Source organism: Sporosarcina sp. D27 (genome assembly GCF_000586555.1).
Classification (GTDB): Bacteria; Bacillota; Bacilli; order Bacillales_A; family Planococcaceae; genus Sporosarcina.
The window spans coordinates 1-45,797 of record NZ_AZUC01000057.1; the positions used below are offsets into that span (position 1 = coordinate 1).

A 45,797-nucleotide genomic window follows, 5' to 3' on the forward strand; every position below is an offset into this window, starting at 1 on the left:
GAACGAAAGAAAAGCGAAAGAGAAGGCTGCTGAGCAAGCGAAGAAAGAGCAGGAAAAAGCAGCGGAGAACGAAAGAAAAGCGAAAGAGAAGGCTGCTGAGCAAGCGAAGAAAGAACAGGAGAAAGCAGCAAAAGAGAAGGAAAAACAATCTGGGAAATCTGAGGATTAAGTACGGTTTCGTATACGGATCCTGAAAACTTAAATATTATTGCGACCAAATAGATTCAAAGAAATAGTTGAAATGCCATCTGAATGGATAGAAAAGTCCAATCACTAAGTATCAGTGATTGGACTTTTCAATGTTTAAATTTGAAAACGAAAGTAGTAGAGCGACTTTGGGTATATCATTATTAACCTCGATGAAAAAACTTAGATAATGTCTCAAAGTAACCATTCCCTTCAATGTAATATCACTCCACCAACTCCATCGTCTCATCCTGTTTCACATAATCCATATTGATCAAACGCTCTGCTACTTCTAGCGCTTTATCGGGATTTCCTTTATCCGTATAATAGTTGAACAAATCACGATCGTAAGTTTGCGCAGTTAATGTGTATCCATGAGATTTCAAATATGGAAGAACGTTGTCGAATAAGTACGTATGATAGTCATCTTTCTGTTGGAACGCAGAATATCGGTGCAAGGTGAAGATGAGTCGATACAAAGTTTCATCACAATGATCTGCGATGGCTAGACCTTCTTCAATTAGCCCAATGAGTTCTTCTTGAGGTAAGAAATTCCCTATAAGTGCACTACGCGTGTAACCCTCCAAGGATAATAAGTAGAGCGGAGAATCGTTGTCTTTCAAAGCCATGGAATCTTTATAAAGCTGCCCGGCAGTATCGTAGTTCTGTCTTCTGAAATGTTCATAAGCAAAGTTATGTAGCACCTTCGCTTTCTTCTCTATAGAGTTACAAAGGTCACATAGTTTAATCAGGTTTTCATACTGTTCGATAGTATCGTTAAAATTGCGATATTGGTCAGACTCTACCTGTATGAGCATCAAATTTTCTGTGTCAATGATACGGAGGAATTGATTGGTCTTTTTAAAATGGTTTAAAGCTTTTTCGGCATAGTGATACGCCAGGACAGGCGAATGGACATTCTGATAGGCCACTGCCAAATCGTAATAGATAGAAGGATTGGAATAGAATTTGAAGTCAACGGTATTGAAAATATCAATGGATTTTGTATATTCATCTATTGCTATATAGTACAAAGCGAGTACGTGTTTGAATAAGTTTGACTCGTAAACGGACAACTCTTCAACAGTTCGTTGAATATCATCAATCCGTTTTTTTGCTTTTTTCGTACAGCCTTGCGTGAGATAGTAATTTGCAACAAGCAGCTTGTAATAGGTCGCGTGTTCTGAGAGTTCAAGAAGTTTGTATTCTTTCATCTCATTGTGAAGGATCATAGCGGCTTGTCGGTTTTGAGAAATCATGAAGTCATGCCAAATATCGAGTTTGCTTTTCAAGTTCTCTAAGCTAGTTATTTCTTGTTCCATATCAATTTGGAGACGTTTCGACAAGAGCATGGTTATTTCAGGAGAGTATTCCGTTAAACCACGTTCAATTTTACTAATATGCGTAACTGAACAAATCCCCCTGCCTAACTCTTCTTGAGTAATCTTCGCTTTCTGGCGGTAAAATTTAATGATTTTGCCTTCATACATCACAAATCCCTCCATTCGCAACATTTTATTTGCTTAAAATGAATATAAACCAAAAGACTTATTTTTCTGAAGATAAACATAGTTCATAGATATACATTAGGCGCTCTCCGAATAATTGGGGGAATTCAAAGATATGGACATTGATCAGTTTAGTCGTGGTCGATTTTCTCTTAACCTACTGGGGGGTAATGCAAATTTGTAATAAGCTGTTTCGTTTGTTGAACTATTCGGAGTTGAAAGTAATTATACACAATATATTGAAAAATGTAATTACCTTTAGCTATTAAACTACAATAAATGGAACCTTATTCCTTACTATATTTCTTCAATTAGGACCTTTTGTAATGCCTTCCTATTCGGGATGTAGTTCAATATACATTTTACAATAGTCTGAATACTAAGATTACCCCAATACAATAATGTTTGGAAATGATGTAGCGTTAACGTCACGGATGTGAGACAGAATGCAATCGCCTAGTCTACATCGAGAATTCGAAGGTGGAACTACTAAAATTTCGGGGGTGTACGTAATGGGGAAACGTAAGAAAGGGAACCAAGTCCAGTCGAAAGTTGCAAAAGTGATGCTGGCTGCCATGCTATTACCGGCAGCAGCATTCCAGCCGACACAAACAGTAGGCGCTGCGACTAACGTCAATGATGTAAAAGAAATATTAAGCAAACTGACCGATGAGCAACGACGATCGCTCAATGAAATCCGTACGGAGACGGGTTTTACAATTCAACCAGGCATTAATACCACGAGTGAGCAACCGGTGAATGTGATTGTAGAATTCAAGCAAGAACCTGCTAAAGTGCAACAAGCCAAGAATCCAAATCAGCTTACACTGTTTGAAGCTGAAGACAAAGTTGAAGCATCCCATAGGAAATTTAAAGAAGCCATTCAAGGGAAATCGAAGTTAAATCTATCTGTTGATGTGGAAATCACTCATGAATATCGCGATGCATTTAACGGTGTGTCCATAACATTACCTGGAAATCAGGTGGAAGACTTAGTCCGTATCGGAGAAGTGAAACGTGTTTGGAAAGATGATGTGGTACAACTAGATTTACCTGATCCGAAAGAATATCCAATGGATCCTAAAATGATCGACAGTGTTCCTCAAATCGGTGTGGACAAGCTCCACGATGAAAAAATTGAGGGACAAGGTATTAAAGTAGGAGTCCTTGACACAGGAATCGACTACAATCACCCTGACTTGCAAGGGGCATATAAAGGATATACAGCGAAAGAAGGTGTAGATCCGAGTTCGGTAAATCCTGACACTGTAAAAGGATGGGATTTCATCGACAACGATGCGGATCCTATGGAAGAAACGTATGAAACGTGGAAAAAGTCAGGGAAACCTGAACGGGATAACTATGGAAATGCCTATTACACGTCTCATGGAACTCACGTTTCAGGAACGGTTGCAGGTAAACAAGAAAACAATGTCGACAGTGCAGTTAAAGGCGTTGCACCTGAAGTTGATTTGTATAACTATCGCGTGCTCGGTCCTTACGGTAGTGGAGCGACTAGCGGGATTCTCGCAGGTGTGGATAAGTCCGTAAAAGACGAAATGGATGTCATTAACCTATCTCTCGGTGCGAACGTCAATAACGCACTTTCACCACTTTCCATTGCGGTGAACAACGCCATGCTTTCGGGTGTTGTTGCGACAGTAGCAGCAGGAAATGCAGGACCTGGTGCGATGACAGTTGGAGCTCCAGGGACGGCGGCACTTGCAATTACTGTTGGAGCGAGTGATGTCTCACAAAACATCCCGACTTACACAGCGAATGCTGAGGACCTAGGTTTTACAGATGTACAACTATTAGCTAAAAATTTCACAGATAAGATTGAAGAGTTACAGAACCAATCGTATCCAGTTGTTTTTGCAGGGCTAGGTAATGTGAAAGATTTTGAAGGGAAAGAGTTTGCAGGGAAGATTGCATTAATCGAACGGGGCACACTTGCGTTTGACGATAAAATCAAAAACGCTAAAAAAGCGGGAGCGGCGGCTGTTATTGTTTACAACAACGAAGACGGTCAGATCCCTTATTATGTCGGAGAAAGTACGGGCTACATTCCATCATTCCGTTTGTCGAAAAAAGATGGAGAGCAGCTGAAAGCTCAAGCAGAGGCGAGCGAAACAACATTCAAGTTCGGAGATTTACACAATACGAAATCTGAAGGGGATCATCTAGCGGATTTCAGTTCAAGAGGACCTGTCGCACAAAGTTATGACATCAAACCAGACGTAGTAGCACCTGGTGTCGCAATCTATTCAACGTTTCCATCTTATATGAATGATCCTGAAGGCAATAGTTACGATACGGCATACGCGAGAAGTCAAGGAACCTCGATGGCGGCGCCACACGTAGCAGGTGCAGCAGCACTCATTTTGCAGGAGAATCCTGACTACACGCCATTTGACGTGAAAGCAGCATTAATGAATACCTCCGTTGAACTAAAAGGAGACCAATCTGTGTATGAGGTAGGTGCGGGCCGCATTAACGCGTACGACGCCGTTCACGCAGATACTTCTGTAAAAGTGCTTGATCAAACAGAAACGGTCGAGGATGGCGAAGTGATTTCAATTAATAATGAAACCGCATCATTGTCGTTCCGCTCTCATTATCTATCGGATGACGGTAAAGCAATCGAAGTGTCACGACCTGTTGTCGTTAAAAACAGCAGCAAAGAAAGCAAGAAGTTTGCAGTGGACGTAGAATTCTTGGGCGCTAAAGACGGTAGACAAGATGCTGAGAAAAACGGTGTGAAATTTGCAGCGGATTCGACGGTTACAGTTGCAGCAAACGGTGAAACGAAAGTGGAACCAAAGCTTCAGGTGCCTAAAAACGCGGCTGAAGGAACCTATGAAGGGTACGTGCACTTTGTGAATGAAAGTGATTTAAGTGAAAGTTATCAAGTACCGTTTGCGATTCGTGTGACGAGCAAAGGGATTGACTATGTAGAATTGGAAAGACCCGTCATCACAAATTCTTGGTACAACTTCCATTCGTTCTTAATACCTTTCACACCGGTCACGTTTAAATTCAAGAGTCCGATGGAGACAGTGGATATAGTTATTGCAGATGGCGAAACGGGCAAACCGGTTGGCTACGTGGGATCGCTCTATGGAGCATCAGGCATTTTACCAGGCAGTGAAATTTATATTACACAAGGATTTACAGGAGTCGTCAATGAATTTACAGGTGATCCAAACTATCCGATTTCAAATGAAAACGTTAGGTTACCTGAAGGCGGCTACAAATTCATAATGATCGCAAAAGATAAGGAAGGCAATACGTACGTGGATGAAAGCGTTGCGGTCGTTGACAATACGAAGCCAGAAATTTCGTTCAAGGACTATAAGCCCGGAATCATTGAAGTGAATGATTCCATGTATACAGATGAGGATGGCCATCATGCGTTATGGGTTCACACAAACGTTTATGATGCATCCATGGACTATCTAAAGTCGAAGGGGCTCAATTATGACCAGTCGTCCAATATGACAGTTTACTATGAGAACTCCGCGTTTCCAAGTGGTTTACTTCCGGTTGGTGGAAATGGAGATATGAAGGTTGGGATTTTGCCAGAAGATACTGCCAAAAAGCCGCTAAAACTTTCGTTACAAACAGTAGAAATGGGGACAAGCACAAGATTTGACGACTATGTATTTGTCAAAGAAGGAATGGAATATGCCTCTGCTTCGTATGACAAACCTAAGGTTCGTAAAGGCGACGAGATTACGGCTACATTGACGTTGAACAATGTAAAAGATCTTCAAAGTGGAAAGTTTGATATCGGATTTTTGAATGAACTATTCAAGTTCAAAAAAGTAAAAGCGAATAAGGAGTTTAAGCAGTTTGCAAAGAAAAATAATCTTGAAATTGACGTAGCAAAACCTGTATTAAAGAATGAACACCGTGAAACAATTGCTTCTCTGGGAGCCTCACTGAAGGGGACTGACATAAAAGGGATCAGCGGGGAACAAGCTTTCCTAGATATTACCTTTGAAGTCATTAGTGATGAATCTTATTCAGATTCTCAAGGATTCTTCTTTAATAATGTGTCGTACACGGCGGTAAATAGCGACAAAGTGACTAAGATGGAAGCATTCTCGCAAAAACGATTCGATTTGGTGGCGTCTACTGGTAAGTTGGAAGGATATTTTGCACCAGAAGGTTTGATGGAAGAGACAGGAGAAATTTTCTATGATGTCGATTTAAGTAAAATCGGTGCGAAAGTTTATGTGAAAGGTCCAGATGGAAAGAAATATTCAGGAGATATACAATCTACTGGCGGATTCTTTGTCGAAGACATTAAAGCACAAAAAGGAAAATTCGAATTAGTTGTTGAAGTACCTGGGCATTTAAATTCAGTGAGTACGGTCGATGTAGCAACCTTCTCTGATGGAGAGTGGAGAGGTCTTTGGTCTCGGACGTATCCACCGATGAACTTCGCAGGTGATGTGAATAATGACGGTGTGATCGACATTATGGATGTAATGCGCATCGTTGCACAGTACGGAAAGAAGGACAAAGCGGCCGACATTAATATCGATGGAATTGTGGATGAACTGGATGTCCGTCTCGTTGAGCAGAACTTCTTAAGAAGCGCGAAAGATACGAAGAAAAAGCCAGTTGAAAAGATAGGTAACAAAGGCATCAACGAGTTGTTGAAGTCGATTGGACTTGAGCCTGCAGAGTGATAAGAAAAGTTTGTTTTAGTTTAATGTCATCACAATCTAATAGAATATCCGTTGATTGAAGCGGAAGGTGGCGACTCCAGAGGGATCAGTGAAGGTTGAAGACCCTGCAGGAAGCGTTAGCGACCGAGGAGGCTGAAATCGAGCCCCTCGGAAAGCGTCCACCTGAAATGCAAATCAACACCGTTGAATGATGCTATCTGTTTCAAAACTAACTATAAGAATATGGGGGAATACGAGAATGGTTAAAACTCAAGGGATGAAGAAGTCCAAGAACGTCTTACTTGGAACGGCGCTTGCAGGAGCTTTGATTGTATCGACTGGATTTGGAACGTATTCTTGGTTCACTTCAGAGTCAAACGCACAAGCGGAAATGAAAAACGGAATCTTGCAGATCAACGGTGGCGGAAATATCGATACACCAATTTTCACAGCCGAGCAATTTGCACCATCCCAACTTCACTACGGAGAGTGGCTATCGATTTCAAACACGGGAGATATGGACGCGCATATTAAAGCGACGTATACGCATTCTGTCGATAAGGCATCTCTAGAGGGATATGAAGTCGGATTCATTGCGATGAAATACACAGTGAAACCTGATGAAAATGCTTATGAAGATTCGAAAATTAAACTCGATCACCTATTCAATGGTACAACAAATGAAGTCTTATCCTCTAATAATGATGGCAAAAATCGCGTTGAAATGCTCGGTACTCTTTTATCCGCTAAACAAATTGAATCTGGTGAAATCCTAGTAGGTGACGGGGAGAACGAACAGTTCTGGGAGTTGGATGAAGGCCAGTATATCGACATCATGATGGGTATCAAACTGGATGAAAGTGCGGGGAACGAATACCAAGGGGCTTCTTACAAAGCAGGTCTGAATGTAATCGCGAAGCAAACAGATGATGGATCAACCTATGAAACGAAATAAGAAAAAGTGAATAGCGAAGGCAACACATAACACCTTGCCTTGTACTGGACAGGGAGATGGGGTGAAACTATGAAGAATAGCTTGAAGAAAATCAGTTCGCTAGTGTTTCGTCTGTTCGTCATTGTAGTTATCGGTTTAGTGATCATGACGGCTTACCAGAAGTTCACGAATAAAGGAGAGCCCACTTCCTTTTTTGGCTATCAACCGTTAACCGTACTATCCAATAGTATGAATCCCATCTTCGAGACGGGGGACATGCTATTCGTAAAAAAAGTGGATGCGTCGAACGTTAAAGTAGATGATATTATTACGTTTAGAGAAAGTGGCGGGAATTTAATTACCCACAGAGTCGTTGAAGTCATCAACAATTCCGGTGAAATCAGTTTTGCGACTAAAGGTGATAATAACAATATGATGGATGAAGAATTGGTTCGAGCAGGAAATCTGCTCGGAAAACAGTCATTCTTTATCCCAAATGCTGGGTATCTGGTGAAGATGATTCAAAGTCCGTTGGGAATGCTGTTGGTTGTGATTCTTCCGACATTAGGTTATTTCGCAATAGGGATTTTTAGTCGTAAAAGAGACGATGTGGATGGAGTTCCTATGGAAGGGAACTGAACGTACTCAGCGAAAGAAATAATAAATAAATGAGAAATCCCTCATATCTGAGAAATCGGAGATGAGGGATTTCTTTAATTTGAAGTTAGAGTGGATGGGTTCTTGACTCAGTGTTCACATTTACAAATCAGCTGTCTGACGTCCCCTCATTTCCCCTGTTCTTTCTTCAGGTTCTCCATACGTATCTTATAATCATCCACCAACGTAGTGATGCGATCCACTTCGTTCTGGATCAACGAACGTTTTTCCTCCTTCTTTGCATCCATCATGTCACGGTATTTTGTTCGAGTGTTTTCAATTATATCAAGTAATTCCTGTGCAGTTTGTTCGTCGATCAATTCATCTTTTTCAAGAATGCTGGTGGCTCCAGCGAAGCGATCGCTTTCCGTGTTAATGGCGAATGTGATCTTGTCGCTTGTGCGTCGAACTGTTTCGTAAGCCATGGCTTCTGGCCAGCCGACCGGTTTTTGATAGACCAGTGTAGCGAGATCTAGGTCGGAAGGTAGCCAGACTTTTGCGATGTTGGAAGTCATTTCTTCCAATGAATCTGCAGCCATATACGTCCCATTTCCAGCTTCAGCGACTTTTTTCAATTGGTCTTCTGCAGTTTGATCTACTTGGAATCCGATGACATTGACATGACGATCTTCCGCGAGTTCAGCGAAGCTTTTGGCTTCTACAATTGGATCCCCATCACACGTTTCGGCTCCGTCACTAACGATGTATAGAGTGATGTCTGCCTCTGTCCCTTCATGATCAAGCCGAGCTTGTTTGATAGCACCAGCTAGTGGCGTCCAGCCGCTCGCTTTTACTTGATCGACCGCTTCGTCGAACTTTTTCTCGTCATAGCTTGCTAGCGGATAGATTTCATCAATTGTGCCACAGGACAACGGTTTGTCCGATTTGTTTTGAGTTCCCGCGTGTCCGTATACATAAAGGGATAGATCGCTTTCCTTTCCCATCATGGAGGCAAATCCTTTTACGGCGCTTTTGGCGGTATCCATTTTCAGTTTCCCGTCAGCTTGGAGAAGCATGCTGGAGCTTGCGTCTAATAGGATGATGCCATTAGTTGGAATAGATTTTTGTGCCTCATCTCCCTGTATTTCTCGAGGTTCCGGTAAAATCGGTTCCTTGAACGAAGGGGAAAAGTCGATGAGTGGCTGAACGAGTTCTCCGTACTTCGCACCTCCGAGTAAGTGGATGAGTGCACCATGCAATTCTTTAGGATCTTTAGTGGATTCCGTTATGGATTTCATCTCAGTTAAAAAGTTTTCCCTGATTTCGGAAGGGACCTCCCGTTTGCTCCACATGGAGGTTTCCTGTTCAATCGTAAAATCCTTAGTTAACGTTCCGGGTGAGAGCTGCGCTAGTTCTTCGGGGGTAGTTGCCTGCGACCCTGCGGTGAACGTTTCAGTCCCCGTTTTTTTATCATCCATTTCTTTCTCTCCGCTATTCTTGTCGTCTTCATGTACGACGGCCGTCACTTTTTCATCATCGGTTTCTGCACCTTTTGAACATCCTGCCATCACGATGCATGCAGTGAGTAGGATCAAAGCGAACTTCGTCTTCATACATAAACAGCCTCCTTGTGAAAGGTTTACTATGTATACGGAAATTCTCAATGATAGTTTCATCAAAGTAAATTAGAAGTTTCGTCATGGACAGTTATTACTGCTCAAGAAGAAAATCCTCGCCCTTTATAATTCGGGAAGAGGATTTCTCAGTAGAAAGACATTTTTTTACTCTGAATTTCCATAGCCATCTCAACCCTTTTTTGGCTTCAATCGCTTCTGACAGCGCTGACCTTCGAGCATATTCAGAAGCGTACGTTGAATCGCTTCGGTTTCAGGGGAGCAGCAACCTGGATCTGCCAAATTTTTCGTTTCAAGCGGGTCGTGCGCTAGATTGTACATTTCAAATTGGTCAGGAACGGGTTCTGTTTTGACGACCTCAACGACACAGCCGTCTTCATCCACAAATGTCGTATCGCTGACGCCTGGATCCGTCCAAAACTGGGGATTGTCGAAGTAGCGGGCGAACTTCCAGATTTCTGATTTACCGGCAGGGCCAGTTTTAAGTGAGACAATTATAGCTTCTATTGAACTTGGTTGGACGACGGATTCATAAGGTTTTCCTGTAATGAGGTTTGTTTGATGAATTCCTTTGAACACGTTGTCGTCCGTCATGAAGTACAGTGGTTCATCTGCGCGGAAGAATGTTTGACGTTCTTCTATGAGTGGTGTTAAATCCCTTCCGACAAGAGGTCGAGCTTCCGTATGATCAATCGCTAATTTGTGCAGGATTTCAGCTGCGTCAATTCCAGCCAATCCAAGTAGTGTCGGTAAGATGTCGACGTGACTCGTAAGGGTAGTTGTCTGTTTTGCATGAGGGAAAAGCTGAGGACTGTGTATGACGAAGGGGACATGGATGGATTCTTCGTACATCGAATACCATTTTTGATAAAGTCCGCCTTGTGCACCAAGTTGTTCACCGTGGTCGGATGTGAAGACGATGATTGTATTCTCTGAAAAACTGGATTGTTGAAGCGCAGTGAGTACCTTCATCATTTCGTCGTCCACTTTTTTCTGCAAGCTATAATACAGTTGGCGATAGAAATTGGTGTTAATGATTGGCTGCAATCCTTTTGGATAGGTGAGGCGATAGCTGTCTTGCACAGAAGGTTTTGTTGCTAGTGACTCATGGGTGGTCGGAGCGGGTGGGATGTGCGGAAGTGTCGGATCTACATCGAACTTATATGAAGGCAGGAGCGCTGAAAATATCCCAAACAGCGCAATATCGTGGGGATTCACGAACGAACATTGGATGAACCACGGCGTTGTTTCTACCTCGCACTTCGAAGTTCGTTCCAATGCTTCTATCAATTCCACTGTTTCCGCTGCATAGACTTCGTCCCGTCCACTCGTTCCAAAACCTGCAGATGACCCAGAATTTCGTGGGTCGGTACCATGGGGATCCGGTCCAATCCAATCTGAAAAACCGAACTCTCCTAAACGGTCTCCTTCGCGATAAATCCTCTCTTTTTTCTTATCAGGGGCCCCTGTGATTGTGTTGTAACTCGGCAATGCGTTTTTCGTACCGGGAATTACAATATCTTGCTCAGAAGCGTGCCACTTTCCTTTCCAAAATGTATCATATCCGGCAGCGCGGAAGTAGTCTCCGACTGTAGGAACTGTGTTAGGATCCAACCAGAACTGGTCCGCGTCATAGGATCCTTTCGCTGCGCCAGGTGTTTGTGTGACTCCGTGTAAGGATGGATAGTGCCCGGTATATAATGTCGTCCGACTCGGTGCACAAGCTGTGCTGCCGGCATAATGGTTAAGAAATGTCATTCCGTTTTTCATCAACAGCTGCTGCGCTATTAAGTTTTCGCGGGTCCACTTTTGCAACTCTTCCGTCTCATATACAGGAGGGAACCGATCTTGGTCGACCATTAGGAATAGAATATTCGGCTGTTTGTTCCCCGAATCACAATTGGGAGTTGTATGATGTTCTTTCATAAGTTTCACCTTCCTAATTTGTAAGTACCCTCTAGTGTATGACGGACGAGTTCGAACGAGCGTGTGATTCGCGTAGGGTGGAAGGTGAATGGAGGGTGAATAGCATTAGAATTGCAGGAATCTCAAGATCTCTCCAATAGCCGTATCGGCAATGAACGTTGCGAGAAGAATGGAGGCGACTGTTGTGACGGCGATGTAGAAAAGGATACCGTAAAAACTATCAATGGATGTGGGTTCCTTGAATAAGATTTTTGTGATTGTGATTAAAGGAATGAGGATGAACGCGATGAAGATGGCGATAGCTAGAAGAATAGTGGATAGAGTGAAGGAATGAACGAATGTGAGCAGCAGGCTTATTGCGGAAAGTGCAATGGGAATGGCATAGAATCCCCCTAATTTTCGAGTGCATTCTGAGACGGATTCGGTGATTGAGAATAATTTGGCCGTGCTCGTGATTGCGATGAGATTTACGACGACAACTAGAAGAAAGAAGATACTTAAGTAGAGGCAGACTTGGAAAAAGGTTGGACTGAGAGCTGTAAGGCTTGTTGGGAATGCAGCGTAGAAGGTGGCGGATGTGAGTAGGATGAATAAAAGGACACTGAGAAAGCTGTTTTGGAGTGCAGTGTTCGTCGTGTGAAAGTGGGCAGATGGTGTTTTGAGTTGTTGTAATAGGAATTGCATGAAATTCTTTGCATCTGATTTTAACTTTTCAAGGGGTTCGTTTGGTGACGAGACCGGTATTTCTACAGATGCCGTTCGCTTGCGTATGGCGGAGAACGAGTTTCCGCATTCCCCGCAAAAATTTCCGTCAAGTTGCGTGTGGTTGCAAACTGGACAAGTTTTAATGGGTGTCACTCCTTTTTTAATGTTGGGTAGTGCTTGTTGACTGGCGTTGGGTTGTAATGTTCTTCCTTGTAAATGGTATGTGCGAAGGATGGAGAATAGAAAGGAAATGTATAGATGAGATGGGTGGGGGGAATTGGAGGTGGATTGAGGGTTGGTGTGTTGTCGGACACTTGGGGCGGGTTGACCGACATTGCGAGTAGTTTCTGTGGCAATTAGCGAGGTTTCTCGATAACATCTGTCCATTTCTCCATCACATAGCGAAGTTTCTCGATAACGGGACACAATTCAAGTGCTTTTAAGGGATTAATTGTGTGCGCTTCGCTTGTTTGAGGAGGGGCTACTCCACTGGGAGCCAGTGATAGTAACTTGTCGGACACTTAAGAAGGATTGCCGATCATTGCGAGTGGTTTCTGCGACACTTAGGATGTTTCTCGATCACACCGGACGATTTCTCCGACACATAGCGGAGTTTCTCGATAACGGGACATAATTCGTCCTTGAAAAGGCATAAGAAAACCCCCCGTTCCGCAGAGCGGACAGGGGGCAGAGATTTCATTCCAAAGTCAGTACTAACTTGCCGCGAGCGTGACGGGTTTGAGTCTTTTTTAGCGCCGCAAGTCCCTCGTCGAACGGATAAGTTTGCTCAATGACGAGCTTGTATGTACCCGCTGCGATTTCTTGAATGAGCTGTTTGACTTCATCCCCAACATCCGCCTTATGAGGGACGAATGCAGCAGTGATGCCGCGTTCTGGCTCGATGCGATCACCAGAAATGGTGATGACAGTGCCTCCGTCTTTTACGACGTGCATACTTTCAGTTCCTGTGCCAGGTTGGATGGCTATCGCTGCGTCGACACCGTTAGGCATCCAATCACGTATTTCGTTCGCCCAATTCGGGTCATTATAGTCGACAGTTTTATAAGCACCGAGAGATTTCATGTAGTCGTGGTTTTGAGGGGAAGCGGATCCTGCCACATTCCAGCCACGCGCTTTGGCAAACTGGATGGCGAATGTACCGATTGCACCCGAAGCGCCGGCGATGAATACGGAATCGCCTTCTTTCAAATGGAGTGCAGTGAGCGCACGCAAAACGGTGTTGCCTGCGACTGGTACTGCAGCGGCTTCTGCAAAATCCATATTTACAGGGATGGGTAAGATGAGTGAGTCTTGCTGGACCACTGCGTATTCAGCCCACGTGCCGCCTTTAGGTTGCATCATACTAACGAAAGCGATGCGATCCCCTTTTTGATAGTTGGTTACTAGACTCCCGGTTTCTTCAACAATACCAGCGGCTTCGATTCCAATTGGATAGGGATAGTCGATTACCTGAGGGAGAAAATAGGAGTCGTGAATTCCGACGCCGACAGCTTTTATGTGAACAAGTAATTCATCATCATCGATTGTAGGAACCTTCACTTCTTCAAACGCGATATCATCTGGTGCGGCACTCCTTTTAACGATTGCTTTCATGTAGGTGCAACTCCTTTAGAGATTTTAGTAAATTCAGTATATCATAACGTTATTGCTGAAGTGGTAAGAGAGGATTGCAAGTTTATTTCCAATAAATCACTAAATCTCTCTGTTCTAAAAGAAGAGGAGTCACAATGTACACATATAAATTCTTGACCATCAAGAGTAGTAGGAAGGGTACACCTAAAGAGGAAGTGGAGCAGGTTATGGAGAAGAATGCTGTGAAAGGATGGCGGCTGAATTCAATCATTCCGTTTTCTATGACTACAAATAGTACAACGGATTTGAAAACTGTATTTGAAAAGGAAGACAACATGTGATAAACATATGAACTTTGAGAAGCTTATCTGCTGGTCGGTAGATAAGCTTTTTACTTATTTTCAAATAACATTTTTTGTTAATGCTTTACTACGATAAAATATCTCTTCCTTTTGACTGAATTATCTTGTATACTGCATAACATAGATTTTTGTGGATGTTCACAAAGAATTTATGGAGTGCGTCATTGAGAGGTAAATTGATGACGATTTTGAAATCAGTTTAATCAGAAATTATAGGCGGATAATGAATCAGGGAGATAATGATTCAATTTCCATTAGGTGAAGGGGGAAGAACTAACATGCAGGATGGAAATGCGGCAATGGGATTATGGAAAGATTGGCGGTTGCATGCCATTGTTTTAGCGATAGTAATTGTTACGGAATTGATTGGTACGTTCAGCATCAAAATCGGCCCAGGGGTCATCCTGTTGTTGCCGATGTTGTACGCGCTCGGAATAGGAATTATTTTGTACTTTACACCGGCTGTGAAGGAGCGTCAGTCGATTAATGCAGAGCCAATTATAGTGCTAGGTGTTTCATTATTGCTTGCGAAAATCGGGGTCATAATCGGACCTTCGCTTCCTGAGGTGATTGCAGCAGGACCTGCACTTTTGCTTCAAGAATTTGGTCACCTTGTTACGATTTTGATTGCACTGCCTGTTGCGATTTGGCTAGGGATGAAACGCGAAGCAATCGGGATGACACACTCGATTGGACGTGAGCCGAACGTGGGCTTGATAATGGATAAATATGGAATGGGTTCGCCGGAAGGTCGCGGAGTCATGGCGATGTATATTTTCGGGACAGTTTTCGGTGCAGTGTTCTTAGGCTTGTTGTCAGGGCTTCTTGCGACGATTACACCACTCAGTCCCCTTTCGTTTGCGCTGGCTTCAGGTGTTGGAAGTGGGAGTATGATGGCTGCGGCAAGTGGATCGCTGATCGCAGCTTTTCCGGATCTTGAGACGCAAATCGTTGCGCTTTCAGGAGCGAGTAACTTACTCTCCTTATCAAGCGGTCTTTGGGTCAGTATCTTCATCGCACTGCCACTCACTGAAAAATTATATGGGTGGATGACTCGGAAGAAGGAGGGGTATTGATGCTGAAAAATATTCAAGAATGGGTATTGTTATTAGTTATAGTAGGCGTCAGTGGACTAATCGGAAACTGGATCGGTTACGATATCTTCCCGCTTTCTGCGCTTCCAGGTATGGCGGTCCTAATTGGTATCTGCTTGGCAGGGTTCATCTTAAAAGAGATTATCCCTTTGAATTTCCCGAGTATCGCTTACATATCCATCATTGGAGTGGTCGTGTCGATGCCGTGGTTCCCAGGGTCTGATAAAGTCGTAGAATGGACAACTCAAGTTCAGTTGTTAGCGTTGACGACACCAATTCTAGCATATGCTGGGATTGCGATTGGACGTTCATGGTCTGATTTCGTCAAGCTTGGCTGGCGTACGTTGATCGTCGCAAGCCTTGTCATGATTGGAACGTTCCTCGGCTCGGCAGTCATTGCAGAGATTATATTACGTTTCCAAGGGATTATTTAAATAGAGGATAGGGATGACCCAGTCGCATTTGAGCGGCTGGGTCTTTTTTGTGTACGGATGACGTTGTTGATCACTTAGAAGGTTTTCTCCATCAAAACTCTAGGTTTCTCCGACACATAGCGAAGTTTCTCGATAACGAGACACAATTCAATGGTTTATTAGGGGGTGTTTGGTAGCGCTGTGCTTGTTTAAGGATGGGCAATTCAACTACGCATGGCCAATTTCATGTTCTCCGACACATAGCGGTGAATGTCCGACGCTGTAAGTGATTTCTCCGTCAGTCGGGCGTGTTTCTCCATCACGGCTCAAGGTTTCTCCGACGCATAGCGAAGTTTCTCGATAACGGGACACAATTCAATGGTTTATTAGGGGTGTTTGGTAGCGCTGTGCTTGTTTAAGGATGGGCTACGCAGTCTATCGCATGTATATGGCTTAGGGAATTGTAGTATTAAAATGGACTTTCATTTTATGATTAAAAAACGAATAAAAGTTGTTGTTTTCTCTAGAGAAATAAAAATAAGTCAAATTCACAATTCGTTCAAAATGAAATACTTTTAGCCTATTGAAAAAACTTTTTAAACTATTTTTTTAGCATTTTAGATCTCTTGAAACCGTTATCACTACTACGTTAAACAATTATTTGCTTTTATTTCCATCTGTGGAAATCACCGAAATCGGTTTGTAATGAAAAATTAGGTATGATACGGTTAATAGTGTACTGGAAATTTGTTTTATGAAAATATCAAGGAGGAGACTAATGAAGAAATCGTTGGTTGGGTTTTTGGCACTCATGTTGTTAGTCGTTTTAGCAGCATGTGGGAAGGACAGTAGTGGTAGTAAGCTAGAAGATTTGAAAGAGAAAGGCGTTGTCAAAGTCGGCTTTGCCAATGAGAAACCGTATGCGTATGAAGAAGATGGGGAATTGCAAGGTGCTGCGGTTGCTATTGCCAAAGCGGTCTTTGAAAACCTGGGGATAGACGAAGTCGACGGGAAGTTGTCGGAGTTCGGGAACCTGATTCCAGGATTAGGCGCAGGCAAGTTTGACGTCATTACAGCGGGAATGGCGATAACACCTGACCGTTGTAAAAACGTAGCGTTTGGTGAACCGGAAATTAAATATGGTGAAGGATTGATCGTTGAAACGGGAAATCCGATGAACTTGAAAAGTTATAAAGATATTGCTGCGAATCCTGATGTGAAAGTTGCGGTCATGAGTGGTGCGACAGAGAAGGAATTTATGATTAAAGAAGGCGTCGCTGAGAGCCAAATCATGATGGTTCCGGACATTCCAGCATCATTTTCAGCAGTTGAATCAGGTCGTGCGGCTGTGACAACAGGAACAGAAATGACGATTAAAATGGCACTTGAATCTGCTAACATCGACAAACTTGAGTTTGTAAATGAATTCGAACAGCCGGAAATCGAAGGTGTTCCTAGTTATGGGGCTGCAGCGTTCTTGAACGAAGACGATGAGCTACGTGAAGCTTACAATGCGGAGCTTAAAAAGATGAAGGAAAACGGCGAAATTGCGGCATTGATTGAACCGTTTGGTTTTACTGAAGAAATGAACACGGTCGATGACGACATTACGACTGAAAGTGTTTGTAGCGGTGAAAATTACTAAGAAAACGATCGGGTCACGCCGTGTTCGGCATGACCCTTTTCTAGGTTATTAACTCGTAAACTAGTAAAGATTATTAAATCGTACACAATGGAGTGGTGTTTGTGGGTTCTTTACCCGATATATTTTCTACCCTCATGCAGGGCTTAAAAGTGACTCTGCTGGTGCTCGTGCTCTCGATTATCTGTAGTACGATCATTGCGCTTGTCGCAGGGCTATCGCGCGTTTCAACGAATCGGTTAGTTACAGGGGTAACCGGTTTCTATGTTGAAATTTTTAGAGGAACGTCATTGATTGTCCAATTGTTTTGGTTCTCCTATGCACTTCCAGGTCTTTTTAATATCCATCTGGGAAGTGACATTTGGGTCGCAGTGCTGGCCATTTCTTTGAACTACGGCGCATATATGTCTGAGATTGTCAGGGGATCGATTCAAGCGGTTCCTGCTGGGCAGACGGAAGCTTCGATTGCACTGAACTTATCGAAGTTCCAACGCATGCGTCACATTATTATTCCGCAAGCGGTTCGGATGATGCTCCCTGAATACGGTAACTACTTGATTCAAATATTGAAGGCGACTTCACTCGTTTCTTTAATTGGATTAACGGATTTGCTGTACTACGGAAATATTTACCGAAGCACACATTTATCGGATTCCCCGACAGTCTATTTACTTCTCCTCGTGATGTACTTCGTGATTGCGTTGCCTCTCATTGGATTCACTAAAAAAATGGAGAGGGTGTCGAAGAAAGGGGTGGCTCTCGGATGAATTGGAGTTGGACCGTATTTTTTGAGACCATTCCGCTTATTGCAAAAGGGCTTTGGATTACAGTGGGCTTAACGTTTGCGTGTTATTTATTTGCTGCGGTATTTGGATTCTTCTGGGTGTTCATGAGCCGCATTCCATCGAAGATTGTGCGCAGTATTTTTGGATGGATCGCAGAATTCATCAGATCGACGCCTCCGCTTGTCCAATTGTTTTTCATATTTTACGCATGGCCGGTAATCCCGGTCGTAGGTGTGTCGCTGAATCCATTCGTTGCAGCGATTTTAGGACTTGGAATCCACTTCAGCACGTACATGTCTGAAGTTTACCGGTCTGGAATTGAATCTGTGGATAAAGGACAATGGGAAGCATCGACTGCATTGAATTTATCCACAAGACAAAAGTGGACAAAAATTATTCTTCCTCAAGCAATTCCTCCGACAATCCCGATGCTTGGGAATTATTTAATCATCATGTTTAAAGAAGTTCCACTAGCGTCGACGATCGGTGTTGTAGCTATGCTTCATATTGCGAATGACTATGGATCGCAATACTACAAGTTCGTGGAGCCGTTAACGGTTGTAGCGTTGTTCTTCCTGTTGTTGAGCTATCCATCTGCGATATTAATCAGCAAATTAGAGAAGAAATATAACCGCAAGTTTGACAAAAAAGCAATGACTTCTTAAGGGAATGAGAGCCAATATGTTTATGATAAAGGAGATTTCGAATGGATGAACCAATAGTGAAATATCAGGATGTCCATAAATCATTTGGGGATATCGAAGTATTGAAAGGAATAGATCTGGACATTCAGCCTGCCGAAAAAGTTGCACTGATTGGACCGAGTGGTTCCGGGAAAACGACGATTATCAGAATGCTGATGACGCTCGAAGAACCAACGATGGGCGTGATCGATGTAGGTGGAAGAAACCTTTGGCAAATGGAGAAAAAAGGTGAATGGGTGAGAGCGGATGATTCTCATTTGCATTCCATTCGTGGAGATATAGGAATGGTATTTCAACATTTCAACCTTTTCCCCCACATGACCATACTCGAAAATTGTATGCTAGCGCCGGTCCTTGTGAAAAATGAAAGTAAGAAAGAAGTGAAAGCGACGGCTGTCGAAATGCTAGAGAAGGTTGGTTTGGGCGATAAAATCGATCTGTATCCAGCTCAACTTTCAGGTGGTCAAAAGCAACGGGTTGCGATGGCGCGGGCGCTCATGATGCGTCCGAAAGTCATGTTGTTTGATGAAGTGACGTCGGCTCTTGACCCAGAGCTTGTCGGTGAGGTGCTCGAAGTCATCCGTGATCTCGCGAAAGAAGGCGAAATGGCGATGATTCTCGTCACGCACGAAATGGATTTTGCACTCGATATCGCTGACCGCGTCGTCTTTTTGAACGATGGTGTGATTGAGGAAGAGGGGCATCCTGAAGACATTTTAGTGAACCCGAAAAGTGAGCGTTTACAAGATTTCTTAAGTCGCTTTACGGTGAATCGATAATATTATATAGAAGAGACCTGTCTCGCATTGGAGAGATGGGTCTTTTTTGTGTTGTTGATCACTTATGAACATTTCTTCATCACTCAGGGAGCTTTGTCCATCACTTATAAGTTTTTTTCCATCACATCTCTAGATTTCTCCGACACTCAGCGCAGTTTCTCGATAACGAGACACAATTCAACTGATTAAAGGGGGGAATTGGTAGCGAAGCGTTTATTTCTATTAGCAAAATGCACGCAAAAAAGGTAATCGGCAAGATAGGGGATTAATCGGAAACGTGGCACAAATTAATCGATGTAACGTATTAATGGCCAGCTACGCTTGATTTTGTTGTGCAATTGCGAAGTACTAGCTGAATCGCAAAAATAAAAAAAAGAAGCATTCCTCATCCAAACTGGCGAGAACTACTTCTTTTCAGAAAAACTCCCGTTCTGCAAAAAGCATAGAGATAAAGGAGACTGCTAGTGAAATGAGAAAACTGAACCAAATCGATGGAAGAGGTTCGCTGATAGCAGGGACTAAGTGAACGCTGATTGCACCTATGGGTACAGCATAGGGTAATAGACGAGAGAGTCTTCGTCTAGAGAGTATGACAAATAACATTACTGGAATCAATGCTGCATATAGGGTGCCGAAGAAAAAGAGAAATTCTAGTGCATCAAAGTTATAGAAGAGCGAGATGACTAAAAGCACGAATAATAAAATTCCTGAGAATTGATAGGAAGCCTTATACAATTGTTTATCGCTCATAGTAGGATGCAATTTGTATTGGATATGACGCACAAAGTGAACGGTTGTGGCGTGTAATTCTGCGTTTGTTGTGCTGGAAATTGTACTGAAACAAAATAAAAAGAAGATTGATAAGAGCAATAAGGGTTCGATTTTTTTCACGAGTTCAAATAACAACGAGAAGGTTTCGGTGAATGATTGGTCGTAAATGACAATCATGAGCATGCCGCCAAGTGAGAGCGGGATTGTAATCCAAACTAATGCGGTTAAGTAAAAACTGACTCGTACTTTCTTCAAGTCAATCAAGTAAAGACGTTGCCAAGTTGCACGGTCGGATATCATTTGACCGAATCCGATGAGCATGGCTGTGGCAGCGAAATAGACGGATTCTTGATTGTTGGTGAAGAGCAGATAAGGGTGAAGCAACCTTATTCCATAATAGATGTTTGTTGCCCCTTCTCGAATAAAGAAAAACATCGGAATGAAAATGATGGCACTAAAAATGAATACTATTGCAGGGCCTTCCAACCTACGAATCCATTTCATGCCGCCTATGCCTGCAACTAGAAATGTATATATAAAAAAAATGAAGAGGGACACCCAAACGGGAATCCCGAGTAATAGTTCAAAAAGAACAGAAGCACCGATTGCTTGCATAAAAAGTGAATCCAATCCAAGAAAAAGAATAATGGAAGACATTAAGTAATATCCGTCTTTACGAAGCCTCAACTGAAATAAGTCACCAAGCGTTAGCAAGTCCGGATAATACGTACGGATACGAACAGAGATGAATCCGAATAAAAGGAGCGCGACAGCTCCCATGAACGAATAGCCGATACTGCCAACTAAGCCGAACTTAATGAGCGCTTCTGGAGAGGATAATATCGTATTCGCAGTAATCCATCGTGCGAGTAAGGAGATAATAGCGGTTGAAATGCCTAGTGTGACTGCACCGGTGATGTAGTGATTATAGTGCTTCATACGGGCTTAACCTCGGTTGAATCCACAATTTGTAGACGATATGCACTTGGTGTGAGGCCAAAGTTTTTACGGAAAAGGGAACTGAAGTAATGTTGGCTATTAAACCCTGTATGGTCTGCAACCGCAGAAATACTTGCTTCCGGCTCGTTGATCAACATGCGTTTTGCCATTTCCAATCGATATGAATTTAAATAGTCTGCAAATCCAATGTTCATTTCTTCTAGGAATTTCCGACTCAAATATGTAGGACTTAAATGGATTTTAGCCGCGACTGTTGCTAAAGGGATTTTTTCTGCGTATTTCTCATGGATTATATGAAGCGCTTGCTGGATGGCATCTGACTTAGCATTCCATTTATGATACTTCTGGAGAATTTGGACGAGCTCTTTTTCAATTACCGGTTTTGTAATATAGTCGTTCACACCAATTCGAATGGATCGCTGAGCGTACTCGAAGGATTGAAAGGCGGTCACCATAATGATATCCAAATCGTACATCGCTTTCAGTTCCATGCCGAGGGACAATCCATCTTTTCCTGGCATTTGAATGTCCAGAAATGCGAGGGAAATCTTATATGATTTTGCTATTGTTATCGCTGTGATTGCATCTGTCGCTTTGAAGAAAGTCCAATAGGGGAAGTGAGGTTTCATTAAATACTCTAGCTGCTCCAGCTCAAGAGGTTCATCATCTACTAATAAAATATACATGTACTCACTCCTTTGTTATACTGTGTGACTTTCTCGATAAGGAATGATGATTTTGGCACATGCTTCTTCTCCGATATAAGACATGTCGAATGTGGCGAGCTCATCTGGAAACAAAAGATGGAGTCGTTCTCGGATGTTAGCTACTCCTAAACCATCTTCACGAGAAAAGTCATCGTGGTCGCTTATTGATTGTTTAAGATGGGTATTCCACACCTCCACATGCAGCAAGTTGTCATTGCGAAAGATAATGATTCTCAGAACTGCCTGTCCAGGAAATTTTTCAAAAGCGTGTTTAAATGTATTTTCCACCATGGTTTGAAGTGCGAAAGGCAATATATACGCTTTCTTAGCCTCTTCAGCAATTTGTTGATGAACCTGGACACGGTGCCCGAAGCGTAATTGCTGAATGTCTAAATAACTATTCGTATACGCAATTTCATCCATGATCGGAACAAGCTTTTCGTTTGTCTGATAATTATATCTCATGAACTTTGACATCACTTCAAGGCTTGAAATCAACTCGTTTTTCCGGTCCAATCTTGCGAGACTGAGCAACGTGTTCAGCGTATTGAAAAAGAAATGAGGCTTGATGCGCTGGTTCAACTGATAATACTGGGCGTATTGCAATTCTTTTTCTAGCTTCGAGGTGCTTGCAACGTTCTGGAGAAAGTCAAATCTACTTTCGAAGATCATCGTAAAGGCAAGTGTAAAAGCCCCAACTAGGGGGGCTAGTATGCAAAATAAAACATAGAGTGAAAAAGTTTCGATGGACATCACTTTGAAAACCTCCAACCAGAAACGGGTTGTTCCTATCTTATCAGACGATTTCTTCTTTGAGTAAACTTTCTGCATAATGACAAGCAACTTGATGGGTTTCTGATAAAGATCTTAATGCAGGGACTTCCTTTTTACAATAATCGGTAGCGAAGGGACAGCGTGTATGAAATCGGCAGCCGGTCGGTGGATCGATAGGAGAAGGGACATCCCCTTTTAAAATGATGCGATCTTTTTTATGTTGTTCATCAATTGATGGAATTGCAGATAACAAGGCTTTTGTATAAGGATGGCTAGGTGAATCGAAGAGCGAGTCTTTATCCGCAATTTCGACGATTGTTCCTAAATACATCACGATTACACGGTCCGAAATGTGACGTACCACGCTTAAGTCATGCGATATGAAAAGGAAGGTTAAGTCAAGATCCCGCTGCATGCTTTTTAGTAAGTTAATAATTTGAGCTTGGATCGAGACATCTAGTGCTGAAACGGCCTCGTCGCAAATAATGACTTTAGGGTTCACGCATAGTGCTCGGGCAATACCGATTCTTTGACGTTGACCGCCTGAAAACTCATGAGGATAACGCTCTAAGTATTCTGGACGAAGACCAACAAGGGACATAAGTTCAAGCAGGCGTGCTTCCATTTGTTCCTTCGGCATCACTTTCTGAATCGACATGGCTTCTTGAAGCATTTTGCGGATCGTTTGACGTGGATTCAACGATGCATATGGATCTTGGAAGATGACTTGAATATCACCTCGGACGTTTCGGAGTTCTTTTTTGCTGAGAGACGTCATGGAAGTACCATTAAATAGAACTTCTCCCTCTGTAGGTTCATCGAGACGCAATATGGAGCGTCCTGTTGTTGACTTTCCGCATCCTGACTCACCAACGATACTAAGCGTTTCGCCAGGATATAGTTTAAAGGAGATGTCGTCAACTGCCTTCACGGTTTGTTTTGGTGAGAAAAGTGATTCTTTTTTTAGTGAGAAATATTGTTTTAAGTGATTCACTTCTAAAATGGGTGACTTCGTGGTTATGGACATACCAATTCCTCCTTCTCTTCAATCACTTCCCATTTCTCTGTATGCATGAAGCAACGGACTTTAGTCTCTGCATTATTCGTCTCCAACAAATCAGGAGCTTCAGCTCGACAAATTTCCCGTGCATGTGGACACCGGTCTGCAAAGCGGCAGCCCACTGGATAATCATAGGGGCTAGGGACGGATCCTTCGATTGTTTGAAGTTCTTGCTGGTTTTCATGGATATTTGGAAGAGAACTAAGTAACCCTTGCGTATAGGGATGTAATGGTGTTTTGAATAGATCCTTAGCGTTTCGATGCTCAACGATTTGACCAGCGTACATGACTGCCACTTGGTCACATACTTCAGAAACAACCCCTAAATCATGGGTAATGAAGATAATGCTCATGCCGATTTGTTTTTGCAAGTCTTTCATGAGCTCCAAAATTTGAGCTTGGATTGTTACGTCTAGCGCAGTTGTTGGTTCATCGGCAATCAAAACTTCTGGCGTACATGCTAGGGCCATTGCAATCATAACGCGCTGGCGCATTCCGCCACTCAATTGGAACGGCTCTTGCTTAGCGCGCTTTTCAGGTGAAGGGAGGCCGACCATTTCCAGCAGGTCCACTGCTTTTTGCCATGCCGGTTTCCGAGGCAGACGCTGGTGTAAACGGATGGTTTCCGCAATTTGTTCACCAACTGGAATAATCGGGTTCAGACTCGTCATCGGCTCTTGAAAAATCATGGATATCTGGTTTCCACGGACTTTGCGTAATTCTTCTTCCTTCATTTTTACAATATCTTTATTGTTGAGTAAGATTTCGCCTTCTACAATTTTCCCTGGAGGAGTAGGGATGAGCCGCAGCAAGGAAAGGGAGGTAATCGACTTTCCACAACCGGATTCACCTACAATCCCGAGGGTCTCCCCTTTATGGAGTGTGAAATCTACACCGTCCACGGCTTTTGCAGTCCCCTTTGAAGTGGTGAAATGGGTCTTTAAATTCTTCACTTGTAGTACGACTTCTTTGTTCATCGGAAAATCCTCCTTTTAGTTTAAGTCGATCCGTTTGTTCACAGCACGGTAGAGTACATCCACGAGTAAGTTAACAAATACGAAAACCAGTGACGCTACAAGGACTCCACCTTGAACCATTGGTAGATCGCGAGTTCGGATTGCATCCACTATCATTCTTCCGAGTCCATTGATTGCGAATACGGATTCGACGAGAACAGTTCCACCTAACAAGCTTCCGAATTGCAAACCAACTACTGTAATAACAGGGATCAAAGCATTGCGAAGCGCATGCTTATAAATGACAAAGTGTTCTTTCAAGCCTTTAGCTCGTGCAGTACGAATGTAATCTTGCCCGATGACATCCAACATGCTTGAACGGGTCATTCGCGCGACGATTGCTGCACCACCAACGCCTAGTGTAAGTGCAGGTAAGATGATATTTAAGGGACCATCCCATCCTGCTACTGGGAGCCATTGAAGTTTTACAGAAAAGAGGTACATTAACAGTAATCCGAGCCAAAAGCTTGGTAGAGAAATTCCAAGAAGTGCAACAACCATGACACTCACATCACGAATGGAGTAGGGTTTGACTGCAGAAATGATACCGGCAGCTAATCCTAGAACAATGGTGATAAGGATACTATAGAAGGCAAGTTCCATCGTAATCGGCAATCGCAGTAAGATTTCATCGAGTACAGGTTGCTTGTTTTTCAACGAATTCCCAAGATCACCTTGAAATACATTGCTGACATAGGACATGTACTGTTCCGCTACAGGACGATTTAATCCTAAATCTTCACGGTATTGTTCGATTGTTTCTTGGGATGCTCCTTCTCCAGCTAATATCGCTGCAGGATCTCCAGGAACCATCTGCATGATCAAGAAAACGACAAGTGTCACGCCGAATATGACGGGGATAATTTGAACTAAGCGTTTTGCGATAAATAGTAACATGATTGGACCTCCTTATTTTTTTAGTTTAGGATCGAGTGCATCTCGCAATCCATCACCGAAAAGATTGAATCCGAGAACGAGAATTGAAATCATCAAACCAGGGAAGAGCGCCATGTACGGTGCGCTGAACAGAAAATCACGTCCGCTGGATAACATCGCACCCCATTCCGGTGACGGCGGCTGTGCGCCAAGACCTAAAAAAGAAAGTCCAGCTGCAGAAAGGATGGCTGTTGCTAGCCTCATAGAGCCTTGAACGATGATAGGTGAGAGAACGTTCGGGAAAATATGTTTAAAGATAATCGTAAAGTCATTTGCTCCAAGTGTTCGAATGGCGTCGATGTATTCGAGCTTTTTCACTTCCATCGTGGACCCTCGGACAATCCGTGCAAACAGGGGAATTGAGAATACTCCAACTGCGATGGTCACGTTAATAAGCCCCGGCCCAAGAGCGCTGATAATTGCGAGTGCTAATAGTATTCCTGGGAATGCGAGCATGACGTCTAGTAGGCGGCTAATAATAGTGTCAATCCATTTTCCGTAGTAGCCTGCGACAAGTCCTAACGTGATTCCGAAGAATGCTCCGAACAATACAGAAGCGAAACCGACACCGATTGATAACCGAGATCCATATAAAATTCGGCTTAAAATGTCTCGGCCTTTATCATCTGTGCCCATCCAATGTTCCATTGAAGGTGGTGTTAATTTGTCTTCCAATGAAATATCGTAAGGATCGTATGGAGCGACTATTGGAGCGACCAGCATCATGAGGAGGTAAATTCCTATAATAATTGCGCCGGCCATTGCCGCTTTGTTTTGTGTCATCACACTCCGAAACGAATGCCACCTTTCTCTGCGTGTGTTCTGTCTTGCCTTCGCTAACTCCATTGTTTGTGCAGTAGTTACTTTTGAAGCCATTTTCCATTCCCTCCCTGCGGTAGTCTGTAGAAGATAACTCAAATGTAAATCGCTTGGATGTCCCTGTAAATAGAAATTCTCTAAGTAGTTGAAATATTTAAAAAGGTGAGCAAGATAGTGAAAGTGATTTCTTGTTTTGTTTTATATAATCGGATTAGAACGATAAAACGAATTGAAATGGGGGAGCGCAGTGAAGAGCTGGAAAAAGTTTCTTACAGTAGTACTAACAGGGGTGTTGCTTCTGATTTTGCAGGCTTGTTCAACAAGCGGATCGAATTCAGATGACAAGGCAAGCGCAGATGGGGATAAGGAGAAGTCAAAAGATGGCGGTACACTAACAGTTGTCCGATTATCAGATGCAACAGGGCTGGATCCGCATTTCATCACAGATATCCCTTCAGCAAACGTAATTCACGGCAAAGTATATGAAACGCTCGTCCAGTTCGATAAGGATATGAACATTAAGCCGTTACTGGCATCTGAATGGGAACAGACGGATGACCTCACATGGGAATTCACACTCGTAGAGAATGTGAAGTTCCACGACGGGACACCATTTGATGCAGAAGCTGTGAAAAAGACGCTAGATCGAATCCTGGATCCTGCAACGGGTTCTCCGCAACAATCGAAACTTGGGATGATTCAAGAAGTTGTCGTGAAAGATCCAACTCACGTCACTCTGAAATTATCTGAACCATATGCACCTTTGCTTTCAATCCTTGCAAGCAATGAAGGAAGTATCATGAGTCCAAAGGCGATTGACGAATCGGCTGAAAAACTTGCGACACATCCAGTCGGCACAGGACCGTTTGTATTTGAATCTTGGAAGTCAGGACAAGACATCACATTAGTGAAAAACGAAGACTATTGGGGAACGCCAGTAAAACTCGATAAAGTAGTATTTAAAGTTGTTCCTGAAGATGCAACTAGACTTGCAATGATTGAACAAGGCGAAGCTCAAATCTCGGACCAAGTGCCAGTAACCGAAATTGATCGAATCGAAAGCTCTGATACACTTAATCTATACCGTACAGAAGGATTGGCTGTTGAGTACGTTGGATTCAATACGACAACAGCACCTTTTGATGATGTGAAAGTAAGGCAAGCTGTCAGTTATGCGATTGAACGCGAGGCGATTTTGAGTGGTGTCTATAATGACGTAGGAACACTAGCGAATTCTGCAATGAGCCCGAAAGTATTTGGATACAGCAAAAATGTTGAAGCCTATCCTTATGATATTAATGAAGCGAAAAAGCTGATGAAAGAAGCAGGACTGCAAGATGGAGTTACTGTGAAGCTACTAACGAGTGACCGAAAAGAACGTATCAATATGGCGGAAGTAATTCAATCACAACTTAAAGGGATCGGTGTTAATGTAGAGATACAAGTAATGGAGTATGGTGCTTATATCGATGAAGTTGATGGTGGTAAACACCAGATGTTCATTGGCGGCTGGGGGAATGCAACGGGCGATGGAGACTACAACCAATATAACCTGTTCCACTCAGATTCCATTGGCTCACCAGGAAACCACTTCTACTATCAAAATCCTGAAATCGATAAGTTGATTGAACAAGGCCGAGTGGAGATGGATCCTAGTAAACGTGAAGAAATCTATGAACAAGCCATGCAGAAAGAGATGGATGATGCTGTATACGTACCAATCCGAAACTATGAGCATCTAGCTGTATACAATAACGATGTAAAAGACTTCTATTTGAACCCATCAAACTATCTAATTATCAACGAAACCACTGTGAGTAAGTAAAAATAGAAGAGTAAGGTCCGAGTCCAGGACCTTACTCTATCCTTTTGAAGGAGTGATGAAATTGACAACTTTGTTATTGAAGAACGTAACGTTGGAAACGGGATTTCAGTACGAAGGGGAACGAGTGACTGGTACGAACACGACCGTATGTGATGTCTTTGTGAAAAATGGCAAAGTAGAGAGAATCGGTGAAACGCTGACGGAATCAGCAGATAAAATCATCGATGCATCTGGAAACTTAATCATGCCATCGATGCGTGAAATGCATATACATGTCGATAAAACCTATTTTGGTGGCCCATGGAAAGCGTGTGTTCCAATCACAAACGGAATTATTACTCGGATCGAAGAGGAAGAAAAACTCTTGCCACAACAGTTGCCAGTTGCGTTGCAACGTGCAGAGAAAATGATTGAATGGTTGTTGTCACAAGGTCATACCCATATTCGATCGCATTGTAATGTTGATCCGCAAATCGGAACAAAGCATATTGAAATTACGTTAGAAGCGTTTGCGAAATTCGAAGGCATGTTAACGTATGACATTGTAGCTTTCCCGCAACATGGCCTATTGCGTTCAAATTCTCAGGCATTGATGAGAGAAGCAATGCGTAAAGGGGCAACACTAGTGGGTGGTGTCGATCCCGCAACGATAGATCGGGATATTGAGCGTTCATTAGAAACGACGATGGACATTGCGACTGAGTCAGGGAAGGGAGTGGATATACATATCCATGATGGTGACTCTCTGGGAGCGTTTGAATTTAGGAAACTAGCTGAACTTACGGCACAAGCGGGAAAGATCGGACAAACGACAATCAGTCATGCGATAGCCCTTGGCGATTTACATGGTGCTGAACTGGAAGATATGACAGCGATTTTGAGGGAAGCTAAAATCGACGTCACGACAACGATCCCAACGAATCGACCAACAATTCCAGTCCAGTATTTGCAGAAAAATGGTGTGAATGTATCTATAGGTCACGATAGTCTGACAGACCATTGGTCACCTTATGGAACAGGAGATACTATTGAAAAGCTTTCCATTCTTGCAGAACGTTTTCGATTCATGGATGAATATTCATTGAATCGTACGTGGCAATATGCAACAGGGGGAATTATGCCGCTCAATGATGAAGGGAATGCTGTTTGGCCAAAGGTCGGAGACGACGCAAACTTCTTGTTGATCGATGCAGTTTGTTCAGCTCAAGCAGTCGCACGTCGTAAGCCAATTACACGAGTAATTTTCCAAGGGAAAGTGGTTTCTGAAAATGGCATTGTGCAGAACGGTGTGCAGATGGGGGGAGTTCAACGTGGCTAAAACAACGTGGCTGGTAAATGTTAAGTTGGAGACGGGGAATAAATGGATGGATAACGGAGCGGTTGAAACTGTGACGGCGTTGCATACTTTAAAAGTTGTGGATGGGCTGATTGAGGAGATCCATGATGCCGGAAGTCCAGTCAATATGGACGGAGAACAAATTGATATGAAAGGTAAACTTGCGGTGCCACCGTTAAAAGAAATGCACAATCATTTGGACAAAACCTATATGACACTGGATTGGAAAGCAGTTACGCCAGTAGCAAATTTGAAAGAACGGTTGCAACATGAAGCGGCGGAGCTTAAAGAATTGGCGGGTTCGACAGAGATGCGGGCAAAGAAAATGATTGAAACCCTTCTCGGATACGGCGTTACTCATATCCGCACGCATGTAAACATCGATCCTTATATCGGTTTAAAAAATTTGGAGGGTGTGAAAGCTGCTCTTCAAGCGTATGAAGGGATTGTGACTCATGAAATCGTCGCGTTCCCGCAGCATGGACTACTTCGAGGTGAAGTTCCGGAGTTAGTGCGTGAAGCGATGCGAAGTGGAGCAACAATCGTTGGGGGACTGGATCCTGCTGGTATTGACCAATCCATTGAACGCTCTCTGCATGAGGTGATGGACATTGCGACTGAATTTGACGCGGATGTCGATATCCATCTACATGACGGTGGAATGGTTGGCTACTACACGTCGGACAAGTGGATAGATATCGTGGAGGATGCAGGGTACAGAGGCCGAACAGCGTTGAGTCATTCGTTTTGTTTAGGAGATGTCGCTGCGGGACAGCAGTTGAAGATTGCAGAACGTCTCGCTGCACAGGATGTCTCCATTATGTCCACGGTGCCAATCAACCTAAATAGAATGTTGCCGCCGATTGAGTTGTTAGATGCAGCTGGTGTACGAGTACAATTCGGATGCGATGGTTTCTATGATTCGTGGAGCCCGTATGGAACAGGAGACGTGCTAGAAAAAGTGACACGCTTCGGAGAGCTCTCTCGTAAAATCGAAGAAAAATCATTGCGCCAATCGCTACGATTTGCGACGAATGGTGTGACTCCGTTAAATGCAGAAGGTGAGCGCGTGTGGCCGGTAGTGAAAGATCAAGCTGACTTTGTATTCTTTGATGCTGCGTCAACAGCTGAAGTGGTAGCAAGAAAACCGGTCGACCGATGTGTGATGGTGAAAGGTAAAATTGTAACTCTAGCAGTGTAATTAGTAAGGGATGGCTGAGTATAGCCATCCTTTTTTAGATAGTAGGTGAAACTATTTGGAACGCAGTCAAATGAAGATGTATCTGATTGGTTTGTTTTGTGTCACTGCGTGGGGGAGTAATTTTGTTTTCGGATCAATTCTAGTGAAGCAGTTTAATCCAGGAATCATTGCCATTATCCGTTTACTGTTCATATTAATGTTTCTATATACAGTGACTCGGCGGCAAGTTCGTGGTATTCGGATTGACAAAAAAGGTTGGCTGTTACTCATTGGGGGCGGATTTATCGGTGTTTCGTTTAATCAGTGGAGCTTTTATGCAAGTTTGCAGTACACGGATCCGGTGACAGCATCACTGATTTTAGCGCTCTCTCCGATCGTGACGGTATCACTTTCCGTTTATTATTTCAAAGAGAGGAGGCGACTGATATTTTGGGGCGGTGCACTGATAGGGCTTTGCGGTGTATGGCTTGTCATTACCCAGGGAACTTGGTTTGTCCCTTCCATAGGGCGCGGTGAGTTTCTAATTGCAGGAACGATGTTGTCGTTTTCTGTATTTCTACTTCTCGTTCAACATATGTCAAAAACGATGAGCGTCGGTGTGATCACTTGGTACACGAATCTCTTTGGCCTAATAGGCTTGTCGCCGTTTGTTTCCTGGAAGGCGATTCCGTCAACTATGCAAGTTGACTGGACATACTGGATATTGCTTATTGTCACGGCCATAGTGATGCATGGATTGTGTACATACTTGTGGAATGGAGTCATTCGTGAAGCAGGTGCATCGAACATTTCCTTGTTGCTAAACTTGGAGCCATTCATCGCGATGATTTTCAGTTATGTGATCTTACACGATGTCATTAGCTTGCCACAGCTGGTTGGTGGATTCATCATCATAACAGGAATTACCGTGTCGCTGCGGACTCAACAAGTTCAGACGGTTCAGGAGGCGGATTAGATTACGGAACTGTGGGGAGTGAGTTTTGATTTTTGCATGTTAGTTAGAGTTAGGATTAGACCTGTTTCGAATTGGCGAGATAGGTCTTTTTGTGTTGTCGATCACTTATGAACATTTCTTCATCACTCAGGGAGCTTTGCCCATCACTAGTAAGACTTTCTCCATCAAATCTCTAGAGTTCTCCGACACTCAGCGAAGTTTCTAGATAACGGGATACAATTTAACTGGTGTGAGGAACGAGCGCTGCGTACAGAGTTCCGAAGAAGAACAGGAATTCTAGGGCATCGAAGTTGTAGATCAGTAAGAGAATGAGCAACACAAACAAAATCAATCCCGAGAATTGATAGGTAGCTTTATGTAACTGTTTATCACTCATGTTATGTCTTTTATTTATTAATATTTTTTCAAATCAGATCTTTATAAAGTAATATCCTATTGTCTTTTGAAAATGTAAACACACCAGGACAAATCAGACGAAATCTGCCTCGTCCGACTTTTCGTTTTTCTTTCTACCTTGTGTTTCGTTAGGATAACCCGAATAAAAGCTAACTAGTAAGAACTAGTTAACTTTATTATACGGGCGCACTTAACAGGTCATTAAAGAATGAAAAGTGACATACTCTTCAGTAAGCGAAAAATCACCTTGAAGTTTTTTAGAATAAGAAGTCATTCCAAAAAGAGGAGTTCCTTCTACAACAGCGTCGTCGGTTCCGTGAAGTGCATCGATTTCTGCTCGTGCGTCGTCGGTTCCGCGAAGTGCATCGATTCCTACTTGAGCGCCGTTGGTTCCGCGAAGTGCATCGATTTCTGCTCGTGCGTCGTCGGTTTCGCGAAGTGCGTCGATTTCTGCTCGTGCGTCGTTGGTTCCGCGAAGTGCATCGATTTCTGCTCGTGCGTCGTTGGTTCCGTGAAGTGCATCGATTTCTGCTAGTGCGTCGTCGGTTCCGCGAAGTGCATCGATTTCTGCTCGTACGCCGGTTGTTGCTAAAAGGATCCTGGTACATGAAGCTACTTAACCCATTGTTGTTAGCTCGTTCGACTGCATTCTGAATATCGTCAAAAGCAAATTGTGACATACTTAAACCTCCTTTCATCTTTATTGGAGAAAGAAGGTAGATGAGTATCTCATGCTACTTCAAATTTCTTTCCCTTATTGTAAGATATGAGGTTGTACTAAAAATGTTAGAGACAATCGTATACTCTTCAAAAATAAAATTTAACTCCGTATCCATGTGTGGCATCATTCAATTTTACTTCATATGAATAAAGTAAAATTGAAAGGAAAGAATTCACGTGGATAACAACATGAAAATACCTGAATATCAGCTTTTTATTCATCCTTTAGATTTAAGTGAACTTAAGAAAGATATTTGGTGTGACGATCCTATCTCTGGGAAGCTAACGATTAACAAGAAAAAGTATGATATTGATATCGCCTATCGTGGCTCCCATATCCGGGATTTACAAAAGAAGTCGTATCAAATTTCGTTTTATAAACCTAGTACGTATAGAAAAGCCAAAGAAATTCATATCAACGCAGAATACAAAGATCCTTCTCTACTAAGAAATAAATTATCGCTCGATTTTTTTAATGAAATAGGGTGCTTATCGCCAAAGTCCCGTTTTGTATATCTGAAATTGAATGGGAAAAATGAGGGGCTTTATTTGGAATTAGAATCAGTTGATGAGCATTTCCTTGCGAATCGACAACTACCGAAAGGACCAATATTCTATGCGGTTGACGGTGATGCTAACTTTTCATTAATGAGTGATCTTGATAAAGAGGTAAAGAAATCACTTAAGTTTGGCTATGAACAAAAATATGGGACAGAGCAAGATGAATTGCATTTACAAGAAATGATTATTGAAATTAATACGATTTCAAAAACTGATTTTGAAAATGAAATTGTGAAATACCTCAATGTTGATCAGTATCTACGCTGGTTGGCTGGTGTGATTTTCACTCAAAATTTCGATGGTTTTGTTCATAATTACGCTCTATACCAGAATAGCGAAACAAAGCTATTCGAAATCATCCCGTGGGATTACGATGCAACATGGGGAAGGGATGTAAACGGGAAAGTGATGGAGGAAGACTATTTACGAATCGAAGGATTTAATACGCTTACCGCAAGGATTCTCGACGTGAAAACATTTCGACATCAATACAAAAACTTGCTAGAAGATATTTTAAACAACCAATTTAATGTAGATTATTTGAAGCCGAAAATACAAGATATGTATGATCTGATAAGGCCTTATATTCTAAAAGATCCTTATAAAAAAGATGATGTTCATTTATTTGATAAGGAACCGGAATATATATTGGAATTCATTGAAGCGAGGGCGAGATTTATAAGAGGAAAGTTAAATACGTTAGAATAAGTTGCTGCATCATCTGACGCGCCCCTTACCGAATAGTAAGGAGGGCGTGTCTGATTAGAACAATACTTGGTTTGTCCCTTCTATTGGGCGCGGCGAGTTTCTAATTGCAGGAACGATGTTGTCGTTTCTGTATTTCTACTTCTCGGTCAGCATATGTCAGAAACATGAGCTCGGTGAAATCACTTGGTACACGAATCTTATTGGCATGATAGGTTTGTTTACGGATGTTTCCTGGAAGGCGCTCCCGTCAACTATACAAGTGGATTGAACTTATTAGGCTTTGCTTATTGTCACGGCTATCGTGACGCATGGATTGTGTACATACTTGTGGAATGGAGTCCTTCGGGAAGCGGGTGCATCGAACGTTGCGCTGTTTCCGAAAATTGGAACCGTTCATAGCGAGGGTTTTTAGTTATGTGATCTTGCGAGATGTGCCACAGCTGGTTGGTGGATTCATCATCATTAAAGGAATTATCGTGTCGCTGCTGATTCAACAAGTCAGGAAGATTCAGGAGGAGAGTTAGCCCGCGGAACTGAGGGTGCTGATTTAGGATTTATCATGCAGTTAGTGTTAGGATTAGACCTGTTTCGCCTTGGCGAGATGGGTCTTTTTTGTGTTGTCGATCACTTATGATCATTTCTTAATCACACGGAGTTATTTGCCTCTCACTCGTAAGGTTTTTTCCATCATATCTCTAGATTTCTCCGACACTCAGCGAAGTTTCTCGATAACGGGACACAATTCAACCGGTTTAAGGGATTAATTGGTAGCGCTACGCTTGTCGGAGGATAGGCTACCCCGCTGAGAGAAGCAGCTCCAGCGTTCTCCGACACTTCATGATGATTGTCCGTCACTGCGAGGGATTTCACCTCTACTCAAGTGAGTTTCTCGTTCACTTAAGAACATTTCTCCGACACTCAGCGAAGTTTCTCGATAACGGGACACAATTCAACTAGTTTAAGGGATTAATTGGTAGCGCTGCGCTGGTCGGGGAATAGGCTACCCCCTGAGAGAAGTAGCTCCAACGTTCTCCGACACTTCATGATGATTGTCCGACACTGCGAGGGATTTCATCTCCACTCAAGTGAGTTTCTCGTTCACTTAAGAACATTTCTCCGACGCTCAGCAGAATTTCACGATAACGAGACACAATTCAACTGATATAAGGGATTAATTGGTATCCCTGCGCTTGACATTACTGAGCTAATCCATGGCTAAAAGGTTAACGGTATTATCAAGCGAAGAATCGGTGTCGAGTCAAAATTCCATGCGGAAAGAGAGAAAACAGTCAGGCTATACATAGAAAAGCATTGTCTCAAACACAGCGAGTAGGCTGTTTATTAGTCTAAATATACTAGGTTGATTTATGGGTATATTTCTAAAATTATGGTGACTTTAGACATCTATAAGACTATAATTGTTGATTGGGATGAAATGTAAGTACGTGTGTCTATTGTACTGTTACTAATTGTGAAAAAGGGAGTGACATGATTATGAAGAAAAGAATTAAATTTAAAAGCATTAGATCACGCCTTTACTGGGCTTTTGGGATTGTTATGTTACTAGTGCTCGGATTAGGTTTTTTTACGTTGAATTCGGTGCAACGAGTTAACGAGAAAACAAAGGACATTATTGAACACGACACTAAATTAGTTGCTGCAGATTTAAAGCTCGCAAATGCGATGGCTAGTCGAATGTCTGCTGTGCGAGCGTATATGTTATTCGGGGAAGAGCAATACAAAGAGGAATTCGAGTCTTTAACGGAATATGCAACTAATCTTCAAGGAGAGACTGAGAAGTTAGATGGGAATTTTGGAGATTTAGGAGATAGGGCTACTACTTGGACTGAAAAATTATCGACAGATGTTATTGATATGTACGACCAAAACCGGAAAGAGCGGGCCATCAAGAATTTGGAGAGTTTGTCTGTAGAGGGCACGGAATTGATTGCTGAGTATCATAGAGTCGCGAATAAGCGTGAAAAACAAACGGTTACTCATGGTGATGAAATCATTTACAGTGGAAGAATTACGCTGAGGTGGGTGCTAGCAGTCTCACTTCTGACATTGATAGTCAGCGGCTTATCTTCTGCTCTTACGACGCGTGTCATTACTAGACCGCTTATTCAAGTAAGGGATCGTATGAAATTGATGGCAGAAGGGGATTTAAGTAGGGAACCACTAGAAATTTTGTCGTCAGATGAAGCAGGACAGCTTGCGGTTGCGATGAATGCAATGAGTGAAAATACACGTAATATGCTGAATCACATCAATGATGTGTCGTCATCCGTTTCTGCGCATAGTGAAGAACTGACACAGTCATCAACTGAAGTGAACCAAGCTTCTGCGCAAATTGCAGTGACGATGCAGGAATTGACCTCTGGAATTGAAAGTGAAGCAAATACTGCTACCGATTTGGCGATGGCGATGGAACGTTTTGCGGAACGTGTAGAAAGTGCAAATGCACGAGGCGAGAAGATTCAAAAAGCTTCTGAAAACGTTATGGAACAGACGAAAAACGGAGAGGCTTTAATGGAATCGTCCACTGAGCAGATGCAACGGATTGATGCGATTGTCCAAGAAGCTGTCACGAAAATAAAAGGATTGGATGTCCAGTCACAAGAAATTTCGAAGCTTGTCGTTGTGATTAAAGATATTGCGGATCAGACGAATCTGTTGGCATTGAATGCAGCGATTGAAGCAGCTCGTGCTGGAGAGCATGGTAAAGGATTTGCGGTTGTCGCAGAAGAAGTGCGGAAACTCGCAGAACAAGTAGCAGTTTCTGTGACGGATATCACAGGAATTGTAGGTACGATTCAACAGGAATCGAGCAGCGTAGCGGGATCTCTTGAGTCTGGATACCAGGAGGTTGAAAGAGGGACTGCTCAACTATTGACGACACATGAGACGTTTGCTGAGATAAGTAGTGCTGTCAACGAAATGGCTACGAATATCGGCGTTATTTCGGAGAACCTATCTGAGATTGCGGCAGGAAGTGAAGAGATGAGCGAGTCAGTAGAAGAAATTGCAGCGATTTCTGAGCAATCGGCTGCCGGTGTTCAAGAGACGGCAGCTGCTTCAGAGCAGACGAGCAGCTCAATGGAAGAATTAGCGGGTAGTTGTGCGCAACTTGCGGTGTTAGGACAAGATTTAAATGAACTGGTAAATGAATTTAAGCTGTAAGAGAATGGATTTCACTTACTTAATTAGTTTTAACAAAATAGTAGCCTCTCCAAATGGAGCAGGTTACTTTTTTGTTTCATCCAAATGAGTCATGAGTTCATCTAGCCTTCTTAAGGCTATCTAGTAAACTATTCAAATTCTTTGAGATTTTTTTCTGCAGAGGTCATATTGCCTTGTTCGTAATGCGATGCTGGTGACTTTGTAAACAAGTCCTTTAGCGTTTCTCTCTATTTATAGTGTAAAACTACAAATTTGGATGTACCGAGGATTTATCGGATATACGCGTAAATAAAGATTGTAGACAACGGGACTAGAACAAATTGCAGCTTACGGTTAGGTCTATATGTTTAGAACATAGAGTATGAATTAGGAGAAAAAATTCTTGGGTCATTAATAAGAATGGTTCCAGTAGAGAGAGTTAGTGAAAAACGGTTAGAATTAAACGATACTTCCTTCCTTTTTTCTATTTTAAAATAATACATTAAAAAAACATAAAAATTAATGACTTTAGACCTTGAAAAGAATATAATTGTGATTAGGTAATATGTAATACATACTACAAGTGCGGTTCAAAAGAATCGTGAGAAGGAGAACGTGATGAAGAGGCGAGTTGGTTTTAAAAGTGTGAAAAGTAGATTGTTGACGGCATTTGGTGTGGTAGTCTTATTAGTCCTCGCGTTAGGTATTTATACGATACTGTCAGTTAACGCAGTTAATCAAAAGACCCAGGAGATTGTTGAAACAGATACTCAGTTAATGGCTATAGATTTGAAGTTGGCGAATACAATGGCAGGACGTATGTCCGCAGTTCGTGCCTATGTATTATTCGGTGATGAACAATACAAAGAAGAATTTTTCTCTTTAACAGACTCGGGTATTGAATTACAGGCTGAAGCTGAAAAGGTCGGGACATCTGACGAGTTCGGTGACTTAGTCGATAAAATGATCAACTGGCGCAAGAAGTTATCCACCGATGTCATAGATGTGTACGATCAAAATCGAAAAGAACGTGCCGCTAAAAATCTGGAGGGTTTGTCTGAAGAAGGCACAGAATTGATCGCTGAATATCATAAAATTGCTGACGAGCGTGAAAAACTGACGGAAAAGCATGGGGAAGAGATTATTGCGAGTGGAAAACAGACACTTGTTTGGATTTCAATCGTGCTACTTCTAGTTCTCGTAATCAGTATTGGAGCAGCCTTGTTTACGGCACGTGTGATAACAGTTCCAATTAAGAGTGTAATGGAGCGCATGAAATTAATTGCTGATGGTGATCTGAGCCATGAACCGTTAGATGTCACTTCTCGTGACGAAGTGGGCCAACTCGCAGCAGCTACGAATGAAATGAGTGGGCACACGCGTGAAATGCTCAATGACATTAATGATGTTTCTTCATCTGTTTCAGCCCATAGTGAGGAATTGACTCAATCTTCGACGGAAGTGAATACGGCGTCACAACAAATCGCAGTGACAATGCAAGAATTGACTTCAGGAATCGAAAGTGAAGCAAATGCCGCAACTGATTTGGCGATGATGATGGAACGTTTTGTGGAACGGGTTGAAGATGCAAACCAAAAAGGTGAAGCTATTCAACAGACATCAAAAAATGTTTTGGATCAGACAGCCAATGGTGCTCAATTGATGGAATCTTCTACTGAACAGATGCAGCGGATTGACGCAATCGTGCAAGAAGCTGTTACGAAAATCAAAGGATTGGATGTCCAGTCGCAAGAAATTTCGAAGCTTGTCGTTGTGATAAAGGATATTGCTGATCAGACAAATCTGTTGGCATTGAATGCAGCGATTGAAGCAGCGCGCGCCGGAGAACACGGTAAAGGATTTGCCGTTGTAGCAGAAGAAGTTCGCAAACTGGCTGAACAAGTAGCTGTATCTGTGACAGATATTACCGGGATTGTCGGAACGATTCAGCAAGAGTCAAGCAGTGTAGCAGGGTCCCTTGAGTCCGGATATGAAGAAGTGGAAAAAGGAACTGCACAATTGAAGACGACACGGGAAACGTTTGATGAAATTAGTGGCGCTGTCAACAAGATGACCACTGATATAGGTATCATTTCTCAAAACCTTGAAGAGATTGCGGCCGGAAGTGAAGAAATGAGTGAGTCGGTTGAAGAAATCGCAGCTATATCCGAGCAATCGGCTGCGGGCGTTCAAGAGACGGCAGCTGCTTCGCAACAAACGAGCAGTTCGATGGAAGAAGTGGCGGGCAGTTCTGCACAACTTGCACAACTTGCCGAAAACTTGAATGGACTGGTACGAGAATTTAAGTTGTAAGGGATTAAGGTTGGAGAAGAGCTCATCTGCAGGAAATGCGGGTGGGTTTTTTTGTTCGCCGTAATTAGCACTAGCTGGGGATAATCGGAAAGATAATTGCGGAAATCGGCATTATCGTGTGCAGAATCGGAAACATGAGGGGAATAATCGGCAACATCAGAGAATTAATCGGAATCTGGACACAATTCAACGCTGATAAGAGGACTGATTTGCAACAATTCGTTTACCTACACCTAATTCGAAATTAGCTGATTCATAGGGGGCAAGTATAGTGACTGTTAGCCCAAACAAAAACGACATCTCGCTATTTAAGGAGATGTCGTTTTTATTATGCTTCTTCTTCTAATCTAGGAACCAGGTCGAATATCTTTTGGTCTTCGAACGCATCGATGAGTCGGTCGAGCCAGTCGTAATATTCGCGGATGTATAGTAATTTTTCGATATCTGTCTCGATAACTGCGAGGAGTTCATCAGTTATGTCGTCAGCGTTTTTAAGTTCTTTCAACTCAGCCAATGATTTTCGGATTGCGGCCGTATGTAACGAGACGGCTCTTCTCCATTTGACGGTGAACATGTCGACGAAAATCTGATACCAGTCATCTTTTACTTCATATAAGTCTTTACGGACTCCGCGTTCCCATACCCGATCGACCAGTTTGGCTTCTGAAAGCGAACGGATCGATGTACTCATACTCGTTTTACTCATTCCGAGTTCTGCGGACATGTCATCCAAGGTGAGTGGACGATTTTCAAAAAACATCATACCGAATTGTCTCCCAGCTGAAGGCGGGAGTCCGTAGAGATGGATGTTTTGTGCAATCGATTCGGTGATTCGTTTACGGGATTTTTCTAGTTTTTCGTACGCATCCATCAGGGATGATCCTCCTTGTGATGAACTATTTTCATCATTCTTTGAACACTTCAGTATAGCTTAGAACAGATGAAAATGAAAAGCAATCAATACGTACAGAAAAAACTGTACGTACAATTTGTAAAGTGAATAATTTGTATTACAAACAGATTACAGCTATACTATGAAACATCGTGAAAATTGAATCGGGGGGTTCGCATGGAAGAGGCAATGTTAAAGAAGAAAATTGAAGTGAAAAACGCGTCGAAAATCTTCGGAAAATCGAGCAAACGCGCTGCTCAACTTCTTAAAGAAGGCAAAACGAAGAAAGAGATATTGAAAGAAACGGGTGCAACTGTCGGTGTCAATAACGTTGCGTTCGATGTGCTGGATGGTGAAATTTTTGTCATCATGGGTCTTTCCGGAAGCGGGAAATCGACACTTGTGCGCCTACTGAATCGTTTAATCGATCCGACATCCGGTCAAATTTTATTGGACGGAGAAGACATTGTGAAGATGAACAAAGAGCAACTTCGCAATGTCCGTCGGAAGAAAATTGGAATGGTGTTCCAAAACTTCGCATTATTTCCTCACCGAACGATTTTGGAGAATACAGAGTATGGTCTTGAAATTCAAGGCGTTGCAAAAGATGAACGCAACAACCAAGCAATTGAATCGTTACGTCTTGTGGGATTAGCGGGCTATGAATCTCAATATCCAGGGCAGCTGAGTGGGGGTATGCAGCAGCGTGTCGGGCTTGCTCGTGCGCTCGCAAATAATCCTGACATTTTACTGATGGATGAGGCGTTTAGTGCACTCGATCCATTGATACGTAAAGATATGCAGGACGAATTGCTCCAGTTGCACGAAGATATGGGGAAGACGATCATCTTCATCACCCATGATTTGGATGAAGCACTCCGTATTGGCGATCGAATTGCACTCATGAAAGATGGAGAAATCGTGCAAATCGGTACGCCAGAAGAGATTCTGATGAATCCTTCGAATGACTACGTTGAGCGTTTCGTTGAAGACGTTGACTTGTCCAAAGTGCTGACGGCGAATCACATTATGAAGCATGCCGATACGGTACAAATCGATAGAGGACCACGTGTTGCGCTTCGTTTAATGGAAAGTCTACGGATTTCTTCGATTTATGTAGTAGATAAAGGTGGCAGACTAATGGGCGCGCTCACTGCTCAAGATGCGGTTGCTGCTGCAGAGAAAAATCTTAAAATCGAGGATGTATTGATTACAGATGTCATCACGACAACGGGTGAAAGCGTTCTTACGGATCTCTTTGATATCGTTTCTACAGCAACGATACCTGTTGCGGTTGTCGACGAAAAGAACCGTTTGAAAGGCATTATTATTCGTGGTGCCATGATTGGCGCACTTGCCGGTGACAATCAATTCATCAACGAAAACGGCGAAATTTCAGATTCTGATCAGGTAGAAACGGAGGTGACGGCGCATGAATGAATTATTACCGCGCTTACCGTTTGCTGATTGGATTGATACGGGCGTTGACTGGATGGTAGATGTATTCGGACCGTTATTTGACGGCATTTCGACAGGTCTCGAAGCGACAGTTGAAACGTTTGTAGACATTATGGATTTTCCACCATCGATTTTACTTGCCGTGATTTTTGCATTGTTAGCTTGGTGGTTATCGACGAAGAGAATCGCGCTGTTCACACTGATTGGCTTTCTCTTCATTGACTACTTAGGTTATTGGTACCCGATGCTTCAAATGCTCGCGCTCGTTCTGACTTCGGTCGCAATCGCCATAATTATTGGCGTGCCGATTGGAATTTGGATGTCGCAGCAATTGATGGCTCGTAGGATTATTACACCGATTCTCGACTTGATGCAGACGATGCCGGCGTTCGTGTACTTGATCCCGGCAATCTTCTTCTTCAATATCGGTGTCGTACCAGGGCTTGTCGCATCGATTATCTTTGCTATGCCGCCGACTATTCGATTGACAATGCTTGGTATTGAGCAAGTGCCGAAAGATTTGATTGAAGCGACAGAAGCATTCGGTTCAACTACGTGGCAGCGCTTATTGAAAGTGCAAATTCCACTCGCGAAGCCGAACATCATGGCGGGTGTGAACCAAAGTATCATGCTTTCACTATCTATGGTTGTTATTGCGTCAATGGTTGGTGCTCCAGGGTTAGGTACGAAAGTATATCAAGCCGTTACGCAATTGAAAACTGGTGTAGGTGTTGAAACGGGTGTAGCAATTGTACTCGTTGCCATAATTTTAGACCGCATCACACAACATGCAGGTCGATCAAAACAAGGGGGAAAAGAATCATGAATTGGACGAAAAAGTTAGCAGGAATTAGCGCGGTTTCACTTTTAGCATTGGGCCTTGCAGCATGTGGGGATGATGATAAGGACAATGCTTCAGGAGGTTCGGATAAAACTGCTGGTGAGATGGTGGATTACAAAATCACAGGTATTGACCCAGGGGCTGGCATCATGGAAGCGACAGATCGTGCGGTTAGTGATTACGGGCTCGACAAGTGGGAAGTGACAACGGGTTCAGGCGCTGCCATGACGGCTGCTTTGAAAAAAGCGTATGACAAAGAAGAACCGATTATTATTACGGGGTGGACCCCCCACTGGATGTTTACAAAGTATGATCTGAAATATTTGGATGATCCTAAAGGTTCGTATGGCGGTGAGGAAGAGATCCATTCAATTGGTCGTCTAGGATTAGCAGAAGACCTCCCGGAAGCACACAAAATTCTTCAAAACTTCAAATGGGATGAAGAAGATATGGGTGAAGTGATGATTGCAATTATTGACGGGGAAGATCCTGAGGTTGCGGCAGAGAACTGGATTAATGACAACAAAGACAAAGTAGCAGAGTGGACAGACGGTGTCGACAAAGTCGATGGAGAAGAATTCAACTTAGCGTATGTCGCATGGGATAGTGAGATTGCAAGTACAAATGTAATGGCAAAAGTCTTGGAGGCACAAGGGTATAAAGTTAAAATGTCCCAAGTAGAAGCAGGACCAATGTGGACAGCGGTTGCGGACGGTAGTGCGGATGCATTACTCGCAGGCTGGTTGCCAGTAACTCACAAAACATATGCTGAAAAGTATGACGGCAAGTTCGAAGATTTAGGAACAAGCATGACAGGCGTAAAAATTGGATTGACTGTTCCAGAGTACATGGACATTGACTCAATTGAGGACTTGAAAGAGTAAGATGGAATGCAATAGGAGACCCCGCTGGCTGATGTGTTTGGCTGGCGGGGTTTTTGTGTTGTCGATCAGTTGCGTGAGATTGTCCGTCACTGGGAGTGGATTGTTCATCAGATGGGCATGTTTCTTCATCACATAGCCCAATTTCTCCGACACATAGGGGAGTTTCTCGATAACGGGACACAATCCAGCATGGTTAAGGGATTAATTGGTAGCGCTACGCTTGTTGAGGGATGGGCTTTCTCGTTGTGAGAGGGCTGGGAGCGTTCTCGATCAGTTGCATGGGATTGTCCGTCACTGGGAGTGGATTGTTCATCAGCTGGGGGTGATTCACCATCAGATAGCCCAATTTCTCCGACACATAGGGAAGTTTCTCGATAACAGGACACAATTCGGCATGGTTAAGGGATTAATTGGTAGCGCTACGCTTGTTGAGGGATGGGCTTTCTGGTTGTGAGAGGGCTGGGATTGTTCTCGATCAGTTGCGTGAGATTGTCCGTCACTGGGAGTGGATTGTTCATCAGATGGGCATGGTTCTTCATCACATAGCCCAATTTCTCCGACACATAGGGGAGTTTCTCGATAACGGGACACAATTCAGCATGGTTAAGGGATTAATTGGTAGCGCTACGCTTGTTGAGGGATGGGCTTTCTGGTTGTGAAAGGGCTGGGATCGTTCTCGATCTGTTGCGTGGGATTCTCCGACACTGGGGGTGGATTGTTCATCAGATGGGTGTGGTTCTTCATCACATAGCCCAATTTCTCCGACACATAGGGGAGTTTCTCGATAACGGGACACAATTCCAACCATATTCGATCAAAAAAACACTCGGATGAGAGTGTTTAATGGTGGAGAATATTTTCTTTAATATACCCTCTATTTTTAGTTGCTCCTATTGGTGTTAAGTTCATGTTGAGAAGTGTTCGTCTCATGAATTGTGAGCATTGCACGCCACAAAATCTTCTACATTCCTCGTTAGTTAAGGGACCTTCGAATAAATGATACCAATCATGTATGGCTTGCCGATGAGCTGTAGTCGATCGAGTTCTACAGCTTGGGCAACACCAGAATCGCCCGTTTTTCTTCATTCCTAGTGAATCACATGAAGGACAAACGACTCCAGTCAAAAAGTCCTCGGGTTTTATCGAATAAGATATAGAAATAGGTTTAGGCACATAGGGGCGATGCTCTTTGACAATACGTTTGGCTAAGCCCTCAAACTCTGCATTCGAAAGGAGAGGGTGATTTTTGTAAAGTGAGCGCACGTGTTGAGGAATTATGTTTGGGAAAAGGAAAGGGACCTCTGTTTTGAAAATGGATAATCTTTGTTTTGGGTATGCTAATACGACGCATCCCAGGACAGGAAGATTAATATTTTTGGCTGTCAGCCAGTCTTCGAATAACTGACAGGTGTTAGTAAGTTGAGCTATCGGACTTGGTAATCCAGAAATTTGACCGTTATTTGCAATACGCAGGAGCTGAGGGGGATTCTCCGTTATAGAGAGTTCGCCTGCAATATTTTTCACTTCGCAAATCAATGCGAATTCAGGGGTGAGGATCAGTGTGTCAATCTGGAAGAGAGAGCTAGAGGATAATGACACATCATTTAAAATGTGAGTTGGCATGGGGAACGAATAGTTACCAAGAATTCGGTCTAGTTCTTGCTCGCCTCCATACCCTGCTTTTGTTGATGCTACACGTTGCTTTAGTTTTTCGTACTCGGGATGAGCTTCAGGTAATCTTTTCAAAGCGACTGTTAGCCCATTGAGAGCGGCTGGAAAAGATCGTTCTTTGTAAATTATTGCATGTCACTTCCTTTCGTGTTGTAAAGTTAATTCTACCATACTTGTTGGAATAATCTATTAATATATACTGTGCAACGTTGTCCGTCAGTTACGAGGAAATGTCCGACACGGGAAGGAGCTTGTTCATCACATACAGCAATTTCTCCATCACCTAGCAA

General features: G+C 42.9%; 35 protein-coding genes. 20 read left to right on the plus strand and 15 right to left on the minus strand.

Features of this window, described 5'->3' with window-relative positions:
• Window positions 1-410 precede the first annotated feature (410 nt).
• On the minus strand, window positions 411-1,676 hold the full coding sequence (locus N693_RS0115240) for a helix-turn-helix transcriptional regulator (RefSeq protein WP_025785693.1): 1,266 nt from the start codon (window positions 1,674-1,676) through the stop codon (window positions 411-413).
• Between the two features lie 530 nt (window positions 1,677-2,206).
• Between N693_RS0115240 and N693_RS20755 the strand changes: the two genes are divergently transcribed.
• From N693_RS20755 to N693_RS0115260, 3 genes are all read left to right on the plus strand, one after another.
• Window positions 2,207-6,394: a S8 family serine peptidase gene (locus N693_RS20755; protein WP_025785694.1), complete on the plus strand. Its 4,188-nt coding sequence runs from the start codon at window positions 2,207-2,209 to the stop codon at window positions 6,392-6,394.
• A gap of 238 nt (window positions 6,395-6,632) precedes the next feature.
• Window positions 6,633-7,328, plus strand: a complete 696-nt coding sequence (locus N693_RS0115255) for a hypothetical protein (RefSeq protein WP_025785695.1) — start codon at window positions 6,633-6,635, stop codon at window positions 7,326-7,328.
• Between the two features lie 69 nt (window positions 7,329-7,397).
• A complete protein-coding gene (locus tag N693_RS0115260) occupies window positions 7,398-7,946 on the plus strand; it encodes a signal peptidase I (RefSeq protein ID WP_025785696.1) in 549 nt (182 codons plus the stop codon).
• 146 nt (window positions 7,947-8,092) lie between these two features.
• Here the strand turns inward: N693_RS0115260 and N693_RS19725 are convergent, their stop codons facing one another.
• From N693_RS19725 to N693_RS0115280, 4 genes are all read right to left on the minus strand, one after another.
• Window positions 8,093-9,517 (minus strand): VWA domain-containing protein, encoded by a 1,425-nt coding sequence (locus N693_RS19725; RefSeq protein WP_025785697.1) that lies wholly within the window; start codon window positions 9,515-9,517, stop codon window positions 8,093-8,095.
• Between the two features lie 192 nt (window positions 9,518-9,709).
• Window positions 9,710-11,464, minus strand: a complete 1,755-nt coding sequence (locus tag N693_RS0115270; protein WP_025785698.1) for a sulfatase-like hydrolase/transferase — start codon at window positions 11,462-11,464, stop codon at window positions 9,710-9,712.
• A gap of 105 nt (window positions 11,465-11,569) precedes the next feature.
• Window positions 11,570-12,148 carry a hypothetical protein gene (locus N693_RS19390; protein ID WP_037593487.1) on the minus strand — a complete coding sequence of 193 codons (579 nt, stop codon included), beginning with the start codon at window positions 12,146-12,148 and terminating at the stop codon, window positions 11,570-11,572.
• Window positions 12,149-12,865: 717 nt separating this feature from the next.
• Complete coding sequence (locus tag N693_RS0115280) at window positions 12,866-13,783, minus strand: NADP-dependent oxidoreductase (RefSeq protein WP_025785700.1); 918 nt, start codon at window positions 13,781-13,783, stop codon at window positions 12,866-12,868.
• Between the two features lie 134 nt (window positions 13,784-13,917).
• On the opposite strand from N693_RS0115280, the gene N693_RS0115285 reads away from it, so the two are divergent.
• From N693_RS0115285 to ehuA, 7 genes are all read left to right on the plus strand, one after another.
• Window positions 13,918-14,103: a DUF4177 domain-containing protein gene (locus N693_RS0115285; RefSeq protein ID WP_025785701.1), complete on the plus strand. Its 186-nt coding sequence runs from the start codon at window positions 13,918-13,920 to the stop codon at window positions 14,101-14,103.
• Between the two features lie 299 nt (window positions 14,104-14,402).
• A complete protein-coding gene (locus N693_RS0115290; RefSeq protein WP_025785702.1) occupies window positions 14,403-15,200 on the plus strand; it encodes a DUF3100 domain-containing protein in 798 nt (265 codons plus the stop codon).
• A complete protein-coding gene (locus tag N693_RS0115295) occupies window positions 15,200-15,652 on the plus strand; it encodes a hypothetical protein (RefSeq protein WP_025785703.1) in 453 nt (150 codons plus the stop codon). Before N693_RS0115290 ends, N693_RS0115295 begins: the two co-directional genes overlap by 1 nt.
• Window positions 15,653-16,409: 757 nt before the next feature.
• Entirely contained in the window at window positions 16,410-17,276 is an 867-nt protein-coding gene (ehuB, locus tag N693_RS0115300; RefSeq protein WP_025785704.1) for an ectoine/hydroxyectoine ABC transporter substrate-binding protein EhuB, read from the plus strand.
• A 134-nt stretch (window positions 17,277-17,410) separates the two neighbouring features.
• A complete protein-coding gene (locus N693_RS0115305; RefSeq protein WP_081760252.1) occupies window positions 17,411-18,040 on the plus strand; it encodes an amino acid ABC transporter permease in 630 nt (209 codons plus the stop codon).
• Window positions 18,037-18,723: an ectoine/hydroxyectoine ABC transporter permease subunit EhuD gene (gene ehuD, locus N693_RS0115310; protein ID WP_025785706.1), complete on the plus strand. Its 687-nt coding sequence runs from the start codon at window positions 18,037-18,039 to the stop codon at window positions 18,721-18,723. The genes N693_RS0115305 and ehuD overlap by 4 nt, the downstream gene beginning before the upstream one ends.
• A gap of 41 nt (window positions 18,724-18,764) precedes the next feature.
• Window positions 18,765-19,541: an ectoine/hydroxyectoine ABC transporter ATP-binding protein EhuA gene (ehuA, locus tag N693_RS0115315; protein ID WP_025785707.1), complete on the plus strand. Its 777-nt coding sequence runs from the start codon at window positions 18,765-18,767 to the stop codon at window positions 19,539-19,541.
• Window positions 19,542-19,955: 414 nt separating this feature from the next.
• On the opposite strand, the gene N693_RS0115320 is transcribed toward ehuA, so the two are convergent.
• The 7 genes from N693_RS0115320 to N693_RS0115350 are packed head-to-tail and all read right to left on the minus strand — an operon-like array spanning window position 19,956 to window position 26,641.
• Window positions 19,956-21,251, minus strand: coding sequence for a hypothetical protein (locus N693_RS0115320; protein WP_025785708.1), 1,296 nt, complete (start codon window positions 21,249-21,251; stop codon window positions 19,956-19,958).
• Entirely contained in the window at window positions 21,248-21,958 is a 711-nt protein-coding gene (locus N693_RS0115325) for a helix-turn-helix domain-containing protein (protein WP_025785709.1), read from the minus strand. Before N693_RS0115325 ends, N693_RS0115320 begins: the two co-directional genes overlap by 4 nt.
• A gap of 15 nt (window positions 21,959-21,973) precedes the next feature.
• Window positions 21,974-22,732, minus strand: coding sequence for a sensor histidine kinase (locus N693_RS0115330; RefSeq protein WP_051508756.1), 759 nt, complete (start codon window positions 22,730-22,732; stop codon window positions 21,974-21,976).
• Window positions 22,733-22,775: 43 nt separating this feature from the next.
• The gene (locus tag N693_RS0115335; protein WP_025785711.1) at window positions 22,776-23,780 is read right to left on the minus strand and encodes an ABC transporter ATP-binding protein; all 1,005 of its coding nucleotides are present in this window, start codon (window positions 23,778-23,780) and stop codon (window positions 22,776-22,778) included.
• Window positions 23,771-24,790 (minus strand): ABC transporter ATP-binding protein, encoded by a 1,020-nt coding sequence (locus tag N693_RS0115340; protein WP_025785712.1) that lies wholly within the window; start codon window positions 24,788-24,790, stop codon window positions 23,771-23,773. Before N693_RS0115340 ends, N693_RS0115335 begins: the two co-directional genes overlap by 10 nt.
• Before the next feature lie 15 nt (window positions 24,791-24,805).
• Window positions 24,806-25,726, minus strand: coding sequence for a nickel ABC transporter permease (gene nikB, locus N693_RS0115345; RefSeq protein WP_025785713.1), 921 nt, complete (start codon window positions 25,724-25,726; stop codon window positions 24,806-24,808).
• Window positions 25,727-25,738: 12 nt separating this feature from the next.
• Window positions 25,739-26,641, minus strand: a complete 903-nt coding sequence (locus N693_RS0115350; protein WP_025785714.1) for an ABC transporter permease — start codon at window positions 26,639-26,641, stop codon at window positions 25,739-25,741.
• 190 nt (window positions 26,642-26,831) lie between these two features.
• On the opposite strand from N693_RS0115350, the gene N693_RS0115355 reads away from it, so the two are divergent.
• The 4 genes from N693_RS0115355 to N693_RS0115370 all read left to right on the plus strand — a co-directional run bounded on the left by N693_RS0115355 (window position 26,832) and on the right by N693_RS0115370 (window position 31,901).
• Window positions 26,832-28,409: a glutathione ABC transporter substrate-binding protein gene (locus N693_RS0115355; protein ID WP_025785715.1), complete on the plus strand. Its 1,578-nt coding sequence runs from the start codon at window positions 26,832-26,834 to the stop codon at window positions 28,407-28,409.
• 61 nt (window positions 28,410-28,470) lie between these two features.
• Window positions 28,471-29,727: an amidohydrolase gene (locus tag N693_RS0115360; RefSeq protein WP_037593490.1), complete on the plus strand. Its 1,257-nt coding sequence runs from the start codon at window positions 28,471-28,473 to the stop codon at window positions 29,725-29,727.
• The gene (locus N693_RS0115365) at window positions 29,720-30,946 is read left to right on the plus strand and encodes an amidohydrolase (RefSeq protein WP_025785717.1); all 1,227 of its coding nucleotides are present in this window, start codon (window positions 29,720-29,722) and stop codon (window positions 30,944-30,946) included. Before N693_RS0115360 ends, N693_RS0115365 begins: the two co-directional genes overlap by 8 nt.
• 55 nt (window positions 30,947-31,001) lie before the next feature.
• Window positions 31,002-31,901, plus strand: a complete 900-nt coding sequence (locus N693_RS0115370) for a DMT family transporter (RefSeq protein ID WP_025785718.1) — start codon at window positions 31,002-31,004, stop codon at window positions 31,899-31,901.
• Between the two features lie 653 nt (window positions 31,902-32,554).
• Here N693_RS0115370 and N693_RS20810 read toward each other — a convergent pair.
• Window positions 32,555-32,995, minus strand: coding sequence for a CotG/ExsB N-terminal domain-containing protein (locus tag N693_RS20810; RefSeq protein WP_371257569.1), 441 nt, complete (start codon window positions 32,993-32,995; stop codon window positions 32,555-32,557).
• Between the two features lie 199 nt (window positions 32,996-33,194).
• On the opposite strand from N693_RS20810, the gene N693_RS0115380 reads away from it, so the two are divergent.
• The 3 genes from N693_RS0115380 to N693_RS0115390 all read left to right on the plus strand — a co-directional run bounded on the left by N693_RS0115380 (window position 33,195) and on the right by N693_RS0115390 (window position 39,761).
• Window positions 33,195-34,286 (plus strand): CotH kinase family protein, encoded by a 1,092-nt coding sequence (locus N693_RS0115380; RefSeq protein WP_025785719.1) that lies wholly within the window; start codon window positions 33,195-33,197, stop codon window positions 34,284-34,286.
• A 1,494-nt stretch (window positions 34,287-35,780) separates the two neighbouring features.
• Entirely contained in the window at window positions 35,781-37,469 is a 1,689-nt protein-coding gene (locus N693_RS0115385) for a methyl-accepting chemotaxis protein (protein ID WP_025785720.1), read from the plus strand.
• Between the two features lie 597 nt (window positions 37,470-38,066).
• Entirely contained in the window at window positions 38,067-39,761 is a 1,695-nt protein-coding gene (locus tag N693_RS0115390; protein ID WP_025785721.1) for a methyl-accepting chemotaxis protein, read from the plus strand.
• 328 nt (window positions 39,762-40,089) lie between these two features.
• Here N693_RS0115390 and N693_RS0115395 read toward each other — a convergent pair whose 3' ends face one another.
• Complete coding sequence (locus N693_RS0115395; RefSeq protein ID WP_025785722.1) at window positions 40,090-40,632, minus strand: GbsR/MarR family transcriptional regulator; 543 nt, start codon at window positions 40,630-40,632, stop codon at window positions 40,090-40,092.
• Window positions 40,633-40,830: 198 nt separating this feature from the next.
• Between N693_RS0115395 and N693_RS0115400 the strand changes: the two genes are divergently transcribed.
• Genes N693_RS0115400 through N693_RS0115410 form a run of 3 tightly spaced genes read left to right on the plus strand, consistent with a single transcriptional unit; the run spans window position 40,831 to window position 43,836 of the window.
• Window positions 40,831-42,093 (plus strand): glycine betaine/L-proline ABC transporter ATP-binding protein, encoded by a 1,263-nt coding sequence (locus N693_RS0115400; protein ID WP_025785723.1) that lies wholly within the window; start codon window positions 40,831-40,833, stop codon window positions 42,091-42,093.
• Window positions 42,086-42,937 carry a proline/glycine betaine ABC transporter permease gene (locus tag N693_RS0115405; RefSeq protein ID WP_025785724.1) on the plus strand — a complete coding sequence of 284 codons (852 nt, stop codon included), beginning with the start codon at window positions 42,086-42,088 and terminating at the stop codon, window positions 42,935-42,937. Before N693_RS0115400 ends, N693_RS0115405 begins: the two co-directional genes overlap by 8 nt.
• On the plus strand, window positions 42,934-43,836 hold the full coding sequence (locus N693_RS0115410) for a glycine betaine ABC transporter substrate-binding protein (RefSeq protein ID WP_025785725.1): 903 nt from the start codon (window positions 42,934-42,936) through the stop codon (window positions 43,834-43,836). The genes N693_RS0115405 and N693_RS0115410 overlap by 4 nt, the downstream gene beginning before the upstream one ends.
• An 840-nt stretch (window positions 43,837-44,676) precedes the next feature.
• On the opposite strand, the gene N693_RS20815 is transcribed toward N693_RS0115410, so the two are convergent.
• The gene (locus N693_RS20815) at window positions 44,677-45,582 is read right to left on the minus strand and encodes a nuclease-related domain-containing protein (RefSeq protein WP_025785728.1); all 906 of its coding nucleotides are present in this window, start codon (window positions 45,580-45,582) and stop codon (window positions 44,677-44,679) included.
• Window positions 45,583-45,797: the final 215 nt, after the last annotated feature.

Excerpts from the sequence above, each read along its gene's own strand:
- N693_RS0115240 (WP_025785693.1), bottom strand. The coding sequence starts at position 1,676 with ATGTATGAAGGCAAAATCATTAAATTTTACCGCCAGAAAGCGAAGATT.
- N693_RS20755 (WP_025785694.1), top strand. The coding sequence starts at position 2,207 with ATGGGGAAACGTAAGAAAGGGAACCAAGTCCAGTCGAAAGTTGCAAAA.
- N693_RS0115255 (WP_025785695.1), top strand. The coding sequence starts at position 6,633 with ATGGTTAAAACTCAAGGGATGAAGAAGTCCAAGAACGTCTTACTTGGA.
- N693_RS0115260 (WP_025785696.1), top strand. The coding sequence starts at position 7,398 with ATGAAGAATAGCTTGAAGAAAATCAGTTCGCTAGTGTTTCGTCTGTTC.
- N693_RS19725 (WP_025785697.1), bottom strand. The coding sequence starts at position 9,517 with ATGAAGACGAAGTTCGCTTTGATCCTACTCACTGCATGCATCGTGATG.
- N693_RS0115270 (WP_025785698.1), bottom strand. The coding sequence starts at position 11,464 with ATGAAAGAACATCATACAACTCCCAATTGTGATTCGGGGAACAAACAG.
- N693_RS19390 (WP_037593487.1), bottom strand. The coding sequence starts at position 12,148 with ATGCAATTCCTATTACAACAACTCAAAACACCATCTGCCCACTTTCAC.
- N693_RS0115280 (WP_025785700.1), bottom strand. The coding sequence starts at position 13,783 with ATGAAAGCAATCGTTAAAAGGAGTGCCGCACCAGATGATATCGCGTTT.
- N693_RS0115285 (WP_025785701.1), top strand. The coding sequence starts at position 13,918 with ATGTACACATATAAATTCTTGACCATCAAGAGTAGTAGGAAGGGTACA.
- N693_RS0115290 (WP_025785702.1), top strand. The coding sequence starts at position 14,403 with ATGCAGGATGGAAATGCGGCAATGGGATTATGGAAAGATTGGCGGTTG.
- N693_RS0115295 (WP_025785703.1), top strand. The coding sequence starts at position 15,200 with ATGCTGAAAAATATTCAAGAATGGGTATTGTTATTAGTTATAGTAGGC.
- ehuB (WP_025785704.1), top strand. The coding sequence starts at position 16,410 with ATGAAGAAATCGTTGGTTGGGTTTTTGGCACTCATGTTGTTAGTCGTT.
- N693_RS0115305 (WP_081760252.1), top strand. The coding sequence starts at position 17,411 with ATGCAGGGCTTAAAAGTGACTCTGCTGGTGCTCGTGCTCTCGATTATC.
- ehuD (WP_025785706.1), top strand. The coding sequence starts at position 18,037 with ATGAATTGGAGTTGGACCGTATTTTTTGAGACCATTCCGCTTATTGCA.
- ehuA (WP_025785707.1), top strand. The coding sequence starts at position 18,765 with ATGGATGAACCAATAGTGAAATATCAGGATGTCCATAAATCATTTGGG.
- N693_RS0115320 (WP_025785708.1), bottom strand. The coding sequence starts at position 21,251 with ATGAAGCACTATAATCACTACATCACCGGTGCAGTCACACTAGGCATT.
- N693_RS0115325 (WP_025785709.1), bottom strand. The coding sequence starts at position 21,958 with ATGTATATTTTATTAGTAGATGATGAACCTCTTGAGCTGGAGCAGCTA.
- N693_RS0115330 (WP_051508756.1), bottom strand. The coding sequence starts at position 22,732 with ATGTCCATCGAAACTTTTTCACTCTATGTTTTATTTTGCATACTAGCC.
- N693_RS0115335 (WP_025785711.1), bottom strand. The coding sequence starts at position 23,780 with ATGTCCATAACCACGAAGTCACCCATTTTAGAAGTGAATCACTTAAAA.
- N693_RS0115340 (WP_025785712.1), bottom strand. The coding sequence starts at position 24,790 with ATGAACAAAGAAGTCGTACTACAAGTGAAGAATTTAAAGACCCATTTC.
- nikB (WP_025785713.1), bottom strand. The coding sequence starts at position 25,726 with ATGTTACTATTTATCGCAAAACGCTTAGTTCAAATTATCCCCGTCATA.
- N693_RS0115350 (WP_025785714.1), bottom strand. The coding sequence starts at position 26,641 with ATGGCTTCAAAAGTAACTACTGCACAAACAATGGAGTTAGCGAAGGCA.
- N693_RS20810 (WP_371257569.1), bottom strand. The coding sequence starts at position 32,995 with ATGAAAGGAGGTTTAAGTATGTCACAATTTGCTTTTGACGATATTCAG.
- N693_RS0115385 (WP_025785720.1), top strand. The coding sequence starts at position 35,781 with ATGAAGAAAAGAATTAAATTTAAAAGCATTAGATCACGCCTTTACTGG.
- N693_RS0115390 (WP_025785721.1), top strand. The coding sequence starts at position 38,067 with ATGAAGAGGCGAGTTGGTTTTAAAAGTGTGAAAAGTAGATTGTTGACG.
- N693_RS0115395 (WP_025785722.1), bottom strand. The coding sequence starts at position 40,632 with ATGGATGCGTACGAAAAACTAGAAAAATCCCGTAAACGAATCACCGAA.
- N693_RS0115400 (WP_025785723.1), top strand. The coding sequence starts at position 40,831 with ATGGAAGAGGCAATGTTAAAGAAGAAAATTGAAGTGAAAAACGCGTCG.
- N693_RS0115405 (WP_025785724.1), top strand. The coding sequence starts at position 42,086 with ATGAATGAATTATTACCGCGCTTACCGTTTGCTGATTGGATTGATACG.
- N693_RS0115410 (WP_025785725.1), top strand. The coding sequence starts at position 42,934 with ATGAATTGGACGAAAAAGTTAGCAGGAATTAGCGCGGTTTCACTTTTA.